The sequence below is a fragment of the Ornithinibacillus halotolerans genome (assembly GCF_014637405.1).
Taxonomy (GTDB): domain Bacteria; phylum Bacillota; class Bacilli; order Bacillales; family Amphibacillaceae; genus Ornithinibacillus; species Ornithinibacillus halotolerans.
In genome coordinates, this window is the sequence record NZ_BMEY01000001.1 from 1 (window position 1) to 57,225 (window position 57,225).

75 protein-coding genes and 1 pseudogene are annotated in these 57,225 nt (G+C 34.4%); 66 read left to right on the forward strand and 10 right to left on the reverse strand.

What is annotated here, in order from left to right; genetic code table 11:
• Positions 1-227: 227 nt before the first annotated feature.
• Positions 228-971, forward strand: coding sequence for a type I methionyl aminopeptidase (gene map, locus IEV35_RS00005; protein ID WP_188382630.1), 744 nt, complete (start codon positions 228-230; stop codon positions 969-971).
• Between the two features lie 128 nt (positions 972-1,099).
• Positions 1,100-1,294: a DUF6954 family protein gene (locus tag IEV35_RS00010; RefSeq protein WP_188382631.1), complete on the forward strand. Its 195-nt coding sequence runs from the start codon at positions 1,100-1,102 to the stop codon at positions 1,292-1,294.
• 187 nt (positions 1,295-1,481) lie between these two features.
• Here IEV35_RS00010 and IEV35_RS00015 read toward each other — a convergent pair whose 3' ends face one another.
• Together IEV35_RS00015 and IEV35_RS00020 are read right to left on the reverse strand one after the other, a co-directional pair.
• Positions 1,482-2,291, reverse strand: a complete 810-nt coding sequence (locus IEV35_RS00015) for a CPBP family intramembrane glutamic endopeptidase (protein ID WP_188382632.1) — start codon at positions 2,289-2,291, stop codon at positions 1,482-1,484.
• Between the two features lie 46 nt (positions 2,292-2,337).
• Positions 2,338-2,652 carry a peptide ABC transporter permease gene (locus tag IEV35_RS00020; protein WP_229740584.1) on the reverse strand — a complete coding sequence of 105 codons (315 nt, stop codon included), beginning with the start codon at positions 2,650-2,652 and terminating at the stop codon, positions 2,338-2,340.
• Between the two features lie 191 nt (positions 2,653-2,843).
• On the opposite strand from IEV35_RS00020, the gene IEV35_RS00025 reads away from it, so the two are divergent.
• The 12 genes from IEV35_RS00025 to IEV35_RS00080 all read left to right on the forward strand — a co-directional run bounded on the left by IEV35_RS00025 (position 2,844) and on the right by IEV35_RS00080 (position 11,079).
• Positions 2,844-3,446 carry a nucleotidyltransferase domain-containing protein gene (locus tag IEV35_RS00025; protein WP_188382633.1) on the forward strand — a complete coding sequence of 201 codons (603 nt, stop codon included), beginning with the start codon at positions 2,844-2,846 and terminating at the stop codon, positions 3,444-3,446.
• Between the two features lie 41 nt (positions 3,447-3,487).
• Complete coding sequence (locus IEV35_RS00030) at positions 3,488-3,808, forward strand: hypothetical protein (RefSeq protein ID WP_188382634.1); 321 nt, start codon at positions 3,488-3,490, stop codon at positions 3,806-3,808.
• A 701-nt stretch (positions 3,809-4,509) separates the two neighbouring features.
• Entirely contained in the window at positions 4,510-4,809 is a 300-nt protein-coding gene (locus IEV35_RS00035) for a hypothetical protein (protein ID WP_188382635.1), read from the forward strand.
• A gap of 453 nt (positions 4,810-5,262) precedes the next feature.
• Complete coding sequence (locus IEV35_RS00040) at positions 5,263-5,643, forward strand: YhfM domain-containing protein (protein WP_188382636.1); 381 nt, start codon at positions 5,263-5,265, stop codon at positions 5,641-5,643.
• Positions 5,644-5,693: 50 nt separating this feature from the next.
• Positions 5,694-6,038: a hypothetical protein gene (locus tag IEV35_RS00045; protein ID WP_188382637.1), complete on the forward strand. Its 345-nt coding sequence runs from the start codon at positions 5,694-5,696 to the stop codon at positions 6,036-6,038.
• A 248-nt stretch (positions 6,039-6,286) separates the two neighbouring features.
• A complete protein-coding gene (locus tag IEV35_RS00050) occupies positions 6,287-6,685 on the forward strand; it encodes a hypothetical protein (protein ID WP_188382638.1) in 399 nt (132 codons plus the stop codon).
• A 164-nt stretch (positions 6,686-6,849) separates the two neighbouring features.
• Positions 6,850-7,170 (forward strand): hypothetical protein, encoded by a 321-nt coding sequence (locus IEV35_RS00055; RefSeq protein ID WP_188382639.1) that lies wholly within the window; start codon positions 6,850-6,852, stop codon positions 7,168-7,170.
• A gap of 414 nt (positions 7,171-7,584) precedes the next feature.
• Positions 7,585-8,154, forward strand: coding sequence for a GNAT family N-acetyltransferase (locus IEV35_RS00060; protein ID WP_373284678.1), 570 nt, complete (start codon positions 7,585-7,587; stop codon positions 8,152-8,154).
• A 97-nt stretch (positions 8,155-8,251) separates the two neighbouring features.
• Positions 8,252-8,809 carry a GNAT family N-acetyltransferase gene (locus tag IEV35_RS00065; protein WP_188382641.1) on the forward strand — a complete coding sequence of 186 codons (558 nt, stop codon included), beginning with the start codon at positions 8,252-8,254 and terminating at the stop codon, positions 8,807-8,809.
• Positions 8,810-8,877: 68 nt separating this feature from the next.
• Positions 8,878-9,378: a kinase gene (locus IEV35_RS00070; protein ID WP_188382642.1), complete on the forward strand. Its 501-nt coding sequence runs from the start codon at positions 8,878-8,880 to the stop codon at positions 9,376-9,378.
• Positions 9,379-9,795: 417 nt separating this feature from the next.
• The gene (locus IEV35_RS00075; RefSeq protein ID WP_188382643.1) at positions 9,796-10,614 is read left to right on the forward strand and encodes a DUF2268 domain-containing putative Zn-dependent protease; all 819 of its coding nucleotides are present in this window, start codon (positions 9,796-9,798) and stop codon (positions 10,612-10,614) included.
• Between the two features lie 6 nt (positions 10,615-10,620).
• On the forward strand, positions 10,621-11,079 hold the full coding sequence (locus IEV35_RS00080) for a hypothetical protein (protein ID WP_188382644.1): 459 nt from the start codon (positions 10,621-10,623) through the stop codon (positions 11,077-11,079).
• Positions 11,080-11,282: 203 nt separating this feature from the next.
• Here the strand turns inward: IEV35_RS00080 and IEV35_RS00085 are convergent, their stop codons facing one another.
• Positions 11,283-11,495 carry a hypothetical protein gene (locus IEV35_RS00085; protein WP_188382645.1) on the reverse strand — a complete coding sequence of 71 codons (213 nt, stop codon included), beginning with the start codon at positions 11,493-11,495 and terminating at the stop codon, positions 11,283-11,285.
• 228 nt (positions 11,496-11,723) lie between these two features.
• Complete coding sequence (locus tag IEV35_RS00090; RefSeq protein ID WP_188382646.1) at positions 11,724-12,149, reverse strand: DUF4275 family protein; 426 nt, start codon at positions 12,147-12,149, stop codon at positions 11,724-11,726.
• A 289-nt stretch (positions 12,150-12,438) separates the two neighbouring features.
• On the opposite strand from IEV35_RS00090, the gene IEV35_RS00095 reads away from it, so the two are divergent.
• The 3 genes from IEV35_RS00095 (at position 12,439) to IEV35_RS00105 (ending at position 14,648) form a co-directional block, all read left to right on the forward strand.
• Positions 12,439-12,969 carry an RNA polymerase sigma factor gene (locus IEV35_RS00095; RefSeq protein ID WP_188382647.1) on the forward strand — a complete coding sequence of 177 codons (531 nt, stop codon included), beginning with the start codon at positions 12,439-12,441 and terminating at the stop codon, positions 12,967-12,969.
• On the forward strand, positions 12,950-14,293 hold the full coding sequence (locus IEV35_RS00100) for a GerMN domain-containing protein (protein ID WP_188382648.1): 1,344 nt from the start codon (positions 12,950-12,952) through the stop codon (positions 14,291-14,293). The genes IEV35_RS00095 and IEV35_RS00100 overlap by 20 nt, the downstream gene beginning before the upstream one ends.
• 163 nt (positions 14,294-14,456) lie before the next feature.
• Positions 14,457-14,648, forward strand: coding sequence for a DUF6366 family protein (locus tag IEV35_RS00105; RefSeq protein WP_188382649.1), 192 nt, complete (start codon positions 14,457-14,459; stop codon positions 14,646-14,648).
• Positions 14,649-15,084: 436 nt separating this feature from the next.
• Here IEV35_RS00105 and trxB read toward each other — a convergent pair whose 3' ends face one another.
• On the reverse strand, positions 15,085-16,026 hold the full coding sequence (trxB, locus tag IEV35_RS00110) for a thioredoxin-disulfide reductase (RefSeq protein ID WP_188382650.1): 942 nt from the start codon (positions 16,024-16,026) through the stop codon (positions 15,085-15,087).
• Between the two features lie 282 nt (positions 16,027-16,308).
• On the opposite strand from trxB, the gene IEV35_RS00115 reads away from it, so the two are divergent.
• From IEV35_RS00115 to IEV35_RS00130, 4 genes are all read left to right on the forward strand, one after another.
• Entirely contained in the window at positions 16,309-17,151 is an 843-nt protein-coding gene (locus IEV35_RS00115) for a hypothetical protein (protein WP_188382651.1), read from the forward strand.
• 75 nt (positions 17,152-17,226) lie between these two features.
• Complete coding sequence (locus tag IEV35_RS00120) at positions 17,227-17,925, forward strand: hypothetical protein (RefSeq protein WP_188382652.1); 699 nt, start codon at positions 17,227-17,229, stop codon at positions 17,923-17,925.
• A 765-nt stretch (positions 17,926-18,690) separates the two neighbouring features.
• Positions 18,691-19,251: a dienelactone hydrolase family protein gene (locus IEV35_RS00125; protein ID WP_229740585.1), complete on the forward strand. Its 561-nt coding sequence runs from the start codon at positions 18,691-18,693 to the stop codon at positions 19,249-19,251.
• A gap of 123 nt (positions 19,252-19,374) precedes the next feature.
• On the forward strand, positions 19,375-19,662 hold the full coding sequence (locus tag IEV35_RS00130; RefSeq protein ID WP_188382654.1) for a hypothetical protein: 288 nt from the start codon (positions 19,375-19,377) through the stop codon (positions 19,660-19,662).
• Between the two features lie 107 nt (positions 19,663-19,769).
• On the opposite strand, the gene IEV35_RS00135 is transcribed toward IEV35_RS00130, so the two are convergent.
• A complete protein-coding gene (locus IEV35_RS00135; protein WP_188382655.1) occupies positions 19,770-20,258 on the reverse strand; it encodes an SRPBCC family protein in 489 nt (162 codons plus the stop codon).
• Positions 20,259-20,708: 450 nt separating this feature from the next.
• Here IEV35_RS00135 and IEV35_RS00140 point away from each other — a divergent pair, with 450 nt between their 5' ends.
• The 7 genes from IEV35_RS00140 to IEV35_RS00170 all read left to right on the forward strand — a co-directional run bounded on the left by IEV35_RS00140 (position 20,709) and on the right by IEV35_RS00170 (position 26,432).
• On the forward strand, positions 20,709-22,706 hold the full coding sequence (locus tag IEV35_RS00140; protein ID WP_188382656.1) for a bifunctional diguanylate cyclase/phosphodiesterase: 1,998 nt from the start codon (positions 20,709-20,711) through the stop codon (positions 22,704-22,706).
• Positions 22,707-22,891: 185 nt separating this feature from the next.
• Positions 22,892-23,563 carry a hypothetical protein gene (locus tag IEV35_RS00145; RefSeq protein WP_188382657.1) on the forward strand — a complete coding sequence of 224 codons (672 nt, stop codon included), beginning with the start codon at positions 22,892-22,894 and terminating at the stop codon, positions 23,561-23,563.
• Positions 23,564-23,928: 365 nt separating this feature from the next.
• Positions 23,929-24,396, forward strand: a complete 468-nt coding sequence (locus IEV35_RS00150) for a GNAT family N-acetyltransferase (RefSeq protein ID WP_188382658.1) — start codon at positions 23,929-23,931, stop codon at positions 24,394-24,396.
• Between the two features lie 213 nt (positions 24,397-24,609).
• Positions 24,610-24,834, forward strand: a complete 225-nt coding sequence (locus IEV35_RS00155) for a DUF3923 family protein (RefSeq protein WP_188382659.1) — start codon at positions 24,610-24,612, stop codon at positions 24,832-24,834.
• Between the two features lie 165 nt (positions 24,835-24,999).
• On the forward strand, positions 25,000-25,626 hold the full coding sequence (locus IEV35_RS00160; RefSeq protein ID WP_188382660.1) for a cysteine peptidase family C39 domain-containing protein: 627 nt from the start codon (positions 25,000-25,002) through the stop codon (positions 25,624-25,626).
• 46 nt (positions 25,627-25,672) lie between these two features.
• The gene (locus IEV35_RS00165; RefSeq protein ID WP_229740586.1) at positions 25,673-25,873 is read left to right on the forward strand and encodes a hypothetical protein; all 201 of its coding nucleotides are present in this window, start codon (positions 25,673-25,675) and stop codon (positions 25,871-25,873) included.
• A 109-nt stretch (positions 25,874-25,982) separates the two neighbouring features.
• Positions 25,983-26,432 (forward strand): WapI family immunity protein, encoded by a 450-nt coding sequence (locus IEV35_RS00170; protein WP_188382662.1) that lies wholly within the window; start codon positions 25,983-25,985, stop codon positions 26,430-26,432.
• Between the two features lie 162 nt (positions 26,433-26,594).
• Here IEV35_RS00170 and IEV35_RS00175 read toward each other — a convergent pair.
• A pseudogene (locus IEV35_RS00175) lies at positions 26,595-28,659 on the reverse strand (catalase).
• A gap of 201 nt (positions 28,660-28,860) precedes the next feature.
• Between IEV35_RS00175 and IEV35_RS00180 the strand changes: the two are divergent.
• The 18 genes from IEV35_RS00180 (at position 28,861) to IEV35_RS00265 (ending at position 38,972) form a co-directional block, all read left to right on the forward strand.
• On the forward strand, positions 28,861-29,097 hold the full coding sequence (locus tag IEV35_RS00180) for a hypothetical protein (RefSeq protein WP_229740587.1): 237 nt from the start codon (positions 28,861-28,863) through the stop codon (positions 29,095-29,097).
• 288 nt (positions 29,098-29,385) lie between these two features.
• On the forward strand, positions 29,386-29,913 hold the full coding sequence (locus tag IEV35_RS00185) for a sigma-70 family RNA polymerase sigma factor (protein WP_188382664.1): 528 nt from the start codon (positions 29,386-29,388) through the stop codon (positions 29,911-29,913).
• Positions 29,903-30,877, forward strand: a complete 975-nt coding sequence (locus tag IEV35_RS00190) for an LCP family protein (protein ID WP_188382665.1) — start codon at positions 29,903-29,905, stop codon at positions 30,875-30,877. The genes IEV35_RS00185 and IEV35_RS00190 overlap by 11 nt, the downstream gene beginning before the upstream one ends.
• Positions 30,870-31,124: a hypothetical protein gene (locus IEV35_RS00195; RefSeq protein ID WP_188382666.1), complete on the forward strand. Its 255-nt coding sequence runs from the start codon at positions 30,870-30,872 to the stop codon at positions 31,122-31,124. Before IEV35_RS00190 ends, IEV35_RS00195 begins: the two co-directional genes overlap by 8 nt.
• Positions 31,125-31,370: 246 nt before the next feature.
• Entirely contained in the window at positions 31,371-32,165 is a 795-nt protein-coding gene (locus tag IEV35_RS00200; RefSeq protein ID WP_188382667.1) for a cytochrome c oxidase subunit II, read from the forward strand.
• A gap of 130 nt (positions 32,166-32,295) precedes the next feature.
• A complete protein-coding gene (locus IEV35_RS00205; protein ID WP_308419752.1) occupies positions 32,296-33,045 on the forward strand; it encodes an SDR family NAD(P)-dependent oxidoreductase in 750 nt (249 codons plus the stop codon).
• A 24-nt stretch (positions 33,046-33,069) separates the two neighbouring features.
• A complete protein-coding gene (locus IEV35_RS00210) occupies positions 33,070-33,417 on the forward strand; it encodes a DUF4260 domain-containing protein (protein WP_188382668.1) in 348 nt (115 codons plus the stop codon).
• A 39-nt stretch (positions 33,418-33,456) separates the two neighbouring features.
• Positions 33,457-33,672 (forward strand): hypothetical protein, encoded by a 216-nt coding sequence (locus tag IEV35_RS00215; RefSeq protein ID WP_188382669.1) that lies wholly within the window; start codon positions 33,457-33,459, stop codon positions 33,670-33,672.
• Between the two features lie 149 nt (positions 33,673-33,821).
• On the forward strand, positions 33,822-34,106 hold the full coding sequence (locus IEV35_RS00220; protein ID WP_188382670.1) for a DNA-binding protein: 285 nt from the start codon (positions 33,822-33,824) through the stop codon (positions 34,104-34,106).
• Positions 34,107-34,130: 24 nt separating this feature from the next.
• Positions 34,131-34,301 (forward strand): hypothetical protein, encoded by a 171-nt coding sequence (locus IEV35_RS00225; RefSeq protein WP_188382671.1) that lies wholly within the window; start codon positions 34,131-34,133, stop codon positions 34,299-34,301.
• Between the two features lie 134 nt (positions 34,302-34,435).
• Entirely contained in the window at positions 34,436-34,789 is a 354-nt protein-coding gene (locus tag IEV35_RS00230) for a Fe3+-siderophore ABC transporter permease (RefSeq protein ID WP_229740589.1), read from the forward strand.
• A gap of 56 nt (positions 34,790-34,845) precedes the next feature.
• Positions 34,846-35,115 carry a hypothetical protein gene (locus tag IEV35_RS00235; protein ID WP_188382672.1) on the forward strand — a complete coding sequence of 90 codons (270 nt, stop codon included), beginning with the start codon at positions 34,846-34,848 and terminating at the stop codon, positions 35,113-35,115.
• A gap of 96 nt (positions 35,116-35,211) precedes the next feature.
• A complete protein-coding gene (locus tag IEV35_RS00240; protein ID WP_188382673.1) occupies positions 35,212-35,619 on the forward strand; it encodes a hypothetical protein in 408 nt (135 codons plus the stop codon).
• Positions 35,620-35,653: 34 nt separating this feature from the next.
• Positions 35,654-35,830: a hypothetical protein gene (locus IEV35_RS00245; RefSeq protein WP_188382674.1), complete on the forward strand. Its 177-nt coding sequence runs from the start codon at positions 35,654-35,656 to the stop codon at positions 35,828-35,830.
• A 265-nt stretch (positions 35,831-36,095) separates the two neighbouring features.
• The gene (locus IEV35_RS00250; RefSeq protein ID WP_188382675.1) at positions 36,096-36,515 is read left to right on the forward strand and encodes a hypothetical protein; all 420 of its coding nucleotides are present in this window, start codon (positions 36,096-36,098) and stop codon (positions 36,513-36,515) included.
• Between the two features lie 70 nt (positions 36,516-36,585).
• Positions 36,586-36,876, forward strand: coding sequence for a hypothetical protein (locus tag IEV35_RS00255; RefSeq protein WP_229740603.1), 291 nt, complete (start codon positions 36,586-36,588; stop codon positions 36,874-36,876).
• A 277-nt stretch (positions 36,877-37,153) separates the two neighbouring features.
• Complete coding sequence (locus IEV35_RS00260) at positions 37,154-37,675, forward strand: sigma-70 family RNA polymerase sigma factor (RefSeq protein WP_188382996.1); 522 nt, start codon at positions 37,154-37,156, stop codon at positions 37,673-37,675.
• On the forward strand, positions 37,665-38,972 hold the full coding sequence (locus IEV35_RS00265) for a DUF4179 domain-containing protein (protein ID WP_188382677.1): 1,308 nt from the start codon (positions 37,665-37,667) through the stop codon (positions 38,970-38,972). Before IEV35_RS00260 ends, IEV35_RS00265 begins: the two co-directional genes overlap by 11 nt.
• A gap of 61 nt (positions 38,973-39,033) precedes the next feature.
• Here IEV35_RS00265 and IEV35_RS00270 read toward each other — a convergent pair whose 3' ends face one another.
• On the reverse strand, positions 39,034-40,182 hold the full coding sequence (locus IEV35_RS00270) for an ArgE/DapE family deacylase (protein WP_188382678.1): 1,149 nt from the start codon (positions 40,180-40,182) through the stop codon (positions 39,034-39,036).
• Between the two features lie 190 nt (positions 40,183-40,372).
• Here IEV35_RS00270 and IEV35_RS00275 point away from each other — a divergent pair, with 190 nt between their 5' ends.
• The 9 genes from IEV35_RS00275 to IEV35_RS00310 all read left to right on the forward strand — a co-directional run bounded on the left by IEV35_RS00275 (position 40,373) and on the right by IEV35_RS00310 (position 44,177).
• Positions 40,373-40,840: a hypothetical protein gene (locus IEV35_RS00275; RefSeq protein WP_188382679.1), complete on the forward strand. Its 468-nt coding sequence runs from the start codon at positions 40,373-40,375 to the stop codon at positions 40,838-40,840.
• Positions 40,841-40,867: 27 nt separating this feature from the next.
• The gene (locus IEV35_RS00280; RefSeq protein WP_188382680.1) at positions 40,868-41,062 is read left to right on the forward strand and encodes a hypothetical protein; all 195 of its coding nucleotides are present in this window, start codon (positions 40,868-40,870) and stop codon (positions 41,060-41,062) included.
• Positions 41,063-41,078: 16 nt separating this feature from the next.
• The gene (locus IEV35_RS20265) at positions 41,079-41,204 is read left to right on the forward strand and encodes a hypothetical protein (protein ID WP_268237902.1); all 126 of its coding nucleotides are present in this window, start codon (positions 41,079-41,081) and stop codon (positions 41,202-41,204) included.
• Between the two features lie 86 nt (positions 41,205-41,290).
• Entirely contained in the window at positions 41,291-41,755 is a 465-nt protein-coding gene (locus IEV35_RS00285; RefSeq protein WP_229740590.1) for an NUDIX domain-containing protein, read from the forward strand.
• Positions 41,756-41,887: 132 nt separating this feature from the next.
• Complete coding sequence (locus IEV35_RS00290; protein WP_188382682.1) at positions 41,888-42,631, forward strand: ferredoxin reductase domain-containing protein; 744 nt, start codon at positions 41,888-41,890, stop codon at positions 42,629-42,631.
• A gap of 151 nt (positions 42,632-42,782) precedes the next feature.
• A complete protein-coding gene (locus IEV35_RS00295) occupies positions 42,783-42,956 on the forward strand; it encodes a hypothetical protein (protein WP_188382683.1) in 174 nt (57 codons plus the stop codon).
• A gap of 30 nt (positions 42,957-42,986) precedes the next feature.
• The gene (locus IEV35_RS00300; protein ID WP_188382684.1) at positions 42,987-43,256 is read left to right on the forward strand and encodes a hypothetical protein; all 270 of its coding nucleotides are present in this window, start codon (positions 42,987-42,989) and stop codon (positions 43,254-43,256) included.
• 34 nt (positions 43,257-43,290) lie between these two features.
• Positions 43,291-43,653, forward strand: a complete 363-nt coding sequence (locus IEV35_RS00305; protein WP_188382685.1) for a YciI family protein — start codon at positions 43,291-43,293, stop codon at positions 43,651-43,653.
• A 14-nt stretch (positions 43,654-43,667) separates the two neighbouring features.
• Positions 43,668-44,177 carry a YfiT family bacillithiol transferase gene (locus tag IEV35_RS00310; RefSeq protein WP_188382686.1) on the forward strand — a complete coding sequence of 170 codons (510 nt, stop codon included), beginning with the start codon at positions 43,668-43,670 and terminating at the stop codon, positions 44,175-44,177.
• 116 nt (positions 44,178-44,293) lie between these two features.
• On the opposite strand, the gene IEV35_RS00315 is transcribed toward IEV35_RS00310, so the two are convergent.
• On the reverse strand, positions 44,294-44,767 hold the full coding sequence (locus IEV35_RS00315) for a hypothetical protein (RefSeq protein WP_188382687.1): 474 nt from the start codon (positions 44,765-44,767) through the stop codon (positions 44,294-44,296).
• A gap of 249 nt (positions 44,768-45,016) precedes the next feature.
• On the opposite strand from IEV35_RS00315, the gene IEV35_RS00320 reads away from it, so the two are divergent.
• From IEV35_RS00320 to IEV35_RS00335, 4 genes are all read left to right on the forward strand, one after another.
• Positions 45,017-45,226 (forward strand): hypothetical protein, encoded by a 210-nt coding sequence (locus tag IEV35_RS00320; RefSeq protein WP_188382688.1) that lies wholly within the window; start codon positions 45,017-45,019, stop codon positions 45,224-45,226.
• A 153-nt stretch (positions 45,227-45,379) separates the two neighbouring features.
• On the forward strand, positions 45,380-47,293 hold the full coding sequence (locus IEV35_RS00325; RefSeq protein ID WP_188382689.1) for a hypothetical protein: 1,914 nt from the start codon (positions 45,380-45,382) through the stop codon (positions 47,291-47,293).
• 6 nt (positions 47,294-47,299) lie between these two features.
• The gene (locus IEV35_RS00330; RefSeq protein WP_188382690.1) at positions 47,300-47,578 is read left to right on the forward strand and encodes a hypothetical protein; all 279 of its coding nucleotides are present in this window, start codon (positions 47,300-47,302) and stop codon (positions 47,576-47,578) included.
• Positions 47,579-47,651: 73 nt separating this feature from the next.
• Positions 47,652-48,563, forward strand: a complete 912-nt coding sequence (locus IEV35_RS00335; RefSeq protein WP_229740591.1) for a GNAT family N-acetyltransferase — start codon at positions 47,652-47,654, stop codon at positions 48,561-48,563.
• Between the two features lie 65 nt (positions 48,564-48,628).
• Here IEV35_RS00335 and IEV35_RS00340 read toward each other — a convergent pair whose 3' ends face one another.
• Positions 48,629-49,753, reverse strand: a complete 1,125-nt coding sequence (locus tag IEV35_RS00340; protein ID WP_188382691.1) for a plasmid pRiA4b ORF-3 family protein — start codon at positions 49,751-49,753, stop codon at positions 48,629-48,631.
• 242 nt (positions 49,754-49,995) lie between these two features.
• Here IEV35_RS00340 and IEV35_RS00345 point away from each other — a divergent pair, with 242 nt between their 5' ends.
• From IEV35_RS00345 to IEV35_RS00375, 7 genes are all read left to right on the forward strand, one after another.
• Complete coding sequence (locus IEV35_RS00345; protein ID WP_229740592.1) at positions 49,996-50,502, forward strand: RNA polymerase sigma factor; 507 nt, start codon at positions 49,996-49,998, stop codon at positions 50,500-50,502.
• Between the two features lie 3 nt (positions 50,503-50,505).
• The gene (locus tag IEV35_RS00350) at positions 50,506-52,275 is read left to right on the forward strand and encodes a hypothetical protein (RefSeq protein WP_188382693.1); all 1,770 of its coding nucleotides are present in this window, start codon (positions 50,506-50,508) and stop codon (positions 52,273-52,275) included.
• Positions 52,276-52,711: 436 nt separating this feature from the next.
• Complete coding sequence (locus tag IEV35_RS00355; RefSeq protein WP_188382694.1) at positions 52,712-54,163, forward strand: NADP-dependent glyceraldehyde-3-phosphate dehydrogenase; 1,452 nt, start codon at positions 52,712-52,714, stop codon at positions 54,161-54,163.
• A gap of 386 nt (positions 54,164-54,549) precedes the next feature.
• Positions 54,550-55,401: a DegV family protein gene (locus IEV35_RS00360; protein WP_188382695.1), complete on the forward strand. Its 852-nt coding sequence runs from the start codon at positions 54,550-54,552 to the stop codon at positions 55,399-55,401.
• Positions 55,402-55,500: 99 nt separating this feature from the next.
• Positions 55,501-56,007, forward strand: coding sequence for an NUDIX domain-containing protein (locus IEV35_RS00365; RefSeq protein ID WP_229740593.1), 507 nt, complete (start codon positions 55,501-55,503; stop codon positions 56,005-56,007).
• A 38-nt stretch (positions 56,008-56,045) separates the two neighbouring features.
• Positions 56,046-56,216 (forward strand): hypothetical protein, encoded by a 171-nt coding sequence (locus IEV35_RS00370; RefSeq protein WP_188382696.1) that lies wholly within the window; start codon positions 56,046-56,048, stop codon positions 56,214-56,216.
• Between the two features lie 199 nt (positions 56,217-56,415).
• Complete coding sequence (locus IEV35_RS00375; protein WP_188382697.1) at positions 56,416-57,174, forward strand: 5'-methylthioadenosine/S-adenosylhomocysteine nucleosidase; 759 nt, start codon at positions 56,416-56,418, stop codon at positions 57,172-57,174.
• Positions 57,175-57,225: the final 51 nt, after the last annotated feature.

Genomic DNA, 57,225 nt, shown 5'->3' on the forward strand with positions numbered 1-57,225 from the left:
GAATCTCGTTGTCTATTTTTATTTCTTTATTCAAAAAAAAGCTCCTCTCGGTTTCATTCCCGAAAGAAGCATATACAAAAATTGGTCATTTTTCCATTAAAGTTGCTTAACTTGATGGCTATGGGGACTGTCCCCCTAATTGAAAGTGTTTATGATTGAAAACTTCCCACCAGTTCCTATATCCTAGAACATACAAGATAAATAAAGAAAAAAAGCGAGGAAGCAAAATGATAGCAAAGACAGCAGAGGATTTTAACGGATTAAAAGAGATTGGAAAGATTTGTGGTTCGATTCGGAATGCATTAGTAAAAGCGACGAAGCCTGGTATTACAACAAAAGAGCTTGATCATATTGCGAAGGAACTTTTTGAACAGGCTGGCGCACAATCCGCACCAAAAGGAATCTATGATTTTCCGGGGTATACTTGCATTAGCGTCAATGAAGAAGTAGCACACGGTATTCCTGGGGAACGTATTATTGAAGAGGGGGACATTGTCAATATTGATGTGTCTGGCTCTAAAAATGGTTATTTTGCCGACTGTGGGGTTTCCTTTGTTGTTGGAAATGGCGAGCCGATTTTACAGAAAATCTGTGATGTAGCGAAAGAAGCATTTGATGCCGGCCTCGAGAAGGCTATGCCTGGTTCTAGAACAAGTGCACTTGGTAAAGCAGTAGAAGATGTTGCGAAAAAGCATGGCTTAACGGTGATTAAAAACTTAACTGGACATGGCATCGGTCGTACGATTCATGAAGCACCAGATCATATTTTAAATTACTACTCTCGTTGGGATGACCATGAATTACTAGATGGGATGGTAATTGCATTCGAACCGTTTATCTCGACGTTAGAAGAGGAAGTTTTCCTAGACGAGGATGATGAGTGGAGCTACTTGACCGAAGAAAGCTTTGTAGCGCAATATGAACATACGATTATTATCACAAAAGATGGACCGATTATTACGACATTATAAGTGGCTCCCTAAGTTGTGATTTCTGTGCCCTTTTTGAGGGAAGATAGAAATAAGCACAGATATGTCAGCAACAGCACTAGTTTATTTCCATATGATATAGGAAAAAACTAGGAAAGGGTGTCAAGCTTATGAAAATACTCGTATATGGCATCATTATTTTACTTTTTTTAGCAGTTACCTTCTTTGGAGTTGGCCCAATTTTACTGGCAGATGGGACGGTAGAAGAGAGGATATGGACTAGTGTTGTCGTGTTAGGGATTTATATTGGTCTTACGATTCTACTGATTGTCTGTCGGAGATTTTTTAAAAGGGATGAACGGTAAAAGAGGTTGTACTTGGTATCTATGATAGAAAAATTGAATTGAAAACGTAAAGGAGCTTAATCCATTAATTAAGCTCCTTTTTTACTGTTGGAAAAAGAAAATAGAGCAACTAATAACATACAAACAATAGAAGAAACAAACGACCATATGTTAATTTTTTTCTTCATCCAATAACTCCTTTTACCTACTATTTACTAGGATATGGCAAAGTAAGTGCATGACGTTTGTAGAAGCGGAACAAAATGAACGCAATAATAGGTATTAAAATTAGATAGATAATCGTATTTACAATCGCTGCCAGTTCCAATTGCTCAATCGATCCAATAGACAATCCTGGGGAAAAGTTGCTCAGACTAGAAATAAGATTGGTTAAGGAATGTAAAATAATTGGCACGATCAGTTTTTTCGTTTTTAGATAAACGAGACTGTAAAATATTCCATTGGCAAAATAGGCGAGGAATACGAGAATATCAAAGTGAAGAAATGCAAATAACAGGGAACTGATAATAATAGCCTTACCAATCCCTAATTTAGCTCCCCATTTATTTAGAAGATACCCTCTAAACAAGAACTCCTCAACAATAGGTACTAACGTAAAACTTATGATGAGCATCATAATCACATTAAAGTTAATGACCGTACTATCCGCCTGTTCGTTATAAATTGCATAAACTTCTTTGTATACATCTGGCTCAACCATGGAAATTAAAGGCATACCAGCACTCTGTGATAGCCAGGAAAATAGGATTAGTAGAATTTTAATACAAATCAGTGTAGTCCACGGTACATTTTTTACAGAAAAATCTCCAAAAACATCTTTGGGTGAAATATCATTGATTCGTAGTGAACGCACAAGTATGTAGAGACAAAGTAAATAAATAGTCACCCACATGAAAAAAGTTAACTCTATTTCTAATACACGTTGAATGGTGTTAAATACAATATGACTTAATAAAGCTACCCCTAACATCTGTACAAAAACAATGCCGATGTTCATGTTGTCAAATTTAGAATTTTCCCTCATAAAAACTACTCATCTCTTTTTATTGCTTCTTTCTTTTCAAGTAAATCCCAATCACTAATAGAAAAATACTATAAATACTCAACCCAACTATTACAAAAGTTGCCTCGCCCATAATATTAATAGAATCAAGCCCACTATGATCGTTCACATGATCCTGTTCGGATTGATAAGTGGACCAAATAACAGTAGTCATAAAAAGATAAAATAGGATTAGCAGAGCTGACTTTATATACGCTAATCCTTTGTTTCTCAAAGAAATAGTGCGCAATGTATATAAAAAGAGCCCACCATATACAAGCATAAAAATAATTATTTCATAAAACTCAATCTCCAACGTCCTGCCCCCATTATAGTAACTAGTTATCTTTTTATTTTATCATACTATTCAAATATCTATCTATGTATTTCCTGAAAACTGCATGTATTAGCTCCAGATGAATGATTGAAATAATGTTCCACTAACATCATTATGTTATGCTAGATTTAGAGAATGTAAGCCAGTGCTTAAGAATATAGGAAAGAACGGTGTCGATATTGGCGGATCAAAGAATAGATGAAGCAAATAAGATAATAGCGTTTCTTAATCATCATCCAGCGGTTCAGAACTCTTTTCTCAGGGGAAGTTTATCTAATGGAAATCATGACGAATTTTCGGATATTGATATAGGAATTGATGTAACTGGGTCGGACAACGGAGAATTTGCCAAGGAATTACCAAGTTTAATTTCTAGTAATTTCAACATTTTATTTCACGATTGGAGCCCCAGTCTATTACCTGAAGAATACGTCATAACTTTTGTTCATAAAGATTTCCCGATATTTTGGATAATAGATGTTCAAGTTATGGCAACTCCACATCACCCAACGTTGACAGAAGTACAAGTAAACAAATATCATCATTTACTAAAATTGTGGATCTTAAATTTAAAATATTATTTAAGAGGAAACGAAGAGGCTGATGAAAACATAGTTAAGTTAGCAAAAAGAACTTTCAACAAAGAAGTTGAGAATACTGATGTACCTTACTTATTGTCCCAGATTTTGAAGGAAATAAAAGAAAATGTAGAACCAGCATTACATACTTTTATAGAGAAATGTGAAATAGAGTTAATCAAACGTTTGTTTTAATTGTTCCGAGTTCAATCTAACTGTTAAAGGGGGAGATAGAAATGTTTGCCCAGTTGTTTTTAGGCATATTTTTTATTATAAAGGGTATTGTGGAACACATCGCTAGAAAACCTAATTTGTTTATTCCAGAAGCCGCGGTACAGAACATCCCTAAAGAGGAACTATCAAACTATCTGAAAAAAGTTGGCAAAGTTCATATTTTACTTGGCGCCTTTATCGCCAGTATGGGACAAATCGAATTTTGGTATAAACCAGAACTGTGGATTTATATAACGACCTACATTGTATTGGGATTTGGGTTGATTGGAATTTTATTATATTTAAATAAGAGATACTCTGGTAGCTATATAATGAGAGGTTGATTGTGAGTTAACTTAGGTGCGGTATTCATAGGGATCATTTGGTGGATGGTCTCTATTTTTTTGTGTTGGAGCCTGTTATCAACCGTATAGTTGTCTTATCAACTGGTAAATATGCTAATCAACCAAATTACTGTGCAATTAACCAACAACATGGCTAATCAACTGAAGTTCTGTGCAATCAACTAAACTACAATGTAATCAACCAAAGTTGTAGTATAATCAACCAAATAATCGTGTGAATCAACCGAAACTCACGTGAAATCAACCTTAATATGTAGTAATCAACCGAATTCCAATGCAATCAACCAATAATGTGGTTAATTAACCAAATCCCTGCCCAATCAACTAAACTACAATGTAATCAACCAAAATTATAGTATAATCAACCAAATAATCGTGTGAATCAACTGAAACCTAGATGAAATCAACCATAATATGTAGTAATCAACCGAACTTCCTCGCAATCAACCAATAACATGGCTAATCAACCAAACTCCTTCGCAATCATCCGAACTCCACTATAATCACCCAAATAAACATAGAAATCACCAATAACCCTATGTACTCATCTAACATACGGCTTCCAATATATCACATTGACTGTATAACAAATAGAAAAATTATGTTAGGATTGTCATAAACAATACTAATTAATGTCCACTAAATGAATTTACATATCACTTTACCGAGGTGAGGATCTAATGAAGAATGCTTATCTTATAACCGTACACATTCTGAATTTACTTTTACTTGCGGGTATCTGTTTTGTTTCGTTTTTCCTTGTCATAAATATTACTCCACCTGGGCCAATACCGAACTTTGGATTTATAGAATTTAGTTATGTTGTTTTCTTGTTTGTCATGTGGGGGCTAAACTATTGGTTCCAATACAAGAAGAGAAATTGGATTTTACCATTTGCATTTACTATTCTGTTCATTGTTATTGCTTTACTTGCTCTAGGGGTAGTCGTTCCACTTCTGAGGGAACTTGTTTATTCTTAGGTGAAATTTAAATTAAAGGGGATTGTCTCTCTAAAACAAAACCAGTTAATAACAGCTGCTTCATAATTCACCTATAAGTGCAATAGTGAAAGAAGATGTTCTCATAAGGTCGCCTTGTCTTATGGTTAAATTTTCATCTTACTTTTGAAATATTATTTTAGTATTTTGATAGATGTTATTGCGCTAATTGGTCAGGTCAGTGGTAGAAGGTAAATGCTATTATTGAGGTGATATTCCATTAACAGGTGCAATGCTTAAAGAAGGAGATCCGATAAGATCCCCTTTTTTAATGGTTAAAATTATTTAAAATATTATCGGAATATTATGTTAGTATTTATGTAACAGTTTTTATTCTAATGGGACGGAATAATGGAACGATTGTTCTACATGAAACAAAGAGTAGAAAAAGTTCGTCTAATTTGTATTAGATAAAACTTGAGGTGGGTATTAACTATGAAGAAATTTAGTGTAATGTTAACTCTATTTATTATTTCGATAAGTTTAATAGGTTGCCAAGGGCAAGCTAAGGGATTAGAAATAGAAAAAATAACTATTTACCAATTAAAAAATAACACTAATAAAATTGTTATAGAGGACAAAGAATCTACCAAAATAATCAAAGAAGCAGTCAGTAGTGCAAAAAAAGTTCAAGGGATTGTAAATGTTGCTAATCCAGAGTATAGAATCGAATTTGGAAAGAAAACTTATTTTCTTTGGATTGAAGAAAAGTCAGGAACCATTATGGATAGCGAAGATACACACACGATTTATTCCATATCAGATAACTCTACAAAAGAAATTAACATGTTTATTTCAGCTTTATATAAAAAGTAATCAATCATATTGCATTAGCTAGTACATTTGTGAGATGGAGGCGTGATGTATTGATAGGTAATATTGGTGGAATTGCAGGGATTGTTATATCAATTTTAATGATTATATTATTATTAATTGGGCTTTGGAGTAGTAAACTTCATTCATTTATTGGTGGCGTATTCTTTTTTCTATTACTAATTATCCATGAAGTTTATTCTTTCATTTCACCGCTATTAATTCGTAATTATATTGATACTCTTAGTATTGCTAATAAGGAACCTTTGTTTGGAATGACTATTGGAGAATTAGTATTAACCTTATCTTTGATACCAAAGTTGATTGTTTTGGCTGCGTTTATTTGCTTAATCTTTGGGTTAAAAAAGCTATGGAACGTAAAAAGCGTATCTCCATGATAATAATTTGTGAAATACAGTAATTATAATAATAAGTGTAAAAGTGTAGTTAATCCGACTGTGATAGCCTTTTTCTATTACTAAAATATTCGATTTGTTTATGGAATATTATGTAAGTGTATCCGATCGGGTGTTTTACTTTAATATGATTTCTCACTTATTGCATTAACGGAGTAATTTAGTTAAATTGGCAATAATCGTTTTTTACTAAAAAGGGGTTGTTTGTTTGAAGGTAAAAAAGGATTAAAATGCTTGTGTTGTTGTTTTTCATTTTAGCATTGATTACAGCTTGTTCGAGTCAAGATTATGCTAACTTAACAAGAGTTGATATTCAGAAAGTTAATCCAGATGGGAATTACGAAGATACTGTAATAATCACTAACAATCAAACTATTGAAGAACTGAAAAGTATTTTTATTGATATTAAATGGGAACCAAATATACAGGCAGAGATGGCTAGAAAAGAAGACGTGTTAGTTACATTGTTTTACACTATTGATGAAAATATGCCTGAAAAACTTTATGAGTATAGGGTTTGGTTCAATGGTAATGGTAATGCCACAATAGTTAGCAATAACGAAGTAGAGGGATATGGTTCATTAAATGAAGAGGATACATTAAAACTTAAAAACATTTTATTAAACTAAAGGCTGCAAGAGTTTAACAAGGTGATCCAAGTGGGGACGCCTTTTTTATTTGAATTTACAATGATATTTACAGAATATTATGTTAGTATTGAAGTAGAAGTTTTTAAGGTTAGAAGGCAGGTTAGTGAAACAACAAAATCGCAAGAAGAATGAAGGTGGAAAGCGTGAAAACAAAGATAGTTATTGCTCTTTGTTTTATTTTATTAATAAGTGCTGTGCTCTTATTTTATCCATATAATTTATATCACCACCTTACTGCGGAAGAAAAAGTCACAACTATTTTTAATGACCCCATGTTGAGAGAAAATTCTTTTGGCGATGATTCTGAGATAACGAATGTAAAATATTTAGGTAATTATTTATATCGTGTGGTGACAGAAGAAAGCTCTTTTCTTGTTAAGATTAAATCAAGTAATGCCAGCCATTCTATTGAAGTTTATGAACACAACATAAATACTACAATATTCGAATATCACCCAGAATAGAAAACTCTAATTTATAGGTGGGGTATTGAAATGAAAAAAGCATTACTTAAAAATCAAATTAATAAGAAGTACAACGCTTGGAAAATCCAAGTGTTTTTATTTGTTATTTAAAGTATACATATTGCTGTAATCAACTAAATCGATAGGCAATCAACCAAAACGATTGCTAATCAACCGTAAAGTGGTTCTAATCAACCAATTTCTACAAATAATCAACTAATAAGTGGGACAAATCAACCGAAATTTATACTAAATCAACCAACAAATGGGTTAATCAACCAAATCCCGCCTGTATCACTTGAATTGAAAGTTAATTTAGAATTAAAAGACTAATATGTTATGATAGAAATGTAATTCCTTGCCTATTACTTCAGAAATAGAAGGAATCATACGAGATAGAGAGAATACAAGAACATAGGGGGAATAGACATGAACAATTATTTCACAATTGACTGTGGGGATATTTTGCTTCGGGAATTTAGAGTAGAAGATGCAGACGCTATTTATGAATTAACTTCACAACCTGAAGTTTATGAGTTTTTGCCAGATTGGCGATCTACTAGGGAACAACGATTAGATTGGGTGACCAATTATGAGATACCTGATAATAAGGAATTTTTAGATGCTGTACCTAATATTGGTGAGCATTGGTTAAAATTAGGGATTTTTTTAAAGGAAACAGGGGAGTTCATCGGTTTCTGCAATACAGGGATTAAAGAGGAACTGGAGGAACCAAATCGAGAAATTGCATATGCGATCTCAAAGTTTCATAGAAATAAAGGATACACAACACAGGCAGTAAAAGGATTAGTATCATACCTGTTTGAAAATACTACGGTTGAACAACTGAATACCGTAGTCGTCCTACAAAATAAAGCATCTATAAAAGTTATTGAAAAATGTGGGTTTCAATACGTAGGAGATATAGATATTGATGAGCAACTCCATCATCATTATAAACTGTTGAAAAAGGACTGGGTATAGAAATATATAGGAACGAAGCGTGGTAACTGTGGAGTCCACGCTTAATCTGTTTTAAACTATAACGTTAAGTATGAAAGTGATGAGAGGAGAAAATTCTATGAGTAACAAATTCGATAGATTCCCAGTATTAGAGACAAATCGGCTAATTTTAAGAAAGATAGAGCAAGATGATGCGCATGATATTTTCGAGTATCTATCCGATAAAGAAGTGATGAAACATTATGGTACGGAACCGTTTCAAACAGTGGATGAAGCATATAAAACAATATCCAAGTATGAAGCGGTGTTCGCGGAAAAACGCGGCATTCGATGGGGTATCACTTTAAAGGAAGAAGATAAGGTTATTGGTAGCTGTTTCTTTTATGATATGAATTGGGATCATTACAGAACAGATCTTGGGTATATCTTAAATAAAGACTATTGGAAGAGAGGAATTGCCCAAGAGGCTGTAAAAGCTATCATACAATATGGAATAGAAAATTTGAACATCAATCGTTTCCAATCCGTAATTGATCCTCCTAATGTCCCATCGCAAAAAGTAGTGGAAAGACTAGGGTTTCAAAGAGAAGGATTATTAAGAAGTTATGAATATTTTAGTGGGAAATTTGATGATTTATATATGTATTCGTTGTTGAAGTCGGATGTTGAAAAGTGATGGTTCTGGCACCTCTTGGAGAAGAACTATTTCTTTATTACTAGTTTTAATTAAAAAGGGGGAAACACATGGAATCCAAACTGATCATCATACGCGGCAATTCAGGGAGTGGGAAAACGACTACAGCGAAAAATCTTCAACATCATTTAGGGTGTGGAACGTTGCTTGTGTCTCAGGATGTTGTTCGGCGGGATATGTTAAAAGTAAAAGATAGAGAAGGAAATCTGTCCATTGATCTAATTCGCCAAATTACAGAATATGGTAAGGGCAAGTGTGAATTTGTGATTGTCGAAGGAATAATGTATACGAAACGTTATGCTGAAATGTTGAACCAACTTATCGAGTTTTTTGATCATCGAGTTTATACATATTATTTTGATTTATCGTTTGAAGAAACAGTTAAACGTCACAACACAAGGTCAAAAAAATTCGAGTTTGGAGAAGATGCTTTACGTCGCTGGTGGAATCAGAGTGATTATCTTGGTGTAGATGGAGAAACGTTATTTACGGATGAGATGACAGAGGATGAAGTGATGGAAGTAATATTAAGTCAGATAGAAAATAGTTAGAATCGGGCGGGTCATTGAATTAGATTATTATAGTCTTTGTAATTTACTATATTTATATTTAGGTTTTTCACTAAGGGGATAGCGAGTATGAAGTTACTGAACTGTCATAATTGCAATGAGCGTTTTAGTCGAAAACAAATTTCAAAATCCACAAGCAATTTATTTATCCGTTCAAAAGTTGAATGTTCAAAGTGTGAAGCAATATATAAGATTACAATTCCAACCTATTTATTGTTAATTTTTATGAGAGGAACTGAGATATCACTAGTGGTATTAATGTTCTACTTAAATTTCAAAGATTTACTGGTTAATTTGTTAAGTATTGCATTCGTATTGCTTAGCATTTTCATCCTCATGTATATCGAACCATTTCTGGCTAAATATAAGAGAATTACAAAAAATTAGGAGGAATTTACGATGATTACAGTTAATCAAATCACTCCTGAGAAACTTATCGATAATAAAAACCGCTTGGATGCATTCCTACAAGAAGAACTAGCACCAACGATCACTAAAGATTCATGGATGAAATGGGCAGGAATTACACAACGTTTTAAGTTGGATTCATTTAAGACTTTATCCGATACTGATTTGACAACACTTCAATGGAATGTGGAGCAAATTGATGAAATAGTGAAAGAAATTATCAAAAAAGTTAACCAGTACTTAACGTATGATAAAGTCCTTATTACCATTTTGCCTGCTTTACCGTTTTCTTTCTTTAAAAATCAGCCGCAATCCCTATGGCTCAATGGGTTTACAAATGGACCGGGGAATATTTTGCTTGCGATACCACCTAAGCCAGACATCGATTACTTTCAATATTTACTCGCCCACGAATTACATCATGCTACTCCAGAAAATCCGATTTATCAGCTAACCTTAGAAACATTTACCTTAGAGGAGTGGTATAAGATGGAAGGAGCGGCAGAATTTTTTAGTCTATCATTGTATCCCGATAAACGATGGTGGAGGGATAACTTACCAATAGAGGTAGAAGAGAGTTATTGGGAGGCTTGTCAGGAACACCTAAAGGTAGCTGATGATCAAATAAAAGGGCCACTATGCTTTGGAAATCCTAAAAAGGGAATTCCTATTTTTGCTGGTTATTCTTTTGCTTTGAAACTCATATCAAACTATGTATCTATGAATAAAATAGAAGATATAAAGGAACTTTTTGCCGTTGAGCCGGCTATGTTTATAGAGAATTATAAGAGAGATTTAATGAAGAAATAGAATAAGATGGGGGTATTTGTTATTAAAAAGATAATTTTATTTTTATTAGGTTTCACTCCATTATTATTAGGTTATGTCATGAATTCGTGGATGATGGAGAATCTAGATAAGGTCTTGCCATTAAAACTAATAGGGTTTCTTTTTCTTGCTTTTTGGCTATTGATTGGGTTGGTGAGTAATAAGTTGGAGACTTCCTTAGTTCAGTCTTTCGTAATTGCGCATTTACCGGCATTACTCATGCTTTTATTAATTATGTATCAAGAATGGATAGTAGATGCATTCTGGTCCAACCTGTTCGGACTTGCTCCACAATTTTACTTTATACCATTAATGAATTTATCTGCTTCGGTAATTGGGATACTTGGAATCTCAACTAAAGGGATTTGGTTCGCTTGTTTACTAGCTCTATTGTATATGGTTGCTGCTTATTATATCGGTAACTATATAAGGAGATTTCTGGATTAATATTACGGGGGAAGTTGATTAGGAAATAATAATGAGCTCTATTGTGAAAGGCTCTGATCGCAACTTAACGATAAGTCATAAAGCAATACATACTTTGATTCACTTGAGAATTACATATCATTCATGAACAAGGAGCTTGGTTTTATTAAAGCTCCTTTTTTATTGGAAAATATTCACTTTCTTTCATTAAAGCCCTCGTAATTTTAATTAGGATTATTAGCCAGGAAAAAGTTCTTTGCTATTTTAGGTAAAATAGCTGATACCGGAACAAATATAATTGGAAAAACAACTAAATCCATTACATCGGATTGAAATAAATTGACCAGTAAAGGATTTATAAAATAAAAGTGAAAATGATAACTCATAAATAGAAACATCGCAAAAAATACCCAAAATAACAAAGTGCCCTTGCTCATATAATAGCCTCCTTTAAATAGTAGAATCATTCTGGTGCATCGCAGATAGAGGTGCAATTAAGATAACTTGTACGAGTTTTTGATGATCAAGTTTATTAAACTTCAATAGAACTAATTTTCTTCGTTAGTAAAATAAGTCTGACAAATAAGCATTATACCTTCTTGAATAAATGCATCCTATAATTCAAGTATAAATCATCACATTACTAGCTTTTATACTGCATTTTATTATCTTCCTTTATTTTTTCGATAAAAATATGGTCCATATATACCTTTTTCATGCGGAATAACGTATGTCCAATTAAACCCTTTATCGACTACATATACATCACTGTATTCACCAAATTCATTTAACAAATCAATGGCTTTCATTTCTGAAGCAAATTCTACTTTTAGCACATCGTTGGAATCTTGGAAAAATATATAACAGTATTGTTTATTAACTCTATCAAAATATTTATTTGCCTCTTTTCCTTCAATGTAATCCTTAAATCCACTATGAATCAACTCCCATAAGTAATGGCGATGATTTCGTGTTTTTTCATTCATAGGTTCGTAAAATGATTCTAGCCATTGATTTCTATAATCGTTACCTTTATTTTCTATTTCCATTACAATAATTCCCTTACTGCGAAGCTTCGATGCTAAACTCAAATGTTATCACCTCCATTAATTTGTAACTATACACTCATTGAAGTTTAAGTATTTTTAGGTGAACTAGTTATTCCTTAATTAACTATACTACCCCGGTAGTTTTAGCACTTTTTACACAATATCTATATTGATTTTAACACAGTATTCTAATTATTATTAAAATACTGTTCCAATAGAATCCTGTATTAGTCAACTATAATTAAGCATTGAAACTTTTTGTAACCTTGTTTTAGTTAATCCGTCTATACTATAGACAGTACATACAAACGGGGGAAAAGGGGGGGGCATCATGAACGTACAGACAGAAGCTCAAATTCAGCAGCTGTATGAAGACTATCATCAAGAAATATTTCGATATATTTTCATGATGATCGGTGAACGTCAACAAGCTCGGGATTTGATGCAAGAAACATTCATTAAAGCATTCCTAAATATAGAGAGTTTCAGAGGTGATGCTAGTTATAAAACATGGTTATATCGAATCGCAAGAAATGTAACAATTGATTATCAACGGAGGAAAAAACCAGGGACATATATATTAGACCATCTCGCGCCAATGAAGTCGGATCAAGCAACGCCGGAAGAAATCGCGTTACTTGGTGATGATGTGGAACAATTGTATATTGCCCTTTCCCGCTTAAAGAAAGGGTACCGAGATGTCATTATGTTACGGAAGATTCGAGAGTTTTCGGTTAAAGAGACGGCAACTATTATGGGGTGGAAGGAAAGTCGGGTCAAAACAGCCTTGCATCGTGGGTTGAATGCGCTTCGGGATGAAATGAAAAAGGAGGGATATAGAAGTGAAACAATCAGATTTTGAAAGTCAATTTCAGAAGTTCAACGAAATTAGTTTAACTAAGCAGGAATCCTCTGAATCATACAAACTAATACTCTCCAATTATCGTACGGCAAAAAAACAGAAGAAGACTCGTATGATGTTTAATCATATTTTACCTGGAATGGCAACGGTCGCGTTAGTTCTAGTGTTTGGCTGGTTATTATTTGATATTTTGCAGCCTTCTATTCAGCAGCCAGGAGAACAATCACCTACAATTGTTGAAGAGGATGAACAGGAAGAGAATATTAACGAACCGGAAAATAATAATGAAGAAGATCCTGTTCCAAAAAATATAACGAACGCTTGTATGGAAGATGAAGATGCACAACCAACTTCCCAATCTGTTGTCGTATATTTTGAATGTTACAGTACTGATAATTCCCCATCTCCATTTATTGCGGTAGAACGAGAGATAGAAAATGAAGGAATTGAATTTGATCCTATCGTATTTGCGATCCAGCAATTATTGCAAGGTCCAACTGAAGAAGAAGTGAAAAAAGGATATGGATCTATTTTTAATAAAGATACGGCAGAAACATTACGGGGAATAGAACTACAGAGTACAGGCCATTTAATCGTGGACTTTGATGATTTCTCAACGATTATACCTAATGGAAGTTCATCAGCAGCATCAATGGCGATGTTAGAATCATTAAACCGGACGTTAGCACAATTTGAAGAAGTCAAAACAATTGAATACCGTTTTGATGGAAGCTGCGAAGCCTTTTACGGTTGGATTCAAGTAGGTGAATGTACTTATTTTACAGCGGATAGCTATCGCACGGAGGTGGAAGCCGAGGCCGTAAAAGAGGAACTATTAGAGAAGTCAGAAATTATTTTTAATCATTTACTAGCTAAGGAATGGGAGCAAGTTGCACATTATATTCATCATGAAAAAGGGTTAGTCTATTCTCCGTTTTCCAATGTTGGAGATGAGGATGATTTACACTTTTCAAGATTAGATGTTTGGGGCTTTTATAAAGATGAAAGCCAGTACATTTGGTCTTGGGATCAAAGTGAAGCAGAATTTATGGCAACGCCAAATGACTTTGTAGACAACTTACTAAAGAAAAGGAATAACTATGTTTATGAATATGATGAAATTACCTATAATGACTCAGACATGGGTACAATGATTAATACGATTCACGAAGTATTTCCAAACGCAATTTATGTAGAGTATTTAGATGAGCCAGATCCGAATTCGAGAGATTGGACCAATTATCAAGCGCTCCGATTTGTCTTTGAAGAAATAGATAATGAATGGTACTTCGTCGCGTTAGTGAGAGGGGCGCATAATCCTTAATAGGGGATGTGGGTGTAAATTTAGGAAAGTGTGAGCGATTATGTGAACACTTTCCTTTTTTATTAACTTTTTGAATTTTATGTTAATATGTAGTTAAAGTACTGGGACAATAAGGATGAAGGTATTTAAATAGTAGCTTTGTTAAAGCAAAGGGGTAATGATTATGAGAAACAACAAAGTAAATCCAGAAGAAACGAGAGAAAAGTTGAGACAAGAAGAATTAAAAAATCCATCCAGCAGTGTACAAGGGAGTAATCTATCTGACTTAGTAGGTGGTTTTAGTTGGAAAGCAACTGGGATACTGTTACTAGTTATCGTGTTAGGGTTTATTGTTTATGCGGTGTTCTTTCGGTAATGGGTGGGTAATCGGCCGAACTCTGTTTTAATCTTCCAAACTTGGTGGTAATCGGCCGAATTCTGGTTTAATCTTCCAAACTTGGTGGTAATCGGCTGAACTATGGTTTAATCTTCCAAACTTGGCGGTAATCTGCCGAACTCTGTTTTAATCTTCCAAACTTGGTGGTAATCGGCCGAACTATGGTTTAATCTTCCAAACTAGGTGGGAATCGGCCGAAATACGGTTAAATCTGCCAAACTTGGTTGGAATAGGCCGAACCTTGTTTTAATCTGCCAAACTGGGTGGGCAATCGGCCGAACTTTGGTTTAATCTTCCAAACTGGGTGGGAATCGTCCGAATTCTGATTTAATCTTCCAAACTAAGTAACTAATCAACCAAATAAGAAGTCTAATCAACCAGACTCCCACCAAATCAACCAAACCCCATTTAAAGATCAACCGCCCACCACAGCTTCCTTCAATCTCTCAATATACTTCTGTGCACTTTCAGCTGCGATACTACCATCGCTCGTTGCAGTTACAATTTGACGAAGGGATTTTTCTCGTACGTCTCCTGCAGCAAATATTCCAGGGATGTTTGTTTCCATTTTTTCATCGGTCACGATATATCCTTCGTTATTTGTTATTCCAAGATTTTCAAAAGGTTTAGTGAGTGGTACCATACCGATATAGACAAAAATACCATCAGCTTGTAATTCCTGTTCGGATCCATCAACGGTATTTACTAAAGTGATTCGATTTACTTTTCCATGCTCCCCGTGGATTTCTTTTACGGTATGATTCCAAATAAAATTAATCTTTTCATTGGCAAACGCACGGTCTTGGAGGATAGGTTGGGCACGCAGTTTATCTCGACGGTGAATAATTGTCACTTTGCTTGCGTATCGTGTTAAAAATACACCTTCTTCTACAGCGGAGTCACCGCCACCAATGACAACTAATTCACGCTCCTTAAAGAATGCCCCATCACATACGGCACAATAGGAAACACCTCGTCCACCGAGTTCCTTCTCTCCTGGAACGCCTAGTTTTTTGTACTCTGCACCAGTAGCTATAATGACAGTTCTTGCTAGTATTTCCTTGTTACTTGTTATAATCGTCTTGAAGCTTTTTCCATCAACAATTTCTTGAATGACGCCATAGGCGTATTCAGCACCGAATTTCTTCGCATGATTAAACATTTTTTGTGATAAATCTGTTCCTTGAATGGTCTCATATCCAGGGTAATTTTCTACTAATTCTGTGTTGGCCATTTGGCCACCAGGAATCCCACGTTCAATCATAATCGTTGATAAATTTGCACGTGATGCATAGACAGCGGCTGTCATTCCAGCAGGACCAGCTCCGATAATGGCAACATCATAAATTTGATTCATATTGCTTCACTCCTCATTGTTATTTAACTACATCGTAGCAGGACTAGTGTCGAGAATGTACCAATAGAAGTTGGGATATGTTGTTTATCCAACAGATGAGAGAAACTGTTTAAAATGATGAGTTTTTTGGATTGGGACGATAGAACTATGTCTAGAGGTTCATTATTTAAGTCCCATTAAATGATAGTATGGAAGGGATGAATAATAGTCTCATTAAGATTTAAATATTTAAGGAGTTTGAACTGATCGAAATTGGTTACGAGATGAAAGGGGTATTTATAGTTGAGAAAATTAGTAGTTATTGTAATAATAGTTCTCCTCTTTGTTGGATATCTATTAGGAAAAAAAGAAGATTATACAGAAGATTATCCAAAAATTTATAAAGGTTTCCTTGATGAACATATTGGAGATTGGGAAGTAATCGATGAACGAGAAGTAGAAATCATTTATAAACCTTTTTACTCTACGGAACGCACGTTTAATAGAAACAAAAGAAAATATTTGCACTCAGAAGATAAACCATTCTTCGTACCTACGTACACGTATATTAAATGGGGAATTGAGTATGTAGATGATGATGGTGATCACTATGATTTTGTCCTTAGTAATATGTTACCAATTGAAGAAAATCTAATCGATGCTGTTTTTGAAAAGCTAACAGAGGAAATGGAAGAGATAAAATCGGAAGGTATGGGGATTGTCATTCAAGATCCCTACATTCGTTTCGGGGATTTAACGGGTGAGGACCAGCAAGACCAGTTTGCGGAAATAAAAAATTTATATGGTGATACGCTCAATTTAAGTAAAGTTGGGATAGACAATGCATTTGCAGAAACTCCAATCTATGCCATAATTAATTTTAACTATGATGAAATGAATTCAATGACAGAAAATGAGTTTCATCAATATGTTGAACAAGAAATGGATGCCTTACTTGAATTAATCCCTTCGTTAAATGCTAGTGTTATCGTAGATATGGGGAATGAAAATTATCAATCTACCTATCTCTTACAAGGGAAATCCGTGGAAACTGTCGATAAATATGTAAGTTCGTATGATTATAATAAATTTATAAAGGAAAAATTTCCGGAGTTTGGTGTGTTGAAAGGAACAAAGAATGACTAGGTAGATTTAATAAAAGTTATGTCTTAGAAATTTTGGAGTGGCCATTAATGATATTTTGAGAGGGAGGGTAACATAGTGAGAAAAATATTCTTTCTAATGCTCGTTTTACCAACTCTTTTCCTTACAGCGTGTAGTGAAGATGCGATAGAAGGGGAGGAGTATCCCTATGGCCATTATGAAGATGACAAAATGATCGGTGAAGTAATGGAAACGAACAAGGAGGAAGGTATCATCCAAGTTGATATTTCAGAATGGGAAAAACGCGACCACAAAGGCCCAGATATGACCGATGAAGGATATCATTATTCAGCGATGATAAATGATGGGACAGTTTTTGCCTATGAAGATGGGACAGAGGCAACGATGGATGATCTAAAAATAGACCAAAAGATATTAGTGAACCCACCCCGCGGAGATGAGTTTGAAGGGATCGCTGAAGAAATTATTTTATTAGACATGACATATGAGGAAAAATATTGGAGGCTCCTCTCCCGTTCTCATGGCTTCAACATTATGGTCATGTATCACCCTGAAGAATACGTACCACCTGAAATGGGAGAAACCATGTTCGCAAATGTTATGGACATTTTAGAAGGCACAGACATTAGCGCCGGGGCTGGATGGTTACCTTATGAAGAAGATTATATTGTTGATTTTAAAGAAGAACTTGATATCGAAGAGTTCCCTGTTATTTTAGTTTTTGATACAGAAAAATTACTATTTAAAACTTATGATGTAGAGGAATTATATGCGTATTTTGAAGAGATGAAATGAATGGTATGATTTTAGAGGCGTTCTGGTGTTTCCTGGTGAAGCAGCAGAACCTTTTTTGTTTAGGTTTTAATGGGGGCGTAATCTGCCGAAAATAGGCGGAATCTTCCAAACTGACGAGTAATCGGCCAAACTTGGATATAATCTTCCAAACTGACGAATAATCGTCCAAACTTGGGTGTAATCTTCCAAACTGACGTGTAATCGGCCAAAATTGGGTGTAATCTTCCAAACTGGTGAGTAATCGGCCGAAATTGGGTTAAATCTTCCAAACTGGTGAGTAATCTGCCAAATTTGAATTTAATCTTCCAAACTGACGAGTAATCGGCCAAAATTGGATTTAATCTTCCAAACTGACGAGTAATCGGCCAAAATTGGGTGAAATCTTCCAAACTGACGAGTAATCGGCCGAAATTAGAATTAATCTTCCAAACTGACGAGTAATCGGCCGAAATTGGAATTAATCTTCCAAACTGGTGAGTAATCTGCCGAAATTAGAATTAATCTTCCAAACCTGCAAGTAATCGCCCGAAATTTAAGTATAATCCTCCATCCCAGCGTGCCTCTAGTGCCTCTAATTTGTAGTAATCCTTTTAGAAGCTACTGTATATATTGAAAAAGGTCGAATAAATAATTTGGGGACTGGTTCTGGTACTTAACACTCATTTTTTCAAAAATTAATGTGTTTGCAGGTTAATTTGGTTTTCGTGTCGAAGATAGATATGTAGATTTCACTTAATTGGAGGAAAAACAATGGCAGAAGTTTTGTTGTTTCACCATATTTTAGGTAAAACAAAGGGGATAGAAGCATTCGCTGAACAACTCAGAAGTGCTGGGCATACAGTGCACGTACCAGATTTATTTGACGGCCGAACTTTTTCCTCTCTGGAGGATGGTTTGGAATTTGTAAATGAGATTGGATCTGAAGAATTGATAGAACGAGGTGTTCGGGTAGCTAGCGAACTTTCAAGAGATGTTATCTATGCTGGTTTTTCACTGGGGGTTATGCCAGCACAGAAGCTTGCACAAACTCGTGAAGGAGCTAAAGGCGCAATATTTTTTCATGCATGTCTCCCGACTTCGGCATTTGAGTCTCCGTGGCAGCCCGACTTACCTGTACAAATTCATGCTATGAATGAGGATCCATTTTTCGTGGAGGACGGGGACATCGATGCGGCCCGAGAACTTGTTGCTTTGGCAAACCACGCTGAACTATTTCAGTACGAAGGCAAGGAACATCTTTTCACTGACAATAGTTTACCGTCTTATGATGCTGATGCGATGAAACTTGTCATGAAGCGAGTTCTTAAATTTCTAGCAAATTGGTAATTGATAGTATTTTCACCAACTGAATTCCAGGGTGATATTTAGAATGTTTACTATGCAATCTTATATAAAATTGCATAAATATGAGATAATTCACATAATTTGACGACTATATGGAGGTTAGTAATGTTATTTATGATTTTTGGCTTTATTGCCATCATAGCAACTTTAATCAATCTTTATTCCTATCATTTAGGAAAGGAATACAAGTTAGCTATGGCGATTGGGCTATCCTTTACAGCTTTAACAGTTTGCGCGGAATATAGTCTAGTATCTCGTTGGGTAGCAGTGGAAGATTGGGCAGCGATAGAGGATGTAGTTCCTGGAATGGAAAGAGCTTTATGGTTTTTAACAATTGTTTCTATTCTACTAAATATCATGCCTATACTTTTAGAGTTAAAAAAGAAGAAATGATTTTTATTAGTGTTAATTCCAAGTGATTAACACTTTTTTTATGATTATTTATAGACAAGAAAACCATCTAAATCCGTCATGAATCTAGATGGTTTATAAAAATATGGTTATGGTTGACAACATAAATTACCTTCGCCTTTTTCGAGCGCTGATTTTAGACTTTCAAGAACTCCTGACCAAGCCATTTGATGCCATTCAAATGCTTCTACCCATTCTTCTTTATCTTTAAATCCAATATGTTTAAGAGTTACTTTAGTGGAGTTTTCATTGATTGATTGGAGATTGACACAAACCGTTGTTAATTCATTGTCATTGTTCATTAATTCCTCAAATTGGTCAGGACCTTTCCATGTAAAATGTAGCTCTTTTTTAGAAATAAGTTTTGTGATTTTGCAACCTTTCGTATTCATGCTTGTACTATTTCCCGGTATAAAATATAACTCATATGCACCACCTTCTCTTAAATCTACGACCGCTTCAGGTGCAAACCATTCTGATACTCGTTCTGAGATTGTCCAAGCATACCATACTAAATCTAAAGGTGCGTTGATCGTTACCTCTTTAGTAATTGCTTTATTATTTGTAGTAGTTTTCAAAAGAAATCTCTCCTTTTGCTATATTATTCCAATTAAATAATAACATTATTGGATAAATTATGAAATAGCATATTAAGAGTAAATCAATTATATTTTTCGTACCTTCTTGTCTACCTTTTAAACTTGCTCCAAAGAATTTATGAGTAGTCTATAAAATAGTACAATTACAGAAGCATTTTAAAAGTTTTCCATCCCCGTATAAATTCTAATAAGGAAATAATAAAAGAATTGGGTGATCCATAGTCATTTACCAATATTATTTTTTGTAAAAAATTCCTCATTAAGTTAGCATAGACCCACGTAAATATGTTATTATTTTGATTGTGATTTTTTTCTTTCCTATAAAATACCTCAAATAATGTAATCAAATTTTTATAGAACCCCATTTATATTTTTTAGATTTCATTCTAATAAAAGTAAATAATAATGTCTTTTAAGGGAGGGGATTTGTTGACTGTTAGTTATAATTATTACATGGTTGCATTATCATTTTTAATTGCTATATTAGCATCTTATTCCGCGTTAAGTATTGCTTCGAGAATTTCGAATGCAGAAGGAAAGATGCGATTTTTTTGGTTGTTTTCTGGGTCTTTTGTCATGGGTACGGGTGTTTGGTCGATGCATTTTGTTGGGATGCTTGCATTGCACGCGAATATGGCGGTAGCGTATGATACTAAACTGACATTTATTTCGTTATTTGCTAGTGTTATCGCTTCTTTTATTGCATTTCTTATAACGATGCCAAAGCAAATTAAATGGAATCACATCGCTTTTGGTGGGTTATTTATGGGTAGCGGAATTGTAGCCATGCATTATTTAGGAATGGAAGCAATGGTGATGGAAGCAGAGGTTTCCTATCATCCATTCTACTGGACGTTATCAGTAGTCGTTGCCATTGTAGCTTCTTATGTTTCATTACTATTATTTATTAAGTTTCGGAATTATACATCTTCCAGCTTGTTAAAAATATTCTCAGCCATTTTTATGGGTATTGCGATAACTGGTATGCATTACATTGGTATGCGAGCGACAATTTTTGATGTTCCATCAGGTGCGGAAATGGTCCATAATTCAGCAAAAAGTATGTTTCTCGTGTATAGTGTAACGGGTAATATTGCGATCATCTTGTTAATTTCATGGGGAAGTATTTTCTTTGATCGGCATGTACTAGAAAAGATGGCTTATCGAGATAGTATTACGAATCTACCGAACCGTCATGAGATGACTCGTTTTTTCAATAAAGCGGTAGAAAAGGAACAGTTATCGGTTATGTTTCTTGATTTAGACCACTTCAAAGTAATTAATGATACATTAGGCCATGATATTGGTGATTCGTTAATAGAAGAAGTGGGCAAACGGTTAAATCAATTTATCAGTGAAGATGTGAAGGTGTTTCGAATTGGAGGAGATGAGTTTCTCATTATCGTGAAACAACATGACCGACAGACTGCGGAAACATTAGCAAAAGAAATCTTATCTTCTCTTAAAAAGGTATATGATATTAAGGGAAACACCCTTTATATAACAGGTAGTATCGGGATAAGTATCGGCGTCATCCATGACGAAGACCGTACTTTCTTATTACGAGCAGCAGATACAGCAATGTACAAGGCGAAGGCATTAGGGAAAAATCAATACTGTGTATATAACGAGAAAATGGGAAAACAAGAAGTACGTAAAATGGAGATTGAGAAAGATCTACAACGAGCTATTGATGAGAAACAATTTTATGTTGTGTATCAACCGAAATGGAATGTGACAAGGAATCAATTATGTGGGTTTGAAGCATTAGTACGTTGGGATCATCCTCATTTAGGATTAATATCTCCAGTTGAATTCATTCCCGTTGCTGAAGAGAAGGGGCTTATTGTTCAGTTAACAAATCTAGTATTAGAAGAAGCCTGTTACCAATGTAAACAATGGCAGCAGCGAGGGATTATCCAACCGGTATCGGTAAATATGTCTGTCGTTCTCTTTCGAAATGGGAATTTATTTGAAACTATTCAACGTGTTTTAAAAGCTACAGGGTTAGAGCCACATTTACTAGAGTTAGAGATTACGGAATCGATGGTATTGGAAGATATTAATAATATTAATCAACAATTAAATATGATCCGTTCAATTGGAGTTCGGGTTTCTTTAGATGATTTCGGTACAGGCTACTCATCGATTGGTTTGTTAGACCAGATTCCAATTGATGCGTTAAAGTTAGACCGACTATTTACGAATGACTTAGATACTCCTAGTAAACGGGCGATTATTAATGCGATTATTTTAATGGCAGATAGTTTGAAAATAGATGTTATTGCAGAAGGGGTCGAAAATGAAGACCACACGGAATCGTTAAAGGAACTAGGTTGCCAAGTCATGCAAGGATTCTACTATGGTAAACCAATGAAAGATAGAGATATTGATAATTGGATAAGTAATTCATTAGTAGTCGAATAAATAGAAGTATCGAAAAAAACAGCGTAGTGATATGCTGTTTTTTTCTTTTTTATTAAATAGAAAATCAAGTGAATTTTATCTATTAATATATATTTAAGAATTACAATTATGGTATGCTATGTTTAGAAAATATTAAAATTTACATAATTTAATAGAACTTTAGCCTGAATTTTAGGGGGAATAGTATGCAATCATCCCAATGGTTACAAGGTGGTCCTTTCCTTGAAGTTAGTTTTCTATTACAACTTAAAGAGGATAAAAGGAAAACTATCCAATTTATTCTTGATAATTTATCGAAGGTTAACAACAATATTGAAATTGTTGATGATAATATAGGTGAGGTAATGGATGCTTTTGAAGTAGGCTATCCTTACGACGAAGGGGATGTACAAACAACACACATCCATTCTTTTAGTTTAAATTTATATGTCTATCTCACGAGGAGACGAAAATCAGTATTACAAATAGATCTGGTCTCATCTAACACAGTAATGGTGAACTTTATGTTTTATGGTTCTACTATGGATGCAGGAGAGTGGGAGCAAATAGGAATTGAACAAGATGAGTATACAGACTTCACAAACTTCCTAAAGAATTTGTATGCTGTGTATGAGTTTGAAGTTGGTGGCATTGCAATGGAAGAAAATGTTCTTGAGTTATTTGGGAGTGAAGAGATATATCCAAATGAATGTTATCGGTATGAGGCCTTAGATCCTGAACGTTTTCTGCAAGAATCATCTGCTTTTATCGATATTATATGGAAAGATACAAATAAGAAATTATTAGATGTTCCATTCAATCACGTAAGACTTGATAAGCAAGGTATTCTTATTCATGTTTGTAGTTTTAATGACTAATATTTGAATATAAATCAAGTGTTGATTCACACTTGATTTATATTTAAAGAATATTTTGAGCCTTATGTCATTGGGTGTTAAAATTATTATATAGTTCAACATGCTATTCAACTATCGGGCAAGTTAGTGTAATTATTGCAGGGTTTTTAGTATCATTTATATTAAATGGATTCGTTTATATGCAATGGATTCAATCATCTATAATAACGAGTGATAGTAGCAGTTTGAGCTGTTTCCTATTCCTTTTCGTGCTAGTCATCTCAAAAGTATTTATTGCTCCAAAAACGCATCATAAAAATAATATCACTGTATTAAAGTAGCTCATACATATGTACAAAGTAGAATCAATAAAGGAAGAATTTGTTATGCAAAACATACCAAAAGTTACATTAGAGGAAGTTCAGGTAGATAGATCGCGTTTTTTAGATTATCTACTTATTGCCGATGAGAGTGAAAAAGTCGTTAAGGATTACATAAACGATGGCGAAATGTTTTCCATTCATGTAGAAAACGACTTAGCGGGAGTCGTGTTATTTACTTATCACGCTGAACACGTAATGGAATTGAAAAATATTGCAGTAGCACAAAAATATCGTGGAAAAGGGATCGGGAAGCTAGTAATCAATAATGCATGCCAACTTTATCAAGGTAAAGGAATTAAGAAGTTAATCGTAGGAACGGCAAATTCTAGTATTGGTAACATAACTTTCTATCAAAAAGTAGGGTTTCGAATGGTTGAAATAAGAAAAGATTTCTTTAAAAGCTATCCAGAGCCAATCTATGAAAATGGTATAAGAGCATTAGATATGGTTATGTTTGAAAGAGTTTTATAATGAATAATGCATAAATACATACATAGTTTTGTATTCACCAGTATTGCTAAGGATTTGATGAAAAAACTACATAGTTGAACAAGGCGTTCTTATAATTGGAACGTCTTTTTTCTTGAAACGCTTTTTTGAATTTTGTGGTAATATTAGGTGTAGGTTTAAAAGGATCACAATAAAAGAGTTTTGTTAAGGTTTTCAATTAGAAGGGGTGAAAATGTGAAAAAGCGGTGGATCTTTTGGTGGATGTCTAACATATTTTGGATCTTCATTTTTGGAGTATTGGCAGCAATCATTGCACTAAGGGAGGTTGATGGCGCTGGTGCTATTCAAACCCCTGAGCTGAGACTAGTTGCATTTATAGTTTTATTGATTGCGTTTATCATCCCAGTAATTATTCAAGTTGTATGGCTAATTATTAATGTAACTAGTACCCGTAAATAGGAGGAGAACGGGAAGAGAGAAATAAGACAAATAAATAAAAAGGTAACAAGGTAATGCAATATCATCACCTTGTTTTTTTGTGGGAAAATATAAAAATTGCTTGAAGATTATGTTAGACTTATTATCATATTTCGGAATAGGATTTAAACAAGCGGGGGAAAAAGGATGTTTATCGTTAGAACGATTATTATGTGGGTAGTTATTTCAACTGCCATCAATGCATATTTGATGACTCTACCAAAACCTGTGCTACGAAAAAAAGATTATCCAGCAACCTATTTTATTCGTAGAACAAATCGGATAGATAGACAAAATAAAAGGGAATGTGCTGCATTTTCGAGTGCCTATATTTTACGCCACTTTGGAATCGAAGCGAATGGGGAGGAACTATATCAGAATTTTCCGAGTAAAACGAGAACAGGAGATGTATACCCGAAAGGAATCCGTACCGTTTTAAAAAAGAAGGAACTTAAAACTAACTATTATAAAGGGAATATCCATACATTAAAGTACGAGGTTAGTAAAGGAACACCTGTGATCGTATTCATTAAGGTAAACAAAAATAGAAGAAATTTACATTTTGTACCGGTAATCGGATATGATGAGAAATATGTTTATCTTGCGGAATCATTAGGACACTTAGTAAATTGCCAACATAACAATGAAGAAAGAATGTACAATCGAAAAGTCCTAATTGAGGATTTTAAGAAATTATGGGATGTCAAAACGATTTATACGCTTTTCTATAGCAACACATACATAACTGTCGAGAAAAGTAATGGTGAGCATTAATCTAATAAAGATAGCTATTAGAAATAAACAGCATTATAATAGGAGAATGACGTACAAAGAGGAGCAAAAGAATATGTCGGAGAAAAAGAAGTTAACTACTAGAGAGATTGTCCAACAACAGTTGGAACGTAAAAAGCAAGCTCAAGAAAACAACAAGCAAACAATGCATGGCAACGGTGCAGGAAAGCATATGAAGAGCCAACTTGCTAAGAAACCAAGTATGACCCGTCGTAAAATGGGAAGTTAATTTTTGTTGAGCTAGTTACTTTCATATTTTAATGTAGAGAGACATCGATTGGTATAGAATTGATGTCTTTTTTGTTCGAATAAAATTCTCATTGAAATGGGTGGCTATTATGAGTGGATTTATAATCACTGGTAAAAATGGAGTGATTAAAATTGAATTCAGCGAAGTGTTTGGTTTTCCTAAGGAAACTAGTTATTTAGGTGGTTATGATGTTAAAGGAAAAATAAACATCCAATGTGGTAATTTTTTTGTGAAAGATGCTGATTTGTGGTTCTCTACTGGTCAGGTATATCAGTTCTTTACTAGGTTACAGAAATGCTATAAAGACTTGGCTGGTAGTGTAACTTTTATAGATGCAGACAATAACTTTAAAATGGAAGTCTATTTTAACAGACTTGGACAAGTAAAGATTCAAGGCTTTTTTCAAGAAGTAGCCCATCTAGAAAATATATTACAGTACCAGTTTGAAAGTGAACAAAGTTATTTAACCTCAACCATAAAAGAGTTAGAGGAAATTGTTCTATACTATGGCGACATGGAAGGGGAAAAATGCTGGTAGCAAGTAAAATTAATAAAAGAGTTAAAACTGTTACTAATTAGTGTTATTTTCAGTATGATTCAAATTAAGATGCTTATTTTTCAAACAAAGGAACCACACATGACTTGGGTATCATGTAAGGTTCCTTTTTAATGTGCAATTTCCTTTATTACTATTTAATTCTTATTTCGTAATTCCGGTCATCCCTAAAGACGCAGGACCTGTTCCATCATCCCGATTCCAGAAACGGGACTGAGCAATTGCGGCTACAAAGTCCAGTTTGAAATTATCGCTATTTCCTGCAATAACGACACCTTCAAGGTTTTCCATTCCCGGTCCTTGAATCATTGCTTGACCTGTTAAAGCAATCCCAATCGGCTTGTACAGTTTATATGCCATGTTCATAAACTCTAAAACATTTTGAGTAAATCTTTTTTGATTTGAACTATTTCCTCCTACTACATAAACAGAGTCTACTAAGTATGGTCCTGAAGTGAGGAATGTTTTACCGACTTTGATTTTCGTTCCGTTAGCACCAGTTACATATCCTAATCTCTCACTAATAATATCGTAAAACACCTTTTGTTGGTCAAAGAATTCCAGGACTTCTAACACTTCTTGATCTGTAAACCCATCTCCAATTAGTACGCCAACCTTTTTAGTATAGGCACTAGGTGGGGTATGGTATTGACTTAATGATGCATAACTTTCGGAGACTGGAACATGACTACCAGTTGGGCGGGCTACACCGATATTATCGGCAACAGTTGATGCTAATTCCACATCCACATTCGCCAGTAAATTCACATTTTGCTGACGAACGGACTCATCCACTACGTTGCCGAGTTGATAGCTAAATGCTTCTATTGTATGCATTTTTTCAATAGGTGTTAAGCTATTCCAAAAGATGCGAGTCTGTGAGTAAAAATCATTTACCGAGTCAACATGAGCTCTTGTTGTGTGACCCCCGACTTCTTTCGGAAAATGTTCATAGCCGCCTTCTTCAATTGGTGTCTCATGTGGTGTATTATCTGCCAACGAATTATTATGGTAGTTCACATGAACGACATCAATTCGCGTCCGCATTGGTCCTCGTCTTTGGTTATTATGGAATGGACAAACTGGTTTATTAATCGGAAGTTCTTGGAAATTCGGCCCAATCCTGTAAAGTTGTGCACTATGATAGGCAATTAATCTGCCCTGTAATACGGGGTCATTCGAAAAATCAATACCAGGAACAACATTGGCAGGGTTAAATGCAACTTGTTCGGATTCCGTATGATAGTTTTCGATGTTTCGATTTAATGTCATTTTACCAATAATCTCTACTGGAATTTTTTCTTCCGGCCAGAACTTGGTCGGATCAAGAACATCAATTTCATATTTGTCTTCATCTCCAACTGGAATCAGTTGTACTCCTAGTTCATATTCTGGATATGCTCCTTTCTCAATTGCATTCCGAAGATCTTTTCGATGAAAATCAGGGTCAATTCCACCGATTTTAATCGCTTCTTCTTGAAGGAGTGATTCCACACCAAGAACCGGTTTCCAGACAAATCGTACGTACGTCGCTTTTCCTTGGTCATTGATAAACGTATACGTATTAATCGACCATGATTCCATATGACGATAACTTCTCAACACGCCTCGATCAGACATAATCCAAGTAACCATATGAATCGCTTCTGGATTGTTTGCGACATAATCCCAAAATCGGTCATGTGCACCGGTAGCGGTTGGAATGTCATCATCTTGTTTGGATTGGTATGCATGCATCGCGTCAGGAAATTTCATTGCATCAAAGTTAATTAGAACAGGCATTGCAATCGTTGTTAGATCATAATTTCCTTCATCTATACATCTTAACTCCTTGACAACGTAGATCCCTTGCCGTATCATAAGATCCTTTTGCGCCTTGAACCGTTGAGTAACGAATGGTAAGTGGTGTCTTTTTCCCTGGTTCTGATAAAAAATTCGCTTTCGTCACATGCTTCATCGATTTATAACATTCAAACTCTCCATGAGCACTGTATCCTCTAGCGTGAACCACTCGTTCAGGCTGTTCTTCATGGACAAAATGAGTTATCTTTTCAAAGTACTGCCAATCCTCATGTATGGTTGGACCGCGTTCTCCCGCCTTTAATAATTCCCGGTCATTTGCTATTGTTCGACCTTGATTGGTGGTGAGTGGTTTTCCGATGTTTTGTACTCGGTAATCGTCAAGTTGTTGCTGCTTTTTATCTTTCATCGGTTGATTGTCCAATAAAATACCCTCCTTAAAGTTGGAAATAAATTACTATTGTTAGATTTAACCAACAACTTGTAAATATGCATGGAATCAAGAGAAATTACTAGGTGTAGAGGGCAAATAATTATTGAAGATTATTAGACTAAAATAATTGGTATGGTATTATTATTTTAAGTTGAAATCATGATAGGTGGAGTTAATTTGGTAATTGAAATAGATGGATATTTTCATCAAGTTTTGTTAATAGGTACTAGTTGTTCTATGGAGGAATTGAAGAAAAATTACTTTGAAACGAAAGAATTAATAACGGATATAAAAGACCTTCCAACTATGTTGTGCAGGCTACATCAATTTAAACAGATCCCATACGATGATCGAATTCAAGTAAGCTATCGAATCGATACAGATACAGATCGAATATATTCACCGACTTATTAGCTTTAGAGTAATGGGTATATTTTTTGAATGCCTAGTGCTTATATTAGCAAATGGCATGTTGTTTTTTACATAGTTGTAAGTTTATTTTATCAATTATTATAAAAGTGGCTTGAAAGGAAAAAAGTCTGTAAGTATTAAATAATCTATAAATCTGTATCTTTCCAATACTTGCGAAGATACAGTTTTTTTTATGCGATAATATGATTATGAAAATAAATGTCATATATTGAACCTTTAATACGTGGTTAATCGTCTAATAGCTGAATTTGATGAAGAGAGGGGAGAAGAATGGATAAAGCTGAGAAAGATTACATATTGGAAGACATCATGAAGGAATATGGAAATGAACTTGTGCGTCTAGCTTTTTCTTATGTGAAGGACGTCGAAATAGCAAAAGATTTAGTACAAAATTCATTTATAAAATGCTATAACCATCTAGAGTCGTTCCGCCATGACGCCCAGATGAAGACATGGCTATACCGAATAACGATTAATGAATGCAAAGATTATTTGAAGAGTTGGAATTACAAAAAGGTTTTAGTAAAAGATTTTATAAATGAAACTACAAAGTCAATATTTCCATCGACAGAAAAGGTCGTAATGGAAAATATGAAGAATGAACTAATTAAAGATACAATATTTTCTTTACCAAAAATATATCGAGAAGTGGTCTACCTATATTATTATGAATCTTTAAAAGTTGAGGAGATTGCTAGTGTGCTAGACATTTCCATTAATACAGTGAAAACCCGATTGAGAAGAGCGAAGCAAAGATTAGAGCCGATGTTAAAGGAGGCTGTGTCTCATGAGAGATAATAGTTGGGTAGATAGGGAAGAATTAACGTTTACGGAAGAAGATCGACAAAAAGTATTTCAACAACTGAAACAAAAGAACCATAGTGCAGAAAGGAAATCTCTTATTTCTATTTCAAAAAGATTAACATATGTTACTGCTTCTTTATTCGTCGTTGGCTTATGTTTTCTATTATTTTTACCATCCATACTCTCTGAAAACATCTTGAATGACGGTACAAGGACGAATCCAGCTAGTGTAGTTGGGCAATCAGAAAATACACATACAGGATTATTATCAATAAAAAATGAAAGTAATCGAATACCGATTAATCTGTTATTTTCCTATAGCGAAGATAAAAATGAAATGAAAGTTATATCAATCCCACGTGATACGTACGTACCAATCATAACTAGTGACGGTACGACGATGTACGATAAGTTGGCACATGCTTATGTTTATGGTTCAGATGGGGCAGGAAGTGTAAAAAATTCTGTATCAGAACTGTTTGATCTACCCATTGATTATTACGCTGTTATGCACCTAGAAACTTTTTCCACAATGGTTCATTCTGTCGATGGTATCGAGTTCGACTTGGAAGAAGATGTTCGTATAAGAGCAATTACACAAGACGTTTTTGACCTTCCAAAAGGACCAAATCAGTTAAGCGGGGAAGAGGTAGTAGCGCTAATATTGGATGCTACAAATGGTAGCAGTATCGGCTCTGAGACAATAGAAATTCTTTTAAATCACTTATTTAACAAACTATTTACTGAAATTCCACAGGAGCAATTAGAAGATGCTTTTGCCGAAATAGAAGGCAATATCCCAAAACAGTTATTGGATGAGTTGCCAGAACTTCCACAGACCCAATTAGTATCTTTAACAGATGGAATGATACCTGTAATGAAAAATGAACTGTATTACATTGAATTTGATAAAGACTTTTTAGATTCTGCTTTAGATGAGTTTACTACATTTGAATAAATGGTGGGGGGCAGGTACTGGAATTGACCTGTCCCTTTTTGTATTTATTTTGCAAATGGGGAGTGTGTATGGTCATAATGCAATCGTTTATGAGCCCGAACATTTGGAAATGAAAGTGAAAGGTTGTATTGAAGGAGTCAATAAGACCGAATTTCTAAAAAAGAGAGAGAAAGGTCACATAGCGGTTGTCTATGAACCCAATATTAGTAATAAGAAGGTTGTAAGTTCACATAGAGGTATTCTATAAGCCCAAATTTATAAAAAAGAGAATGGAAGGTCACATAAGAGAAGTCTATGAACCCAAATCAACAGAAATTTATGTAAAAGGTCACATAGTAAATTGATAGATCCTTCTTCAGCTGAAGAGTTACCTAGCCATAACCTGTCACTTCTTTTCCTATCTAGTAAAATAGTACTGTTTTTCAAATTAAGGCGTGTATACTCCTATTCGTTTTATATAATGGAATCAGCATTACGGATAGGAGTGTTTCATTTGACTTATTTTATTGTATTTCTAATTGGTGCGATTCCACTATTAATCCTCATTTACAGCTTAATCGATAGACAGAAAGGAAAACGAGAGAGGGTAAATTGGAAATGGGCAGGAATTTCTTTTGCGGGAAATCTCATTGGCTATATAGGGCTATCTTTTTATTATAAGTACAAATTTGATTTTCCTATTTTTCCTAATTTATATGACATTAATATTCTATTAATCATTGCGGGGGCTATTTTTGTCATTGTTGGAGGAATATCGCTATTTGTCTATTTTGATTTTAGAGGAAGAGATGTACCAAAATCTGTGCATGATCCGAAGTTGCTTCCTGTTATTACGTTTAGTGTTCCATTATTTCTTATATACATAGGAATCATTCTTCTACCAATTACGGAAAAAATAAATTATTCTGTTTCGATGGACATGGTAATTGAAATGACTGAGAATTATGCTGAGGACAAGGAGTTTTCTGTTATATTAACACTTTCCGACAATAAGTGTTTAGATAATAGTTCTTCATGCCGTGATTCAGCGTACAAAAATTATTTTTTTGTGAAGAACAATTTAGAGAAATCGCAGGAAGTACAAGTAAGTATTCGTGCCTATAAAGCGAATAAAGAGATTCAAATGGAAATTAATTCAAATATTATCCAGTTAGAACCTGGAGAAATTAAATTAATTACGACGGAAGATTCTCCTACGAAAACAAGTCCATGGAACAATTATTCTTTTGAAACAGATAAAAGAATAGAATATTATGATTATGCTTATAGGTATAGAGACATAGAGTAACGCGAAGAACGAGAAAACTTTATGCATCCTAAGTAGTAGCTTTGATTAATTTTTAGTTTTCTTTCATGTATGATAAAAGGATGATTATAAAATGGAACAGTATTGGAATCGTAAAAGGATGTGGGATCGAGTGGATTTTACAAATCAAACAGTAATCGTAACAGGGGCTGGAAATGGAATTGGGAAAGGGATTGCTTTTCTATATGCAGAAAAAGGAGCTAATGTAGTTCTAGCAGACATCGATGCAACTGCTGGAGCGCAAACGGTTAAGAAGATAAAAGAACAAGGTGGCAAAGCACTTTTTATTCAAACAGATGTCAGACAGGAAGTAGACATTATTCAATTAATGAACAAAGCTCATCAAGCGTATGGACAGATCAACGCTTTAATCAATAATGCAGGAGTTTCTAAATTTCAATCTCCTTATGATTTATCAGTAGAAAATTGGGACGATATCATCAATACGAACTTAAGAAGTGTATTTCTAGCATCACGTGAAGCGGCAAAATGGATGCGTCATGATGAGGAAGGTGGATCGATTGTAAACATCGCGTCCACAAGGGCTATTATGTCAGAACCAAATTCGGAAGCCTATGCTGCAACAAAAGGGGGTATTGTAGCTTTAACTCATGCACTTGCAGCTTCCTTTAGTGAAGATCGGATTACAGTAAATGCGATATCGCCAGGTTGGATTGAAACAGGTAATTATGAAAACTTAACAAAATCCGACCACGAACAACATCTATCCAAGCGTGTCGGTAAACCTGATGACATTGCTCGTGCTTGTCTCTATTTAACGGCTAAAGAAAATGATTTTGTTACTGGCATTAACTTAGTTGTTGACGGTGGAATGACGAGGAAAATGATCTACGAGGAGTAAAAATAAATGGGGGAGAGGATGTCATTGGTTAAAACACTGTTACACATAGAAGGGTTTGCCGTATTTGCATTTTGTCTGTTTATATATGGTTATAACGAATTCAATTGGTTATTATTTTTTATTTTGCTGTTAGCGCCTGATATTTCCATGCTAGGTTATTTACATAACCCTCGAACAGGTGCTATGCTCTATAATATATTCCATACATACGTAACACCATTGATTGTTATTTTTATTGCCTTTTTATTCTCTTATTCTCTTATTTTAGCAATTGGTATCATTTGGATGGCTCATATCGGAATGGATAGAATGGTAGGATATGGGTTGAAATATCCGCAAGCATTTAAAGACACGCATTTAAATCGAGTGTAGATTCAGTTGACTCTACAGATAGGAAGGGAAAGTTGATTCTTGAAAAATTCTAAAAGACTTTCGTTAAGTATCGCAATAATAGTTACTATTTTTATTCTTACAGTTGGGGTTGTGTTGATTAATCAAATACATAAAAATCATCAAGCTAATCAACTAATTATTGAGAAATGCTTTGAGAACTTTGATGAATTAACAGAAGTAACCGTGACAAAAGATGGCCTCTGGTCCCCAGTAAAATGTGAAAAAAAAGAGTAAAGAAGACCAATTCAGGTCTTTTTTATTTGATTTTCTTTTAAAAATAAAAAATTAGAATAATTTAGTAAATAAGGTACACAGAAAGTACAGTTTATGAAATAATTATTGTAAGAATAGCTAGTGAGTGTCATAGAAATGGGGGAGATTTTTTGTTTGTCTTAGGTTTACTTTTTCTAGCGATAGGGATTGCATTTCTCGGTTATTTTATTGGATATGGATTACAAAATCTTGGTCAGCCTAAATTAGATAGAAGAGCAGCTCGATTCATAACGGCAGATGATTTGGGTATCGAACTAAATCTAAGCAGAAAAGAGTTAGAAGATTTATTACGTAAATATCCAAATGCACCTAAAATCGAATTAGATGGAAAAACGTATTTTCAATATAATGTGTTCGTGGAATGGCTTTCGACAAAAGAGATATATACGGAATAAATAATGGAAGGGAGTTGTTAGATCATGAGGAAATGGGTATACGGAATTTTATCTGTTATTGGTTTTTTAGCTTTATTTCTCATTGATATGACGATGGTAGTACCATTTGCATCTAACCAACTTATAGCTTCTGGGATAGTTTTTGTATTTTATCTTTATTTGACCTATTTAATTGTTTTCCGCAAAATATTTTAAAATGGGTGCGAGGAAGGTAGTCATTTAACATGACTGCCTTATTTTTTATTAACAAATCAGAATGTTATGGTAGTATTAACTTATTAAATATAACGATAAATCACGGAATAATACACAGCAAAGGACAAGGTCGTATGATCATTAAGATTATTTTTTTAATTTTAATTTGGGTTTTACCTATTGTTATGTTGACAAGGACATATGTAAAAATGAGTAAAAAGGAACAGGAAGAATTTAAGGGAGAACTCAGAAACCCTTACGCTCTACTTATTGTGGGACTATTAACTATTGGACTATTATTATATTTTTCAGGTTTTATACTATTAGTAAAACCTCTTCAACATATCGGAGTCTCCTTCGTATTTATTTATTGGTTAGCTAATTGTATTAATGGATGGAAAAACGGAAAGTTACACGGTGCCACAAGTGGTTTCCTCATTTTTCTAGGTGTAATTGGAATTACTGCTTATGGGTACGTAAATATATAATAAATAAAAGTAGATTTTAGAAGGCATGCTGTTTAGCGGCGTATAGGAGGAATTGGATGAATGGATTGAAGTGGGTTAGCCCATTAACAATAATTGTTGGTATTGTATTTATTATATTTGGATGGACGCAGTCTTGGGATTATTATGCAGATAGTACAGTTATTGAAGAAATTTACCTTAACCGTACTATTAGGACGTATGTATTTATCGTAGGAGGAATACTCCTTATATTTATTGGGATATTATTTCAAGCCGTGATTAAATACATAAACTCATTGGAAATTAGGATGTATCAATTAAGAAGGGAATTAGAAGAAAAGAAATAGATTACGTGTCCAAAGGAAGGAATAGAAGGTGATCCAAGTGGGTCACCTTTTCTCAGCAGAAATAGGTTAGTAGACTAGGTAAGAGGTGGCTTAAACATGAAACGAATCGTAGTAATTGGTATTTTAGTATTATTTTTAATTGGTTGTTCCTCAGCGGCAGAGACGCCTATTACAGATGAAGTTGTTTTTCAAGGGGAAGGAAAGGATTGGGTTGTTACATATAGTTTTAACCCAGAATTATATGAAGACAAAAAAGTAAACTGGGTAGAACTGGAACATAAGGAAAGGGAACGATCAGATATTGATATAAATGAAATAAATATCGAGTTCGAAGGTCGTGGCGGAACAGTTACTGGTAACTTAGGTGATATGAAGACGAAATGGAATGGTAATCGTGTTTCGTTTTTGATTGGTACAGTAAATTTTGAAACATATGAAGAAGATGAGTTTAGAATAGTAGTAAAAGAAAGTGAGAAAAAGGAAGTTATTACGTTGCGTAAGTAGAATTATGAAATCAGGTGTTAGCGGGGGATATTTAGTGAAAAGAGTTATGTTGAAATTCTTTGTATTCTTCTTGTTTTTATTTACTGTCAGTTTAATTATAAATCAAATTTTTAAAGGATCATTAGAAGTCTTAACTGCTTTTTCTACTACATTTGGTTTTTCGTTAGGATATGTTTTAATTGGAGTCCTAATTGAAAAAAGGAAGAACTAATTTAATTATATATACTTGTTTTTTTGAATTTAGTGGGCGATTATTAAGGTCGTCTTTTTTGTTGTATAAATCATTAATTATTATCTGAATTTTTATGTTATTATGGTATGGAAATAACTTATTCGGTTAGGTAACTGGAAAGGGGTAGTCTGATCTGAAATTAAAAATTGGTCTGTTTGCTCTTTTAGGCGTCCTGCTGCTTTTTCTTGCATGGAACTATCTTCCTACACCTTATGAAGAAACTGTCGAAGGGGTATTTTACAGTTTGGAAAATGAACAGTTAACAGAGAATATTCAGTTCCATATCAATGGAAAACTAGAAAATCGAATATTTGGAAAGAAAAAGTTCGATGGTAAGGTCGTATTAGAAGGAGATCATTTACCACCTGTACAAGGAATCGACGAAGAAGGGCTACAATTATGGTCAGAAGATCGATATGGTGTATTACATTCATTTGGAAGTGTTGATGCAGATGGAAATTATACGCCTAGTATCCATTTATATGGAATTGTATTTATTGATGAGGATTTTTCCAACTTTACGATTCAGATTAATCCAGTAGATGAACAACAGCCTTGGTTAGAAAGTGAACAATTAATGATTACTGCACCAGCTAGTGGTAGGGAAGAAGCGATAAAACTTTCTGATCAATTAATGGAAGAATTTATGATGAGCCGGAAATAGACTTGCATCAGTTAGTTCATAATTATAGTTTAAATAGATTACATGATTCAAGGAGTTGATTGTTTTGAGAGTGTTATTCGAACTGTTACGTGTACTCGTCATTCTTTTGTTTTTTGGTGCTATTTTAGGGGGAGCAATGAACGTATTGTATGGAATGTTCGGAGTAAATGTTGCCAATACAAATGGTGGGTTTTTAATTGGAGTTGCTATTTTAATCTTACTGTTCGTATTGTACAGAAACAAACTTCAATTCATAGGATTTTATAAGGGAGATGGAAGGGGGAAACTACCTAAAAAAGTAAGTGCTTCCCTTGTCACAAGTTCTGTATTATTGATGCTGATCGCTCCTTATGTACAATAATGTCTTTTCTTTACATATTGAATAGGTGACTGACAGTACAGATAATTTGTTCTGCTATTCTTTAAAAACAGGCGATAATCTTTAATAGGTGATCCTAGTAGGGTCGCCTATTTGTTTTGTTTAAATTTTTGAATTTATTTTGGAATATAATGCTAGGATTAAGGTGTCATGATAATTTAACTTATAACAGTAATTTAGCAAATAAAAAAATAATAAAACTTTTTTCCAATTTCTTAGTCTAATAAGTAGTATAACGTCAGGGGGTTATCAATTGAATGTGGATCTTGCAGTAATAAAACAAGCTATAAAGGGAGATGACGCAGCGTTTTTACAAGTAATGAAGGCTTATAACCTGGATTTATACAAGACAGCATTAGCTTACTTGAAGAATGAACATGATTCTTTGGAAGCAATTCAGGAAGTGACGTTCCGTGCCTATAAAAAGATTCATACACTTCGTGAACCTTCTTATATAAAAACATGGTTAATTCGAATTATGATTAACTATTGTAATGATCAATTGAAAAGAAAGACACGATTCATCGTAAATGATGAACAAATCCTATCTCTTGGTTCGGAAGACAACCATACTGTGTTGGAGATCCAGGATGCGATGCAACAATTGGATAATCGATCACGAGAAGTTTTAACTTTAATGTATTTTCACGGTTTAAAAATTAAGGAAATCGCACTTGTTATGGAAAGACCAGAGGGCACAGTGAAGACATGGTTGAACAAAGCATTGATAAAATTTCGTAACATTTTGGAAGAGGAAGGTGGGGAATTAGATGTTCAATAATGAAGAAGAGAAACTGAAGAAGTATAGTGAGTCACTGGATAAAGCTCCAATTTCAGAACTAGAATTAGATGCCGCAATTATGAAAGGATTCCTGAATGCGAAAGAAGAAAAGAAAGTGAAACGTAGCGGTCTTAAATGGGGTCTCAGTGTAGCATTTGTAGCGATAATATTATTGACATTTATTACATCAATAAGAGTGTCCCCAGCTTTTGCGTCATATGTTTCTACTATTCCTGGAATGGAGAAAATTGTCGAAATGATTTCTGATAACAAAGGAATGATGACAGCCATTGAAAATGAATATTATCAGGAAATTGGTGCATCTATGGAAAAGAATGGATTACAAATTACGATAGATGGTGCAATTGCTGATGAGCAAGGAATCGTTTTATTTTATTCATGGGATTGGGAAAAGAAAACGAATCCGAACGTTGATAAAGTAGAGTTACAGAAAGCGTCTGGAGAAGAATTGGATAATGTTAGCTCTTTTTATGCTACGTATTATGGCGATAGTGAGTCAACGAATCAAGGCATGATGGAATTTTATTTCCAGACACCTTACGATACGAATGACTTTTTATTAAATTTCGAAGTGTCTGGTGAAGAGTACAATATCCCGTTTTCCTTAAATGAATTAGTAAAAACTAAGAAAGTATATGATGTACATGAAACAGTTCAAGTAGAAGGTCAAAAAATAGATGTAACAACAGTCGAGGTTTATCCAACAAGAGTTCTTGTTCATCTAGAAGTAGATTCTGATAACACAATGCTACTATTAGATTTTGAAGACATAAGACTTGTTGATGAGACTGGAGAGACATGGGGTGGAATTGCTAATGGGTTTACTGCATCGGGTGGACACACTGACAAGGAACGAATAATCTATTTGCAAAGTAATTATTTCCATGAGCCAGAACAATTATATCTCGTATTTAATCGAATTCAGGCAATAGATAAAGAGGAGGCCTACTTAGTAATCGATACGGAAAAGGAAGTGATATTAGAGCAGCCAAAAGGGAATAGGCTGCGGAATCTAGAAATTGACTCTGGAACACTTTCCTTAGATATTCATGCAGAAAGGGAGTTTAATGGGCATATTTATGGTGAGGTAAAAGATGCTGATGGAAATATTCTAGATAGTAATTCTTCTTTTAGTAGAACAACAGATGAGGAATTAGTGAACAAAATGGGAATCAGCTTTGAAAAAAATTTAGAAAAATATAAATCTCCTATTACAATCGAGCTAGTCTATTATCCGAACTGGATAGAGGGCGAGGCGAAAATTAAGTTGAAATAGTAAAGTTATATGCTAATTTGCAAAAGTCCTTCCATGTTGTTTCGGTGGAAGGACTTTTACGTTATTTCGTTAAACTTATAATCAATTCTTTATAGATATCAAAGAAAGCAAAGTAATAGTCTTTGTACACATACTCATCCGTTTTATGCGCCATTTTTGTTTCGCCTGGGCCAAACATCATGAATGGGAAGGTTTCATCTTTATCTCGTAATAAATTCGATGCATCTGTTACACCTGGAGAACCTTTCACAGCTATATCTAATCCTAAATGTTTTTTTCCTAATTCTTTCGCAAGTTCGACCATGTTAGACTGACCAGAAGTGAATACACTTGGTAAGGACATCGTTACTTCTACTTTAATATTTGCGCCATTTTGATTGTACGTATCCGCAATTGTGTTGAATAATGCAATCACTTCTTCGTTATCAAATTCTGGAATTGTTCGAACATTTATTTCAGCTACTGCCTTTTCAGGGATGGAGTTTACTTGATTTCCTGCATTAAAAATAGTTGTACTCATAACTAGTTTATCTAGTACTTCATTTTTCCTTTCATCCCCATTTAATTTTTCATCCATTTCTAATAGATATTTCATCAATGGGTTAATCGCATTATAGCCTTGATCTGGCATGGAGCTATGTGCTGCTTCTCCAATGGATGTGATCCGTAAGTTTAGTGATCCTTTATGAGAATAAATGATGGTGTCGTGTGAAGGTTCAGCTACCCATAAATACTCGACATCCTCCATATAACCTTCATCATATAATTTCTTAGAACCTGCGCCACCAACTTCTTCACCAGTCGTTGCCATAAAACGAACCGTACCATTTGCTAATGTATTATTCTCCTTTAGTTCAATCATTACTAATGCCAGATTGACTAAGCCTGCTTTCATATCGTTCGTTCCACGACCATATAATTTTCCATCACGTTCTGTTAATGTAAATGGATCCGATGTCCATTCTGTCTCATCACCAGCAGATACGACATCCATATGTCCAGAAATGCCAATGACTGGTTTTCCGCTACCAATTTCTGCAACTAAATTAACACGAGTATCTGTAACAGGAACAATTGTTGATTCGATTCCGTATTGAGCAAATAAATCTTTTAAATAATTGGCAACTTCGATTTCGTTTTCATTAACAGATTTGATTGCGATTAAGTCTGATAAAATCTTTATTTTTTCTTCTTCTGTAAATTGTTTCATCCTAAAACTCCTCCAAAACTTTCCATTACAGGAATACATCTTTATTGTACCCAAATATTGTTGAATAATCTTGTTCTTGCTCTTTAATAGCATTACAGTAGATAAAGAAATTTAATTGTATAAAAATTTGGATTATTTATCCGATATTATGGTAATGTTAAATTGGATAAAGTTGTGTGGGAGGAGTTTGATGAGAAAACAACTTATTAATTTGGTTTTAGTTATGTTAATCCTATTGAGTGCATGTGATGAAAAGAGCAATAATAATGAAGTTAGCGAAGAAGAAAAATTACTTGTAACTTTGACAACAGAAACGAAACACTTGGAAGAGTTATATCAACTTGTAAGTGAGTTAAAACCAATAGAGATTCTAAACATAAATGAGACAGAGAATATTGAGATTTACGATGGAAAAGAGTTTGACAAGTTTGTACCGAATGGAAGTTGGATTACCGAAGTAAGTAAAACCGATAACACTAACAATGAATTAATAACAATAGATTATCGATTAAATAATCAGCGAATTATTGTAGAGTATTTTGAAGATGGTATGTTGAGAAAATATAATCTAAATCGCGAGACTGGTATATTACTAGTAAATGATAATGGGGATTATCAGAAGGATTACTTTGAGCATTTGGATAGGGGAGAGAAGTGAACTATTTATTGGTGGAGGGGTTAGTTCATGTTAATTAAAAAGAGTCTTTTGTATTTTATATTCTCTTTTTTGTTTTTTATTATTTGGAACTATATAGCAGATGGAGAAATTGAGTGGTCTTATGTCATACAAATATCTATTACTATTTCTTTAATATACTTATTTTATGAGTGGGTAAAAGTGCCGTATCAATGGAAGAAAGACAAAGATGAAGAAAATTAACTTCCTAGGGGGAAAAATGAAAGATCTTTGGCTAGAGGATAAAGATAATGCAACTGTGTTAAGGTCTGTAAAAGAGAAAGATGTTGTAATAGTGGAGAATTTGTTAGGAGTAAAGTTACTAGCAAATACAACACATTATTGAATCACTTACAAAACCTTCCTCACCCAAGTGTCAAACAAATTTTGGACCTTATTGGTAAGATAGAATTGATTTAAGGGGGAAAGATGTTGCAAATAAGAAGTTCGGTACAAGCAGTCATTGTAATGGATGACAACATATTAACGATTAAGAAGAGGGCTTACGATAATAAAACGATGTACATCTTACCTGGTGGTGGGCAAGAGCATGGGGAAACATTGAGAGATGCGGTCATAAGAGAATGTGTAGAAGAAACTGGATTAATAGTTGAGCCAAAGGAACTGTTATTTGTCTCAGAATATATAGGGAAAAATCATCAACATGCTGCGTGGGATGCTCATGTCCATGTTGTTGTGCATCTTTTCCGTTGCTCGCTTGTTGATGAAAGTGGTTTTAATCAAGGGACTGAACAAGATGCAGAACAAGTGTCACTAGAATGGATTCCGCTAGATAAACTTTCATCCTATGATTTTTATCCTAAAAAGATCGTTCCTAGTTTAATATCAGCCCTTCGTCAAGAACATACTCCGGAATATGTTGGTGATATGGGATAATAGAGACTGGTTTTTGTCTTTTTTTATTTTTCCTGAGATTATTCTTCCATGTAAGTTACTTTAATTGAGAATTGTTATCAATTATTGTATACTACTATGTACAATACACTTAATAGGGTAAGGAGAATCGTTATGCAAATATACTGGACTACGATTAATAAGATTATCGAAGAAACACCTGAGGTTAGGACATATATGCTTGATTGCCCGGAAGATTTTACATGGGAAGAAGGGTCGCACACTCATTTTGCCTTAGAGGGTTTTAATGCTGGAGAAAAACCAAACAAAGGCCTTGTTCGACATATGTCTATCTCCACGTTGCCATATGAAAAATTGATTGGAATTACAACACGTATAAGGGAGCAATGTTCTGAGTTTAAAGGCATTTTAAGAAATCTTGAGGTTGGAAGTAACGTTGCATTATTTAAAACCCATTCGAATGTACCGCTGAGAAGAGAAGGTAAAAATGTGTATCTTCTGTCAGCAGGTGTTGGTTTAGCTACGTTCAGACCGTTAGTTCTTGATTATTTTAATCGTCCAGATGATGTGCAACAAATACATTCCCTTAACATTGATTCATCGAAAGACTTTTTGTTTACAGATATTTTTACAAGCTCACCTGAGAAGAAATTTATTTCCGAGTTCGTTGATAACCGTGAAGACTACTATGAACAAGTAAAAGATCTAGCTGAGGATAAGGATGGCATCTTCTATATCGTTGGAAGTGATGAGTTCCTCGTTGAAAATATGAAAATTTTACGTGATAAAGGGATCAAGCCAGAACAAATGATGCTGGATAAACGTCAAAGAGGTCTTGAAGCGTTATATTCTTCTGTTTATGGAACTGAGAATCCGTTGATTGCTCATACAAAATAAAATTTAAGTTAGAAAGGCAATCCAATTGGGTTGTCTTTTTTAAATGTTTTAAATATTACCGAAAATATATGTTAGTATTAAATTAGCAGAGAAATTGGATGGTTAACGAAATTTGTAATTCAAAATCTGAGTCCATAAGGGGGTTTTAGATTTGAATCAAAACATGAAGGAATTATTATGGTTTGTAGTATCGATGGTCATGGGGATTATCATCGGTGTACTAATATTTATTCCAATCTTTGATGATACGTTTATGGGGGTTTTTATGGGATTTCTTATTGGAGTTGGAACATGGGTTTCTAGTAGTAAAATAGCTAAAAAATAGCAATCCTTTATTAAAATGGGAGGTTGGATATTGAAGCCATTAGGTTGGATAACAGTGGTTACGGTTGTAATAGGCGCTGTTGGATTTGGTTTCTTGCAACTTTTTGTGGATTTTGGTGTCTGGTTGATATTAGCTACCACTGGATGGGGCGCGTTATGTCTCTTTCTTGTAGTGTGGGCTTTCTTAGATTATTATCAACCGAAAGATAAAAAGAGTCGTAGAGTACTATTATATCAATTTGGCATTACATTATTTTCTTTATATTTCTTAGGGGTTATTTTAATTTCTGTTATTGGATAAAGGGGACAGTCCCCATAAGAAAGGGGTGAGTAAATTGAGGTATTTAATTTTGTTAACCCCATCAACGAATTGGGTTGACGGGGTTGTTTTGCATAATCAACCACACATGCCTGAACATGCCGTGTATGTACAAGAGGGGTATAATAAAGGTTTTGTCGTACTTGCTGGTCCTTTTGCTCAATCGACGGGTGGTGCTGTAGTGATTGATGTCGAAACAGAGGAAGAAGCTATTCATTTTGCAGAGAATGATCCGGCTGTGAAAAATGATATATTTCGCTATGAAGTGAAGCAGTGGGATTTCAAAATGAGTAAATATGAAAATATTAATCCAAAATTTGACCAAGGCTACATAGACTACAAACATAAAATTCAAAAAGAGTTAGGAATTATTCAATAAGGAAGGGGATTCACATGGATGTACAATTTCCAATTGGTAAATTAGAAGTGCCAGAAAAGGTAACACTAGATCATATTCAAGGATACTTGCAGCAAATCGCAACGCACACGGAACGATTACGAGAAGTGGTGGATGGACTAAGTGAAGAACAATTAGCCAAAACGTATCGGGAAGGGAGTTGGACGGTTCACCAATTGGTGCATCATATAGCTGACTCTCAAATGAACATGTTCCAACGATTAAAACTAGCATTAACCGATGAAAATCCACAAGTTCCAAATTTTGAACAAGACAGATGGGCTGTTCAACCTGATACAGAATTACCATTTGAAAGTTCGATTAAGATGTTGGAAGGGATTAATGAGCGGATTGTCGCTTTAGGAAATAGTTTATCTGTAGAGCAATTAGACCGTGTTTTTACCCATCAGTATAATGGGGAAATAACAGTAGCAACGAAAATCGCTAAATTAGCTTGGCATGAAGAGCATCATTTGGAACATATTAAGATTGCTTTAGCTAATTAGGTTGTATGATATATTTTTTTATTGATTGAATGCAAGTCTGTAACTAAAAAAGTTCACACTGTAAGTTTAGTGTGAACTTTTATGTATTTATCACTTATTGTTTGCGTGACGAAGGTCTACTTGCTGCCTTCCTTAAATAATTTCATTACTGATTCGTAGACTTCATTATGATCATCTAATACTTTATAATCTCCTCTTTTTCCTCTAATATAGTCCTCTCCAATAAAATACCGATGGGTCGTTCCATAAAAATGAATATATAAATCGTATTCATTTTCACTAGACATAAATTTACTTGTTCTGTAGAGACGTACCTCATTACTAAGTAATGTATGTATGAGATCTTTATCCTCTATTTCTACTTCAATTCGTGCACCTGTCTCCGTATATGTAGCAATTTTTATATTGGCTATTCTTTCCGTATCTAAACTTGTAATTACGAGTTGTTCGTTTTCTACTATGTCTTCTACTATGAGGTCTTTAAATGTTGTCGGTAAAGAAAAGGTTAAGCCGAAAATGTTCTTTATTAATAAAATGATAAGTAATCCTAAAAAGATGTTCCTAAAAATGCCTAATTTACTGTTTTTCATGAATCTACTCCATTCTCCCTATCTAGTAAACGAACATACAGTAACTTTATCATATGATTTTGATAATTAGAATTATATTTTAAAATTAGTTTTAATTTAATTCATGAAGTTACTTACTTTAAATCATCTGTTTAATTGTATCTAAGCTCGTGTTATAATGAATAGCCTAATATGAATAGAATTAACCGTTTAAATAGACCGGGTGCAAGAACAGCTTCCGACTATTGAAAACAATGGAGGAATAATCGAATGAATAAGCGATGGACAATTGATAAAATAGGAGAGTTTGTGGAGAAAAATTCGGATAGTAAATTACTTTCAACAGAATATCACGGTTTCTCCCAAAAACTATTGTTTAAATGTACATGTGGCAACAACTTTGAAAAAACATTTACTAAGTTTAAGAAGAATAACCAACGTAAATGTGAAACATGCCAACCACCAAAAGCATCACGTTAAATGTATAGGTGCCTGACACCACCCGAAATATGTTGACGTTCGACAATATTCGGGTGGTGTCAGGCACCTTTCTTTTACATATTCTATTCTGAATATTTTAGTTTTTGTGGGCGGTTAATTATGGTAGTATGAGAATTAGATGAGAGGATGGTTATGTTGAATTTGAAAGCAGGATTAAAAGCTATTATAAGAAATCCGGTTATTTTGACCTTTCCTATTTCTTTACAAGTAATTTTAAGCTTTGGAATGGGTATTTTATCTTTCTTAGGAATTGGTTTTTTCTATTATGAATCGATAGTTATTGGGGATGGAGAAATCACGGAAGAATTTAATATCCAATTTACGTTACCATTATTTATCCCTTTACTATCTGATTTACAACAATCATTAACGTTCCTTCCAGAACAACCTGGAGATAGTATCGTCTTGACTTTGGTAGTCGCTTTGGTTTATTTTTCACTAGTTAGTTATACAATGGGGATGTTTCTAGGGAGTATAAAGCAAGTTTTATCTCCATCAAGTTTGCAACAGGACTCTTTTTTGCAGTTAGGATACCGTTATTATTGGAGATTATTTACATATCAACTATTTACTTCTGTTATTGGAGTTGTATCTTTTTACTTACTTATTACTACGATTATCGGTGGAATTATTGGATTTATCGTATTACTTCTCTATGTATTAGTTCCTTATATTATCGTATTAGAAGATAAAAGCTTTTCCGAAGCATTGGGTGATTCTCCAAAATATGTGAAGCGATATTTTACTAAGTACTTCAGATTAGCAATAGGCGCTATATTATCGATCGCCATATTATCGATTGGCATTCAATTACTACCTAATGAATCACTAAAATATTATATTGGACTCGTTACCTATACATTTATCGGTAGTGTGTTCATAGCCGCCTTTATGCATCTATTACATAATTGTATTCGAGAAGAGGATTTGCAGACTGAAGAAGATCAATTGGTAAAAAGAATTGTTCCGAAATGGAAAAAATGGACGATTATTATGATCGTATTTTTGTTTCCTTGGCTTGGTGTGCAATTTGCGAAAGGAGAACATGTAACCGCTATCCAATTTCAACCGAAAATAACGTATAGCGAAGGTGTATATTATAAGGCTAATTGGTCGCCAGCTAATAATGGCTCGAACCATACGTATACTACGTACGGTTTTGAGGATGGGGAAGAATTTGAACTTACGATGTCACTCCCTGATTCGATAACGTCTACAGATGGACCGTTTTTTGGTGAGGGAGAAATTACGTGGAAAGTCGATAAAGAACGAATAACGAAAAATGGAAATTCAACCGTTTATTGGGGAGAAGAAGTAGCGGAAACATCGAAATTTGTGTACCGACTAACGCCAGTATATAAAAATGGAACCGTTTATTTTACTTCTAATACGGAAAACGGTTTTGCGGAACTGACAACAAGAGGTCAATCCGATGAACCAATGGCGTTGGAAATCTTTGTCATGAATAATGGTAATGATATTTTTGTCTTTCAATACAAAGAACGATTCGACCCTCAGACGGTGATAGAAGTGTCAGAAGACGGAAATTACTTTATTCCTCGTGTTAGCCCAGTCAATCCAGACGACTTTAAATACTTTTGGTATTCTAAGGAATCTATTACAAAGGATCGAATTATTGAATTAATGAAATCGAAAAATGAAACAAACTTTACGATTGATGGTGGTCCAACTTATTATGATTACCCATATATCGCTGTTGCTTTGCTGCAACAAGCTGATGGGGAAGCATTGGTTCAGTTAGGGGAAATATATGAACAGCAAGGTGTACAAACGAATATTTCTAGTAAATCAGCCGAAGAGTGGACGGAAACATTGGATGCCCTTTATGGAGATGTCAATCTAACGGAATTTCTAGAAAACTTTAATAAACAGAATGAGTATGAAGGGTATGAAATTGTTGAGGGTCCCGATGATCGCGAGAAAAACGAACGTCAAATCATTGTTCCTTTTCCGAATGGAGATATTTCGATTTATTATGTATTCACAGAACAACTTACAGAATTAGAAATTGTGTTACGGGAGTGAACCGATATGAGAATGATAGATTTTTTGTTTCATGAACAAAAGTATAAAGTGGAGAAGTTTGTGATCGTAATTGGTACGTTATTCATCACAATGCTTCTCATACCTTTAGGTTTTCCTTTCGTTGTTAACGTTATATATGTACCTGTGTTAAGTATACTTTTCATTGTCTCGATACTTAAAATACTTTGTTATAACAGAAAAAACAATATAAAAACAAAGATAATCGAAAAAATCGAAACGATATTCATTGCGGTATTTATTGGGGTCTTTCTTTATTTTGTATAGTAAGATACTGTTCATCGGTAACAGTAAATGACTTAAAGAAGGCTTAGAGCACTATATAGAGGAGAAAATTAATATGCAAACAGAAATTAGAAACTTTATACAAGAGGATATGCCACTATTACGAGATTTCTATCAATCAGTTACAAATAATAGAAAAGTAGTTTTTTGGTGGGTTGGTCCCGAGGAGAATTGGGACAATGTATTTTGTGCTTTTGAGAACGGAAAGATGGTAGGAAAAGGGCAAGTTGAAATTATTAATCGTTTGTCAGATGGACAACCGGAGAGTAGTAGTCACAGTATCTATCTAAATTTGAAAACGTTGCCTGAACGAGAACAAGATTTTGAGTTAATGGACCTACTATATGAGAAGTTGCACATTAGAGCTTTAGAACTGAAAAACTATTTATCTAGTGCTTATCAAACTAATTTTTGTATAGGAAATTTTGCAACAGAAGTCGATAACAATCGCTTTTTTGTGGAGAAAAAAGGATTCAAGCCACTGAATACATTATACACAATGGAAAGAGATCTACACCAACCAATTGACCCAATTCCTTTTCATCATGAAGAGTTAACTTGGGAATTTTGGAAAATGGAAAGTGAAGAAGAGGAAGCAGCGTATCTGGAAGTAGAAGGGGAAATCTGGCCAGAAGATACACTTGGATTAAGACGGTTACGGGAGTATAAAAGTAATCCAAATTGGACGGCGATACCAATTAGACATGATGGTCAAATTATTGCATGTGCGATGGCTTGGCAAGAAGAAGATACTGGAGTTATTGAGGATGTTTTTGTTAGACCAGAATGGAGAAAAAATGGACTTGCTACATTTTTATTAACAACAGCATTGACCTATTTGAAAGATCTAGGCTTACCAAAAGCTTACTTAATGGTTGATACAGAAAATGAACATGCACTAAAACTTTATCAATCTGTTGGATTTCAGGTGGTAGAGGAAGAGAGAAGGTTTTTTGTCACACTTTAGTTTTATATTCGTGCCAGTTTTTCCTAGAATGAACATACTAGAAGAAGAACTGGCACTTTTGTATATTATTTATACGTTAAGCTTCTATTAACCATCTCAATATTAAAGTCTTTATAACCTTGTGATTCCGACCAAACTCTCATATGCTTGTAATCCTCATGATGTTTATCAGCAAGTACCTCAAGTAAATATTCATATCCACCTTCACCACCAACATCTTCTGGTGGTGTTTTGCCTTCGCCTGCTGTACAGGTAGCATAATTTTTATCATAATCTTCTAAAATACGTTCCACCTTAATGTGATGAATCCAAGTATCTCCATAATCATAAACATACGTTATTTTTCCCGGTAGAAATTGGGATAAAATAACAGAATCATCCATTGCCATTGGGATATCACTTTTTCTGAACTCAAAAGCTTCTTCAGCACTGACAAGGTTAGCGAGTGGTTTATACCCACCAGCAAAAACAGGGTTATGCTTAAAATACGGATTGTTTGTCTTTTCATTACTTAATATATAGAATTCATGGAGATGTTCATCCTGCCAACCAAATGCCGTTTGAATTACATGATGTAACCTTGCAAATGAAAAATTAGCAGGTACGATTACTTTACGATATACATTATTGGATTGGAGCTGTAATGTGATCGTAAGCTCATATGCTGTTGTTTGAAAAATGGGAAGACCAATTAACTCCTCTAGATCTTCATACATTGCTTTGTTCGGGTGAAAATAGTCCTTTTTTCCATCTCCGACTAAAAATCTACTTAGTCGGTATCCTAATGCAGGTTGTTCAATAGAGTCAACATCTATCAAATCTGCAAAGCTATAGACCAATTCACATGCTTTGTTCATGCGAGCAACTAATTTTCTATCGCTCGTTTTTGTATACGTGAAATCCCCAGCAGTTTCTAAGTATTTTTCGATCACATCTTCTTTTATACCCTCTTGTTGGAAGGTACGACGAATAGCCTGTACAATGAGATGATCTAGATTTTTAAAGTCCTTAGCAAGTAGGCCATATAAAACGAGTACATATCGATTTTTATCATTTACGAGTACTAAGGTTTTTTTGCGATCTATAATTAATAGATTAGCATGCCATGAGATGAGAGGGGACTCCTCCTCAACAGTTTCGGGTTTCAATTTTAATTGGTCTTGTAGCTTTTTGGTGCAGTGAATGATCATAGGGATAAACCTCAATTCGTGTGTTTTATATCAATTTTATAACTAAATCATATAAAGATTCTTTTCCGGTACGATAAACATATTCATTGGCAAACTCAAGGATTTTTTATCTATCATTATATCAATATTACTGGAATAATAAACGAGATGGAAGAGTTGAAATAATAATTTATTATAAAGTGTGACTTTTAATTATTAAATTCGTCATAATAATGAGCAGCATACGGGGAGGGAAAGTAGTTTTGCAAGAACGAGATAAAAAAGACATAGCAGAATGGTATCAACAATATGGGGAAACCATTTTAAAATACATACTTATGATGGTACGGGACTATCAACATGCCGAGGATTTAACGCAAGAAACGTTTGTTAAAGCGTATAAAAATAAACATAGTTTCAAAGGAGAATCTCAACCTAGGACTTGGTTGTTTAGTATTGCACACAATACGACGATTGATTTTTTGCGAAAACAGAAGCCTATTGAATTAATAAGAGAAATGCTCCCTTCCTTAATGGATAAAAATCCATTACCTGAAGAGATGGTAGAAATCGAAGAAAGCACAAGGGATTTATACATAGCACTAGGTAACTTAAAACCAGCTTATCGTGAGGTTATTATTTTAAGAAAAATAAAAGGTTTTTCCATTGAAGAAACGAGTCAAATCTTAAACTGGTCTGAAGGTAAAGTAAAGACAACACTTTATAGAGCGATTCCTGCTCTGAAGAAGCAATATGGGAAGGAGGTTTAATAAATGAACGAACAAAAGGATCATTCCAAATTAGATGAAGAGTTAAAAAACCTAGATAACCATGTTTCTTTTAATCAAAACCGGATAAAAGAGTTAGAGAATAATATTTTATGTAAGATTGAAAAGGATGAAAAGAAGTACAGGTTGAGAGACATTTTAGGGTATGCAGGTAGTGTAGCAGTTTTTGCAGTGTCTGTCTTTGTTGCATTCTTAATTTTTTCAAATACATCCCCAATAGAAAATGTGGAGCGGGTTAGTGGGGATGGTGCTTTAACCAAATTTATGAGTCATGTTGACCCTATGCTCTTGATTTTGATCGGTATGATTGGTGTTGGATTAATGGTATACATGGTGATTAAACTAATTAGAAAAAAACTGGGATTCGTTGGACCAGTACCATTGAAATATAAAGTGTTATCCATCATTGTAACAATAATAGCTTTCATTATTCTCTGGATTAGCGGAATATTGGGTATTTGGATAGAAGGTATTAACTATGTTCATGGGAAAGTTGATCGTTATTCTTTTGAATCGTCTCCAGTTCAAGGCGAGTTCTCCGTTGAGATTGACTTAAGTGATTTTGATAGTAATAAAGGAAAAGTCGTTTATAATGACGGAGAAAATCAGATTTATGTGTCTGAAGTACTCGTTCATGGTGGAACAGATTACCAAGTATCTTTTAGATCAAGTGGGACGTATAACTTAAATGGAGCGACATTAGTGTCTGGTGTTGAACACGCCTATAGTCAAGGCGGTTTCACAAATTATGACCGGGTTAATGCAATTGGATTTTATCGTGGAGAATCTTTTGAGTTAGGCGTGTCCCATTATTCCGGTTTGAATTATAGAGACGGAGATGATTTTGGATTTTATCTATTTTCTGAAGACCAAAAATTAGATATTGATCTAGAAGAAGCCCCGATTATAGAAGTAACAATTACTAATTTAGTAATGAACAAGTGGTATAAGGACCATTCTGACCCTGTGTTTTTTATTATTGTTTTATTGGTAGTAAGTTCCATTATAATCATAGTATTTGCAACAGTTCGGAATAGAAGAAATAAATCAGATAATCATTCAGGAGGGGACTTAATGAAGAAAACAAAAACGAAACGGTATATTACTATTGCATTAGTTCTGATTAGTTTTGGTTTGTTAGCTTATTTTGGAGTTAGTCAATATAAAGAAAATGTACTCTATGAAAGCTATCTATCATTTAATCTAGAAAATGATATTTCCGCATTGGCATCCTCGACAGTGATGAACAGTAACTATTTAGAGGACATTCTTGAAGAGAATCAAATAACAAAAGAACAATTAGGTTACTTACGTGATAACTATATAGACATATTTCAAAGTGGTGAAAAAATAGTTACCCTTGCAGAAACTTGGTTGAAACGTATGGAAGATAATAACCATTTTACCAGCCCTTATCCGGTATATATGGCAACTAACTTTAGTTCATATTTAATGATATTAGAGGAAGAATTAGGTGAAGACTATGCAGTAGATTTGTCTACTGAATATGTGGAAAGATTTGAATTAATGAAGTCTGTAAATGATGAATGGAGAGAAGCTATTCTAAATAATATTACAGGAATTGAATCGCCTATAATAGCGGAATTAGAGAATGGAGCAGAGATTATCACTGATCGATACCGTGAGACATATAAAGATGAAATGATAAACTCCGATGATTGGATAAACATGATAGAACAAATGCAACGTTCATCAACACAGTATGAAAGGGATGTAGAATTTTTTAATAATTAAGTAGTCTATTGGTGATATATTGGTGTCAGTCACCACCCGGAATTTGTCGGATAATGTTTTAGAGAAGTTGTTTAGTCATGATCTATGTTACTGATGGAGTTGGGGTTTTACTTCAACTATTTTATTAATAGAGTTTTTACACGAAAAAGCACAGGAGTATTCTTCTCTTGTGCTTTTTCAAAATCAATTTGTAAATGAGAATATGCCTCATGAACGTTTCACCATAAAAACCAAACCTAAAAATACATCAGAAAATACTTATCAATAGTGCTCTCACTTCTCGATACATGCTGTTTATTGTTGGCAATATTCGGTAGTGACTTATTTAATGAGTATATTAGTATCTACTGCTAATATGAGGTATAAGCATATGTTTAGATTTCTATCAAAAAAATTGTTAAACTACTATTAATCTGTTATAAAGGAGAATTTTGATATGACACCAAGTATAGTTGCAACAAGAGAATATAAATTTTTTATGGATGGAGAATGGCGAGAAAGCCGATCAGGGGAAACTATCGATATTCATTCACCATACTTGCCAGAAGTAATTGGAAAAGTACAAGCAGTATCGCGAGTAGAAGTAGATGAGGCTATTGAGGCTGCTCATCTCGCACAAATAAAATGGGCAGATAAATCTCTTCAAGAACGAAGCGCGTATTTATATAAATGGGCAGATGAATTAGTCCACATGCAAGATGAAATTGCGGAAACAATCATGAAGGAAGTAGGTAAAACCTTGGCAGATGCCAAAAAAGAAGTAGTGCGCACTGCTGATTTTATTCGATACACGGTTGGAGAAGCGCAACATATAAACGGGGAAAGTATGCGTGGAGATAATTTCCCAGGCGGTTCAAAATCCAAGCTTGCCATTGTCGAACGGGTACCATTAGGAGTTGTTTTAGCGATATCTCCGTTTAACTATCCTGTTAACTTATCCGCTGCAAAAATAGCACCTGCACTAATTGCAGGTAATGCTGTTATTTTTAAACCAGCTACTCAAGGGGCTCTTAGTGGAACAAAAATGATTCAAGCATTGCATAAAGCAGGATTACCTAATGGAATCATTAATCTAATTACTGGGAGAGGATCTGACATTGGAGATTATCTAGTGGAACATCCAGGAATTAACATGATTTCCTTTACGGGTGGTACAAAAACAGGGAAGAACTTAGCGAAAAAATCTGCCATGGTACCGTTAGTTATGGAACTTGGTGGAAAAGATCCGGCAATTGTACGGGAAGATGCTGATTTATATGAAGCTGCAAACCATATTATTAGTGGAGCATTTTCTTACTCAGGACAACGTTGTACAGCGATTAAGCGAGTACTAGTACACGAAAACGTCGCTGATGAGTTAGTGAAACAATTAAGGGTTGAGGTTGAAAACTTAACGGTTGGTTCCCCAGAGGATGGAAATACAGTGGTTCCATTAATTGATACAAAATCAGCAGACTTTGTGGAAGGCTTGATTAAAGATGCCGCTCGACAAGGTGCTGAAGTATTAACTGGAAACAAGCGAGAAGGAAATTTAATATACCCGACCCTAATTGACTATGTTAATACAGAAATGAGAATAGCTTGGGAAGAACCTTTTGGTCCTGTTTTACCAATTATTCGTTGTACTTCTGATGAAGAAGCAGTGAATATCGCGAATAAGTCTGAATACGGTTTACAAACGAGTATCTTTACGAGGGATATCAATAAAGCATTTGCGCTCGCAAGTAAAATAGAAACCGGTTCTGTGCAAATAAACGGACGATCAGAACGTGGTCCAGACCATTTTCCTTTTCTCGGAGTAAAAGGATCCGGTATGGGTGTTCAAGGAATTAGAAAAAGTATCGACTCTATGACTCGTGAGAAAGTTATTGTATTAAATCTTTCTTAAAAGGTATATAAGTGAATATAAAAGGTGTCTGACACCCCCCGAAAATTGTCGAACAGTATCAGATAAAGAAAAAACGCCTGTATCGTATACAGGCGTTTTCTACGTATATTTGCGGCGATGGAATCATGTGTTCACATTCACATGTATTGCCTTATTCCTCGTCTTATGCAAATCAGCTCATCGCTCTGTTATTATAGCACGTATTTCAATTAAACACACTAGCAATTATTGGGCAGAGACAATTTCTTTCTTTCAACTAGTACACAGTAGACCAAATAGATTTTAAACCCAAATAAAAATAGTCATTTTAAAATTTAGAAAATTCATGTATAGTTAGGTACTAAGAGCTACTTATACTTAGTAGATATACGAGAGGGGTTTGGTAGATGAATAGAATTATACTGACAACAGAAAGCGGTGCTGATTTGCCACTAGACTGGACAAAGCAACATAATATTAAAGTAGTACCAATGCATGTGATTATGGATGATAAAGATTACCTTGATGGACAATTACAAGTGGAAGAAATATATAAATACTACGAGAACACAAAAAAGATACCATCCACAACAGCAACGAATGTCCATGAATACGAGCAATTCTTTCGTGAAATAAAGGAAAATAATCCGAATTGCACGATTATCCATATTGGATATACGTCGAAAGCTTCTTCATCCTTTCATAATGCTGTTATCGCGACCGAAGAGATGGAAGGAATTCATCTCCTTGATGCATTAAATGTTACTGGTGGACTAGGTGCAATCGTTATGTTTGCAGCCAACTTATTACAAGAGAATCCGAACATAGAACCTAAGTCTCTAATTGATCAAATTAATGCGATTATTCCAAAGTCCAGACTTGCTTTTGTTCCAGGTAGTTTAGACTTTTTGAAAGCAGGAGGAAGGGTTAGTAATCTCGCTTACCTTGGAGGAGCTTTATTAAAAATCAAACCACGAATCGAACTAATCGATGGAAAACTCGTTTCTACTAAAAAATACCGTGGTAAGATGAATTCCGTTACAGAAAAACTAATGCAAGATTATCTAAACCAATACGATATCGATAAATCACAGCTTTATTTACTTTATTCTATCGGTCTAGCAAAAGAGATTCAAGATCGTATGACAAATCTAGCAAAGGAAAATGGCTTTCGTAGTATAGAGTGGATTCAAGCCGGTGCAATGATTTCTACCCATGCAGGACCTGGTGGTTTTGGAATTGCAGCATTAGAGAAATAATGACGGGGGACTGTCCCCCTTTTAATTTTTACAACCAATATTCAGAATGTTATGCTATTTCTTTAGTATTATAGTGAAAAATAGAAAGGAAATCGATGGATGCGAATCCGTAATATAGCACAAAAAATAGTCGTTAAACTATTTAAATTGGGAATAAGAAATTCAGCAAAGGCCGTTATCATAAAAGAAGGGAAGTTACTTGCTATTAAAATGCTTGAAAATGGTGGAACGTATTATATTCTACCTGGTGGTGGCCAAAAACATGGCGAAAATCTTCATCAGGCATTAATGAGGGAGTGCAAAGAAGAATTAGGTGTAGAGGTGGAAATAGGTGAATTATTATTTGTAAGAGAATATATTGGTAAAAACCATGAGCTTGCTAAATACCATTCCCATGCACATCAAACTGAGTTTATGTTCTTATGTCATCTCAAAGCGGAAACTGATAGCAAAGGAAGCAATCCGGATAAAGGACAAATCGGTGTAGAATGGCTACCAATAGATAGTTTATTAGAGTATAAACTATTTCCCCGAGCATTAAGAACTTATTTAATTTCTTACTATCGAAGTGAGAAAATGCCTACTTATGTAGGCGATATGAATTAAAGCAATGAACTATAATTCTTGGGAAAGGATGTCTCGTAATGTTATCAAATAAGTTCCTGTTACTTGGTATTGCTATCATGTTAGTGGCGATATATATCCAAAACAGTGAAGGTAGCAGATTTTCTGGAACTGAAATTATCTTCTTTGTGATAGGAATTCTTTTAACGATTATCGGATTCTTTATTAAAAATCAGAAACAAGATGGATAGCCACTTGCTACAAAGAGGAGTGTTATGAGGTTAACCTTGTCCTAGTAGGATGTGAGACCTTTTTGTATCTCTTGATCATTCCCTTCAAACTTTCGTACAACACAACAGGTAAAACCACATAGCCCGTTTACAATCACATCATTTATCATTATACTGAAAATCATAAACATTTTAGAAAATTTACTAGAGGTGACATCATATGAATCAACTGACGACAATTGCTATTCAAGGCGCGATGGATTGTGAAATATCAGCCCTTCTAAAGGAAATGGGAGAGTATAAAGAAGAAAAACATGGTGGTTTTTTCTATTACATTGGTGAGATAGGTGAGCTTCCAGTAGTCGTTTCCAAAACGGATATTGGTTTTGTTACTGCAGCAGCATCAACGACTCTTCTCATTGAGAAATATCAACCTTCAATCATAATTAATCAAGGTACAGCTGGTGGTCATGATCCTAAATTATTCGTATATGATTTGATAATTGGGAATGAAGTTATTAACATCAATGGTTTTCGTACAGGAATTCTGGAGCAAGGTCAAGGATCTGATCCAACAACTTGGGTTCATTTAGATTCATTGTTCCCTGATGAAAATGGTGTACATCCAGCACCAGAAGTCTTAACTAGTGATCCTAAGTTAGTAGAGATCGTTTTAGCAACAGCTAGTACATATACATACGGAAAAGTAGTAGAAGGAACAATTGGAAGTGCTGAAGTTTGGAATCGAGAGATGGACCGGATCCATTGGTTACGGGATACGTTTAACACAAGTGCCGAAGAAATGGAGGCCTATCCAGCTGGTAAAATTGCAAAATTAAATAATATCCCTTATCTATCATTTCGAATTATATCAAACTCTGAAGTGATCGATGACGATACAGAAGATTTAGAGACGGCTGGTATTTACTGTGCAGAATTTGCAGTTGAAGTCGTGAAGGCAATCGGAAGGAACCTTTAAGAGGAAGTCTTGTGAATGAGGAGGTTTTAGATAGAAAACTACGATAATTGT

Bases quoted from the DNA above. Each gene is read 5' to 3' on its own strand.
- map (WP_188382630.1), top strand. From the start codon at position 228: ATGATAGCAAAGACAGCAGAGGATTTTAACGGATTAAAAGAGATTGGA.
- IEV35_RS00010 (WP_188382631.1), top strand. From the start codon at position 1,100: ATGAAAATACTCGTATATGGCATCATTATTTTACTTTTTTTAGCAGTT.
- IEV35_RS00015 (WP_188382632.1), bottom strand. From the start codon at position 2,291: ATGAACATCGGCATTGTTTTTGTACAGATGTTAGGGGTAGCTTTATTA.
- IEV35_RS00030 (WP_188382634.1), top strand. From the start codon at position 3,488: ATGTTTGCCCAGTTGTTTTTAGGCATATTTTTTATTATAAAGGGTATT.
- IEV35_RS00035 (WP_188382635.1), top strand. From the start codon at position 4,510: ATGAAGAATGCTTATCTTATAACCGTACACATTCTGAATTTACTTTTA.
- IEV35_RS00040 (WP_188382636.1), top strand. From the start codon at position 5,263: ATGAAGAAATTTAGTGTAATGTTAACTCTATTTATTATTTCGATAAGT.
- IEV35_RS00050 (WP_188382638.1), top strand. From the start codon at position 6,287: ATGCTTGTGTTGTTGTTTTTCATTTTAGCATTGATTACAGCTTGTTCG.
- IEV35_RS00065 (WP_188382641.1), top strand. From the start codon at position 8,252: ATGAGTAACAAATTCGATAGATTCCCAGTATTAGAGACAAATCGGCTA.
- IEV35_RS00070 (WP_188382642.1), top strand. From the start codon at position 8,878: ATGGAATCCAAACTGATCATCATACGCGGCAATTCAGGGAGTGGGAAA.
- IEV35_RS00075 (WP_188382643.1), top strand. From the start codon at position 9,796: ATGATTACAGTTAATCAAATCACTCCTGAGAAACTTATCGATAATAAA.
- IEV35_RS00080 (WP_188382644.1), top strand. From the start codon at position 10,621: ATGGGGGTATTTGTTATTAAAAAGATAATTTTATTTTTATTAGGTTTC.
- IEV35_RS00085 (WP_188382645.1), bottom strand. From the start codon at position 11,495: ATGAGCAAGGGCACTTTGTTATTTTGGGTATTTTTTGCGATGTTTCTA.
- IEV35_RS00095 (WP_188382647.1), top strand. From the start codon at position 12,439: ATGAACGTACAGACAGAAGCTCAAATTCAGCAGCTGTATGAAGACTAT.
- IEV35_RS00105 (WP_188382649.1), top strand. From the start codon at position 14,457: ATGAGAAACAACAAAGTAAATCCAGAAGAAACGAGAGAAAAGTTGAGA.
- trxB (WP_188382650.1), bottom strand. From the start codon at position 16,026: ATGAATCAAATTTATGATGTTGCCATTATCGGAGCTGGTCCTGCTGGA.
- IEV35_RS00130 (WP_188382654.1), top strand. From the start codon at position 19,375: ATGTTATTTATGATTTTTGGCTTTATTGCCATCATAGCAACTTTAATC.
- IEV35_RS00145 (WP_188382657.1), top strand. From the start codon at position 22,892: ATGCAATCATCCCAATGGTTACAAGGTGGTCCTTTCCTTGAAGTTAGT.
- IEV35_RS00150 (WP_188382658.1), top strand. From the start codon at position 23,929: ATGCAAAACATACCAAAAGTTACATTAGAGGAAGTTCAGGTAGATAGA.
- IEV35_RS00160 (WP_188382660.1), top strand. From the start codon at position 25,000: ATGTTTATCGTTAGAACGATTATTATGTGGGTAGTTATTTCAACTGCC.
- IEV35_RS00165 (WP_229740586.1), top strand. From the start codon at position 25,673: ATGACGTACAAAGAGGAGCAAAAGAATATGTCGGAGAAAAAGAAGTTA.
- IEV35_RS00170 (WP_188382662.1), top strand. From the start codon at position 25,983: ATGAGTGGATTTATAATCACTGGTAAAAATGGAGTGATTAAAATTGAA.
- IEV35_RS00185 (WP_188382664.1), top strand. From the start codon at position 29,386: ATGGATAAAGCTGAGAAAGATTACATATTGGAAGACATCATGAAGGAA.
- IEV35_RS00190 (WP_188382665.1), top strand. From the start codon at position 29,903: ATGAGAGATAATAGTTGGGTAGATAGGGAAGAATTAACGTTTACGGAA.
- IEV35_RS00225 (WP_188382671.1), top strand. From the start codon at position 34,131: ATGAGGAAATGGGTATACGGAATTTTATCTGTTATTGGTTTTTTAGCT.
- IEV35_RS00230 (WP_229740589.1), top strand. From the start codon at position 34,436: ATGATCATTAAGATTATTTTTTTAATTTTAATTTGGGTTTTACCTATT.
- IEV35_RS00235 (WP_188382672.1), top strand. From the start codon at position 34,846: ATGAATGGATTGAAGTGGGTTAGCCCATTAACAATAATTGTTGGTATT.
- IEV35_RS00240 (WP_188382673.1), top strand. From the start codon at position 35,212: ATGAAACGAATCGTAGTAATTGGTATTTTAGTATTATTTTTAATTGGT.
- IEV35_RS00265 (WP_188382677.1), top strand. From the start codon at position 37,665: ATGTTCAATAATGAAGAAGAGAAACTGAAGAAGTATAGTGAGTCACTG.
- IEV35_RS00270 (WP_188382678.1), bottom strand. From the start codon at position 40,182: ATGAAACAATTTACAGAAGAAGAAAAAATAAAGATTTTATCAGACTTA.
- IEV35_RS00275 (WP_188382679.1), top strand. From the start codon at position 40,373: ATGAGAAAACAACTTATTAATTTGGTTTTAGTTATGTTAATCCTATTG.
- IEV35_RS00280 (WP_188382680.1), top strand. From the start codon at position 40,868: ATGTTAATTAAAAAGAGTCTTTTGTATTTTATATTCTCTTTTTTGTTT.
- IEV35_RS20265 (WP_268237902.1), top strand. From the start codon at position 41,079: ATGAAAGATCTTTGGCTAGAGGATAAAGATAATGCAACTGTGTTAAGG.
- IEV35_RS00290 (WP_188382682.1), top strand. From the start codon at position 41,888: ATGCAAATATACTGGACTACGATTAATAAGATTATCGAAGAAACACCT.
- IEV35_RS00310 (WP_188382686.1), top strand. From the start codon at position 43,668: ATGGATGTACAATTTCCAATTGGTAAATTAGAAGTGCCAGAAAAGGTA.
- IEV35_RS00315 (WP_188382687.1), bottom strand. From the start codon at position 44,767: ATGAAAAACAGTAAATTAGGCATTTTTAGGAACATCTTTTTAGGATTA.
- IEV35_RS00320 (WP_188382688.1), top strand. From the start codon at position 45,017: ATGAATAAGCGATGGACAATTGATAAAATAGGAGAGTTTGTGGAGAAA.
- IEV35_RS00325 (WP_188382689.1), top strand. From the start codon at position 45,380: ATGTTGAATTTGAAAGCAGGATTAAAAGCTATTATAAGAAATCCGGTT.
- IEV35_RS00330 (WP_188382690.1), top strand. From the start codon at position 47,300: ATGAGAATGATAGATTTTTTGTTTCATGAACAAAAGTATAAAGTGGAG.
- IEV35_RS00335 (WP_229740591.1), top strand. From the start codon at position 47,652: ATGCAAACAGAAATTAGAAACTTTATACAAGAGGATATGCCACTATTA.
- IEV35_RS00340 (WP_188382691.1), bottom strand. From the start codon at position 49,753: ATGATCATTCACTGCACCAAAAAGCTACAAGACCAATTAAAATTGAAA.
- IEV35_RS00350 (WP_188382693.1), top strand. From the start codon at position 50,506: ATGAACGAACAAAAGGATCATTCCAAATTAGATGAAGAGTTAAAAAAC.
- IEV35_RS00355 (WP_188382694.1), top strand. From the start codon at position 52,712: ATGACACCAAGTATAGTTGCAACAAGAGAATATAAATTTTTTATGGAT.
- IEV35_RS00360 (WP_188382695.1), top strand. From the start codon at position 54,550: ATGAATAGAATTATACTGACAACAGAAAGCGGTGCTGATTTGCCACTA.
- IEV35_RS00365 (WP_229740593.1), top strand. From the start codon at position 55,501: ATGCGAATCCGTAATATAGCACAAAAAATAGTCGTTAAACTATTTAAA.
- IEV35_RS00370 (WP_188382696.1), top strand. From the start codon at position 56,046: ATGTTATCAAATAAGTTCCTGTTACTTGGTATTGCTATCATGTTAGTG.
- IEV35_RS00375 (WP_188382697.1), top strand. From the start codon at position 56,416: ATGAATCAACTGACGACAATTGCTATTCAAGGCGCGATGGATTGTGAA.